Source organism: Pseudoxanthomonas fibrivorans, from assembly GCF_041464125.1.
Taxonomy (GTDB): domain Bacteria; phylum Pseudomonadota; class Gammaproteobacteria; order Xanthomonadales; family Xanthomonadaceae; genus Pseudoxanthomonas.
In genome coordinates, this window is record NZ_JBGNUG010000001.1 from 53583 (window position 1) to 109413 (window position 55831).

The window sequence follows — 55831 nt, forward strand, 5'->3', positions numbered from 1 at the left end:
CCTTGCCCAGGGTGCCGGTGAAGATGTCGATCCTGTCCATCACGCCCTTGACCTCGGCCGAGCCCCGGCCGCTGGCGCCGAGGAAGCCGGTGGCATGGCATTCGTCGATGTGGACCAGCGCGTCGTACTTCTTCGCCAGCGCGGTGATCTGGTCGAGCGGGGCGATGAAGCCGTCCATCGAGAACACGCCGTCGGTGGTGACCATGATCGTCCGGGCGCCGTCGGCGCGGGCCTGCTGCAGCTGCTTCTCCAGGTCGGCCATGTCGCAGTTGGCGTAGCGGTAGCGCCTGGCCTTGCACAGGCGCACGCCGTCGATGATCGAGGCGTGGTTGAGCGCGTCGGAGATGATCGCGTCGTGCTCGTCCAGCAGCGGCTCGAACAGGCCGCCGTTGGCGTCGAAGCAGGCCGCGTAGAGGATCGTGTCCTCGGTGCCGAAGAACCCGGCGATGGTCCGCTCGAGCTGCTTGTGCAGGTCCTGGGTGCCGCAGATGAAGCGGACCGAGGCCATGCCGAAGCCATGGGAGTCCAGCGCCTCCTTGGCGGCGGCGATCACCTCGGGGTGGTCGGCCAGGCCCAGGTAGTTGTTGGCGCAGAAGTTCAGGACTTCACGGCCGTCTTCGAGGGTGATGCGGGCCGACTGCGGGCTGGTGATGATCCGTTCGGACTTGAACAGGCCTTGCCCGCGGAGGGTTTCCAGCTGCGTGGCGTAGCGGGCCAGGGCGGCGTCGGACATGGCTCAAATCCTTGCGGGCAAAGGGAAAAGCGCAAGTTTACCCGCTCGCGCCAGGCATGCCTTGCTCATGCGTATCGGCTATAAGCTCCGGCGCCTTATTCATTTCCCGCCGACAAGCTGAATAGGGACTATCTCCCCACGGCCAACTCCGGCCCGACCCATGGGGAAGCGCACATGCACCACCGAGGCAATGCAGAACGCGGCACCGCCACGCCGCCGCGGTACTGGCTGGCAGGCGCGATCGCGCTCGTCCTGGCGGGCCCGGCCTTCGCCCAGGGCACGCCGACGGTCGAGGAGCTGCAGCGCCGGCTGGAGGCGCTCGAACAGCGCCTGGGTGCGACGGCCCCGCAGGCGTCCGCCGACGGTCAGGCGCCGGACGTGGCCGCGCTGGACCAGCGCCTGCGGGTGCTCGAACGGAACCTGGAGCTGCAGGAAGAAGCGCGCGTGGCGCGGGAGAAGGAAGCCGCGGTGGTGGCCGTCAACGACAAGGGCGCCTCCCTCAAGTCGGCCAACGGCGACTACGAGGTCAAGATCCGCGGCCTGCTGCAGGGCGACGGCCGCTTCTTCAGCGCCGGCGAACCGGCCGGTACCTACGACACCTTCCTGCTGCGCACCGCGCGGCCGACGATCGAAGGCACCCTGGGCAAGTGGGTGGGCTACCGCTTCACCCCCGAGTTCGCGGGCGACAGCGCCAGCATCGTCGACGCCTACGCCGACCTGAAGTTCTCGCCCGCGGCGACGGTGCGGCTCGGCAAGTTCACCTCGCCGGTCGGCCTCGAGCGGCTGGAGTCGTCCTCGGCACTGTCGGCGATCGAGCGCGCGCTGCCCAGCGAGCTGGCGCCCAACCGCGACATCGGCGCGCAGCTGCAGGGCGAGCTGGCCAAGGGCACCGTCAGCTACGGCATCGGCGTCTTCAACGGCACGGTCGACGGACGCGATGCGGTCACCACCAACCCGGACAACGAATTCGAGTACGCCGGCCGCCTGTTCTTCGAGCCCTTCAGGAACGACGCGAACTTCTGGTCCGGGCTGGGCTTCGGCATCGGCGGCAGCGTCGGCGACACCGAGGGCACCGGCAACAACTTCCTGCCGCGCTACCGCACGCCCGGCCAGGTGCAGTTCTTCAATTACCGCGCCGCGGTCGCGGCCGACGGCCGGCGCACGCGCTGGTCGCCGCAGGGCTACTTCTACCGCAACAGCTTCGGCCTGCTGGCCGAGTACATCGAGTCGGCGCAGGAGCTGCGCGTGGGCGCCACCTCCGCCGAACTCGAGAACACCGCCTGGCAGGCCACCATCAGCTGGGTGCTGACCGGCGAGGACGCGAGCTACCGCGGCGTGGCCAAGCCCTCCAGCCCGTTCAGCCCCGGCAAGGGCGGCTGGGGCGCGTGGGAGCTGGTCGGGCGCTATGGCGAACTGGACGTCGACGACGGCGCCTTCCCGCTGTTCGCCGACCCGGCGCTGGCCGCGCGCAGCGCGCAGTCGTGGACGGTCGGCGTCAACTGGTACCTCAACAGCAACCTGAAGCTCGTCGCCAACTACCTGCAGACCGGTTTCGACGGCGGTGCCGCCGGCGGCGCCGACCGTGCGACCGAGAAGGCGGTATTCACGCGGCTGCAGGTCGCGTTCTGATCCCCACCACAACCGGAGCGATGCACATGAACATCCGTACCCGTCGCTGGCTCGCGTTCCGCGTGGCGGCCGCCACCTTCGGCCTGGTGCTCGCGCTGGGGGCGGTGGCCAAGGACGCGCAGCTGCTCAACGTGTCCTACGACCCCACCCGCGAGCTGTACCGCGACTTCAACGAGGCCTTCGCCAAGCACTGGCAGGCGACCAAGGGCCAGAAGGTCGCGATCGAGACCTCGCATGGCGGGTCGGGCAAGCAGGCCCGCGCGGTGATCGACGGGCTGGAAGCCGACGTCGTCACCCTTGCGCTGGCCTACGACGTCGATTCGATCGCCGAGCGCGCCAAGCTGTTCCCGGCCAACTGGCAGAAGCGCCTGCCGGAGAACAGCGCGCCCTACACCTCGACGATCGTGTTCCTGGTGCGCAAGGGCAACCCGAAGGGCATCCGCGACTGGCCGGACCTGCTCAAGTCGGGCGTGTCGGTGATCACGCCCAACCCGAAGACCTCCGGTGGCGCGCGCTGGAACTACCTCGCCGCCTGGGCCTACGGCCTGAAGATCTTCAAGGGCGACGAAGCCAAGACCCGCAACTTCGTCACCGCGCTGTTCCGCAACGTCCCGGTGCTCGACACCGGCGCGCGCGGCGCGACCACCACGTTCGTCCAGCGCGGCATCGGCGACGTGCTGCTGGCCTGGGAGAACGAGGCATTCCTCTCGATCGAGGAACTGGGTCCGGACAAGTTCGACATCGTCGTGCCCTCGCTGTCGATCCTGGCCGAGCCACCGGTGGCGCTGGTCGACAGGAACGTCGACAAGCACGGCACCCGCGAGGTCGCGCAGGCCTACCTGCAGTACCTGTACTCGCCCGAAGGGCAGCGCATCGCGGCCAGGCACTACTACCGCCCGCGCCATCCGCAGCACGCGGACCCGGCCGACGTCGCGCGCTTCCCGAAGGTGGAGCTGGTGACCATCGAAGGGGTGTTCGGCTCCTGGGCCGCGGCGCAGAAGAAGCACTTCGCCGATGGCGGCGAATTCGACCAGTTGCAGGCGAAGAAGTGACCGGCTGACCCTCGACGGAGCACGCAGATGGCACGAACGGGCAAGTGGTCGCGATGGATGGCGACGGTGGCGCTGGCGCTGGCGGCCGGCAATGCCAGCGCCGCCGACGTCGAGCTGCTCAATGCGTCCTACGACGTCGCGCGGGACGTCTACCGGGACCTCAACCCGGCGTTCGTCGCGCACTACCGCGGCGAAACCGGCAGGACGGTCACCATCGCCCAGTCCCATGGCGGCTCGAGCAAGCAGGCCCGCGCGGTGATCGACGGGCTGGAGGCCGACGTGCTCACCATGAACAACCCGCTGGACATCGACCAGGTCGCCAGGGCCGGCCTGCTGCCCCCGGGCTGGGCCGGGCGCCTGCCCAACGCCAGCGCGCCGTCGTGGTCGGCGATCCTGTTCCTCGTGCGCAAGGGCAACCCGAAGGGGATCCGCGACTGGGGCGACCTGGTACGGCCCGGGGTGGCGGTGATCCTGCCCAACCCGAAGACCTCGGGCAACGGACGCTACAGCTACCTGGCCGGCTGGGAGTGGGCCCGGCGTGCCGGCGGCGGCGCCGATGCGGCCGGCGAGGCCTACGTGCGCAAGCTGTTCGCCAACGTGCCGGTGCTCGATACCGGCGGCCGCGGTGCCACCAGCACGTTCGTGCAGCGGGGCATCGGCGACGTGCTGCTGACCTTCGAGAACGAGATCGCGCTGCTCCGGGCCGAACTGGGGGCCGCCGACTACGAGGTGGTCGTGCCTTCGCTGACGGTGCGCGCCAACAACCCGGTCGCGGTGGTCGACCGGGTGGCGGCGAAGCACGGCACCGCCGGACTCGCCAACGCCTACCTGCAGTACCACTACAGCGCGGCCGCGCAGGAGATCTTCGCGAAAAATTACCTGCGCCCGGTGGATGATGCCGTGCTCAGGCGGCATGCGGCCGCTTTCCCGGAACTCAACGTCTTCAGCGTGGAGGCGGCCTTCGGCGGATGGCCCCAGGCGCAGAAGCGGCACTTCGCCGACGGCGGCGTGTTCGACCGGATCTACTCGCAACGATGACCCGAAGTACCGCTCTCGAACTCGATGCACGCAGCGCGCCGCCTCCGGGCGGCGTGCCCGTGCGTGGCCGCCGGCGTCGCGTGGTCCCGGGTTTCGGCTTGAGCCTGGGCTACACCATGGCCTGGCTGGGCCTGATCGTGCTCATCCCCCTGGTCGGCCTGTTCGTGCATTCCGCCCAGCTGGGCCCCGAAGGCCTGTGGCGGATATGGACCGAGCCGCGCGTGCTGGCGGCGCTGAAGATCAGCTTCGGCACCGCGCTGGCGGCCGCCGCGTTCAATGCGGTGATGGGTACGCTGGTGGCGTGGGTGTTCGTGCGCTACCGCTTTCCCGGCCGGCGCCTGTTCGACGCGATGATCGACCTGCCGTTCGCATTGCCCACCGCGGTGGCCGGCATCGCCCTGACCGCGCTGTATGGGCCGAACGGCTGGATCGGCCGCTGGCTGGAGGCGGTCGGGATCAAGGTCGCCTATACCCCGCTGGGCATCACCGTGGCGCTGGTATTCATCGGCCTGCCGTTCGTGGTGAGGGTCGTGCAGCCGGTGCTGGCCGAAGTCGAGCGCGAGCTGGAGGAAGCCGCCGCCACCCTCGGCGCCGGTCGCTGGCAGACCGTGCGCCGCGTGGTGCTGCCCGCGCTGTGGCCGGCGGTGCTGGCAGGGTTCGCCCTGGCCTTCGCCCGCGGGGTGGGCGAGTACGGGTCGGTGATCTTCATCGCCGGCAACATCCCGCAGGTGTCGGAGATCGCGCCGCTGCTGATCACGATCAAGCTCGAGGAATTCGATTACGCGGGCGCCACGGCCATCGCGGCGGCGATGCTGCTGCTGTCGTTCGCGCTGCTGCTGCTGATCAATACCCTGCAGGCGCGCATCGCGCGCGGCGAACGCAGGGGAGGAGGCTGACATGGTCGATGTCGCGGGCGGCGTCCTCTCCGCCAGTCCGGTGGAAACAGGCGTGGTGCCGGGGCAGGCGCGCAGCGCGGTCCGCCACGCTTCGCCCACCACCGAGCCGCGCTGGGTGCAGTGGCTGTTGATCGGCGCCGCGTTGCTGTTCCTGCTCTCCTTCCTCCTGCTGCCGCTGGTGCTGGTGTTCACCGAGGCGCTGCGTGGCGGCGTGCAGGCGTTCCTGCGCGCGGTCAGCGAACCGGATGCGCTGGCGGCGGTGAAGCTGACCCTGCTGGTCACCGGCATCGTGCTGCCGCTCAACCTGGTGTTCGGCGTCGCCGCGGCGTGGGCGGTATCCAAGCACGAGTTCCCGGGCAAGCGCTGGCTGGTGACGCTGATCGACCTGCCGTTCGCGGTCTCGCCGGTGGTGGCCGGCCTGGTCTTCGTGCTGATCTTCGGCGCGCAGGGCTGGGCCTATCCGCTGGTGGACGAGGGCTGGCGGCTGTCGCTGCCGCTGCTGGGCGAGGTCCACCTGCAGCTGCCGAAGGTCATCTTCGCCCTGCCGGGCATCGTGCTGGCCACGATCTTCGTGACCTTCCCGTTCATCGCCCGCGAACTGATGCCGCTGATGGAGCAGCAGGGCGCGGACGAGGAGCTGGCGGCGCTGAGCCTGGGTGCCACCGGCTGGCAGACGTTCTGGCGCGTGACCCTGCCCAACATCCGCTGGGCGCTGCTGTACGGCGTGCTGCTGTGCGGCGCGCGCGCGATGGGCGAGTTCGGCGCGGTATCGGTCGTGTCCGGCCATATCCGCGGACGCACCAACACGCTGCCGTTGCACGTGGAGATCCTCTACAACGAGTACGCCTACAGCGCCGCGTTCGCCGCCGCGTCGCTGCTGGCCCTGAGCGCACTGGTGACCCTGGTGCTGAAGACCTGGCTGGAGTGGCGCCACGGCGAGTCGCTGGCCGCCAACCACCGCCACTGAGGACGAGACGACATGGGCATCCGCATCGAACACCTGCACAAGCGCTTCGGCACATTCGCCGCGCTGGACGGCATCGACCTGGAGGTAAGGAAGGGCGAACTGCTGGCGCTGCTGGGGCCCTCGGGTTCGGGCAAGACCACGCTGCTGCGCGTGATCGCCGGCCTGGAGCATCCGGACGGCGGGCGCGTGCTGTTCGGCGGCGAGGATGCCACCCAGCTGAGCGTCCAGGAACGCAAGGTGGGGTTCGTGTTCCAGCACTACGCGCTGTTCCGGCACCTGACCGTGGCCGACAACATCGGCTTCGGGCTGAAGGTCCGGCGGGGGCCTGAACGCTGGCCGGCGGCGAAGATCGCCGCGCGGGTGGAGGAACTGCTGTCGCTGGTGCAGCTGCAAGGCCTGGGCGGGCGCTATCCGGCGCAGCTGTCCGGCGGCCAGCGCCAGCGGGTGGCGCTGGCGCGCGCGCTGGCGATCGAGCCGCGCGTGCTGCTGCTGGACGAGCCGTTCGGCGCGCTCGACGCCCAGGTGCGACGCGACCTGCGCGGCTGGCTGCGCCAGCTGCACGAGCGCACCGGGCTGACGACGGTGTTCGTCACCCATGACCAGGAAGAGGCACTGGAACTGGCCGACCGCGTGGCGATCCTCAACCGGGGACGGATCGAGCAGCTGGCCACGCCGGCGGAAGCCTACGACCGGCCGTCGTCGCCGTTCGTGTATTCCTTCGTCGGCGCGGTGAACCGGTTGCGCGGACGCCGCAATGGCGACCGCATCGAAGTCGCCGGGCTGGCGTTGCCCGCCGCCGGGATCGGCGCCGGCGAGGGCGAGCTGGACCTGTATGTGCGTCCTGAAGACCTCAAGATCGCCGAGGGCGGCTGGGAGGCGACCGTGGTGGGCAGCCAGCGCAGCGGGCCGCGGCTGCGCGTGCGTGCGCGCTTGCATGGCGAGGAGCACGGCGAGGTCGAGGTGGAGTTGCCGGTGGAGGCCGAAGGCACCCATCCGCCAGGCAGCAGGGTCGGGCTGCTGCCCGTTCGGTTCGGGGCATTTCCAGCGGCGTGAGGGGTCGTATGTCCGCTGGATGTCCTGGGCGGACAGGGGCCGGGTCCCCGGGCGTCCGCCACTTGACGGTGGGCGATGTTGCATCGCAGTATCAGGCGGGTTAATTATTTGTGAAGCCGTGAGCGTGTTCGCGTAACGCGCCCCCGGTCCCGCCCGCAGCAGCCCCCCACCGACAGGAGATCCAGGATGAAGCCGTTCAAGCTCGCCGCTTCGCTCGCCGTTGTGCTGTCCGCCCTTCCGTTCGCCGCTTTCGCGCAGGACGCCGAGGAATCGCCGTTCACCTGGTCCGTCGCCGGTGTCTCCGACTACGTGTGGCGCGGCGTGTCCCAGACCGACGAGGACCCGACCCTGCAGGCGGGCGTCACCTATTCGCACGATTCCGGCTTCTATGTCGGCACCTGGGGTTCGGGCGTGGACTTCGGCCCGGGCGACCCGAGCGTCGAGATCGACGGCTTCGTCGGCTACAACGTCGATTTCAGCGACGCGGTCAACTTCGACGTCATGGTCAACCGCTACATGTACCCGGACGCGGGCGGGCTGAACTTCAACGAGCTGATCACCAAGACCACGTTCGTCGACACCTACGCGCTGACCGTGGCCTACAGCAACGACTTCGGTGGCACCGACGAGGATGCGTGGTACTTCAACGCCGGCGGCAGCTGGGAGTTGCCGAACGAATTCGGCCTCAGCGCCGGCGTCGGCTACAACATGACCGACGACGCGCTGGGCGACGACTACGTCGACTGGAACATCGGCGTGAACCGCAGCTGGGGCCTGTTCACCGCGGGGCTGGCCTACGTCGGTACCGACGGCAGCGGCAAGGACATCTTCAGCGACCTCGCCGACGACCGCGTCGTGCTGACCCTCACCATCGGCAACTGACCTGCCGGGCCGGCGATGCCGGACGAAGAAAAAGGCGCCGGAGGGCGCCTTTTTCTTTTGCCCGCTCGCCCGGGATCAGGTCCAGCTCAGCACGACCTTGCCGGCCTTGCCCTGTTCCATCAGCTCGAAGCCATGCTGGAATTCGTCGATCGGCAGCTGGTGGGTCAGCACCTTGCCGAGCGGGAAGCCCGACAGCACCAGCTGGGTCATCTTGTACCAGGTCTCGTACATCTTGCGGCCGTAGATGCCCTGCACGGTCAGGCCCTTGAAGATGATCCGGTCCCAGTCGCAGCCGGCGCCCTTGGGCATGATCCCGAGCATGGCGATCTTGCCGCCGTGGTACATGCATTCGAGCATGTCGTTGAACGCGCGCGGATTGCCGCTCATCTCCAGGCCGACGTCGAAGCCTTCCATGTGCAGGTCGGCCATCACGTCCTTGAGCGACTGGTTGGCGACATTGACCACCCGGGTGGCACCCATGTCGGCCGCGAGCTTCAGGCGGAAGTCGTTGACGTCGGTGACGACCACGTTCCGCGCGCCGATGTGCTTGCAGATGCCGGCGGCAATGATCCCGATCGGGCCGGCGCCGGTGATCAGCACGTCCTCGCCGACCACGTCGAACTCCAGCGCGCAGTGCGCGGCGTTGCCGTAGGGGTCGAAGAACGCGGCCAGCTCCGAAGGGATCGGGTCGGGGATCGGCCACAGGTTGGAGGCCGGCATCACGATGTACTCGGCGAACGCGCCATCCCGGTTGACCCCGATCCCGACCGTGTGCGGGCACAGGTGCGGACGCCCGCCGCGGCAGTTGCGGCAGTGGCCGCAGACGATGTGGCCCTCGGCCGACACGCGCTGGCCGACCTTGTAGCCGGACACGCCCGGGCCCAGCTCGGCGACGCGGCCGACGAACTCATGGCCGATCACCAGGCCCGGCCTGATCGTGCGCTGGCTCCAGTCGTCCCACAGGTAGATGTGCAGGTCGGTGCCGCAGATCGCGGTCTTCTCGACCTTGATCAGCACCTCGTTCGGTCCCGGCCGGGGGACCGGCACCTCTTCCAGCCAGATGCCCTTGGCGGCTTCGCGCTTGACCAGCGCCTTCATGGTTGCGGACATCGTGGTGGGCCTGGCGGGAAAGGATCCATTATAGGTTGCCCGGGAAACCATCGCCTCGCGCCGGGGACCCTGCCGAAGGTCATGGGCCGGCGCCGGCCGGGCGGCCGCTAGAATCGGAAATCCTTTCAACTGGAACCGTGCCGATGCGCCCCAGCCTGCTGACCGCTTCCCTCCTGGCCGTGCTCGCCGTCCCCGCCGCCCGCGCGGGCGAGGGCATGTGGGTCCCGCAGCAGCTGCCGGAGATCGCCGGCCCGCTCAAGCAGGCCGGCCTGAAGCTGTCCCCGCAGCAGCTGTCGGACCTGACCGGCGACCCGATGGGCGCGGTGGTGGCACTGGGCGGCTGCACCGCCAGCTTCGTGTCCCCGGACGGCCTGGTGGTGACCAACCACCATTGCGCCTACGGCGCGATCCAGCTCAATTCGACGCCCGAGAACAACCTGATCCGCAACGGTTTCAATGCGCCGACACCGGCGGCCGAGGTCAGTGCCGGCCCGAACGCGCGGGTGTTCGTGCTCGACGAAATCACCGACGTGACGAAGGACGCCAGGGCGGCGATCGCGTCGGCGGGCACCGATGCGCTGGCCCGGACGAAGGCGCTGGAAGCGTTCGAGAAGAAGCTGATCGCCGAATGCGAGGCCGAGGCCGGTTTCCGGTGCCGCCTCTACAGCTTCTCCGGCGGCAACACCTACCGCCTGTTCAAGAACCTCGAGATCCGGGACGTGCGCCTGGCGTACGCACCCCCGGGCAGCGTCGGCAAGTTCGGCGGCGACATCGACAACTGGATGTGGCCGCGCCACACCGGCGACTTCGCCTTCTATCGCGCCTATGTCGGCAAGGACGGCAAGCCGGCCGCGTACTCGGCCGACAACGTGCCGTTCAAGCCCAAGCGCTGGCTGAAGATCGCCGACGAGCCGCTGGGCGAAGGCGACTTCGTGATGGTCGCCGGCTATCCCGGCTCGACCAACCGCTACGCGCTGGCGGCCGAGTTCGACAACACCGCGCAGTGGACCTATCCGACCATCGCGCGCCACTACAAGAACCAGATCGCCATGGTCGAGGTGGCGGGCAAGCAGGACCCGGAAATCCAGGTCCGCTATGCGAACACCATGGCCGGCTGGAACAACACCAGCAAGAATTACGAAGGCCAGCTCGAAGGCTTCAAGCGCATCGACGCGGCGGGGCAGAAGCATGCCGAGGAAGCGGCGGTGCTGGGCTGGCTGAAGGGGCAGGGCGCGCAAGGCGCCAGCGCGCTCGACGCGCACGCCAGGCTGGTCGCGCTGCTCGAGCAGTCCCGGGCCACGCGCGAACGCGACCTGGCCCTGGCGATGTTCAACAACACCGCCGTGCTCGGCGCGGCCACCCAGCTGTACCGCCTGTCGATCGAACGCGGCAAGCCCAACGCCGAGCGCGAGTCCGGCTACCAGGACCGCGACCTGCCGGCGATCGAGGGCGGCCTGAAGCAGCTGGAGCGCCGCTACGTGGCGGCGATGGACCGCCAGCTGCAGGAGTACTGGCTCAACGAATACCTCAAGCTGCCGGCCGGCCAGCGCGTGGCCGCGATCGACCAGTGGCTCGGCGGCAACGATGCCAAGGCGGTCAAGCGCGCGCTCGACCGGTTGGCCGGGACCCGGCTGGGCAGCACCGAGGAGCGCCTGAAGTGGCTGTCGGCCGATCGCGCCGCGTTCGAGGCCAGTACCGACCCGGCGATCCAGTACGCGGTGGCGGTGATGCCGACCCTGCTCTCGCTGGAACAGGAGCGCAAGACCCGAGCCGGCGAGAACCTGGCGGCGCGTCCGGTGTTCCTGCAGGCGCTGGCCGACTACAAGAAAAGCCAGGGCGAGTTCGTCTATCCGGACGCGAACCTCTCGCTGCGCATCACCTTCGGCAACGTCAAGGGCTACGTGCCGCGCGACGGCGTGAAGTACACGCCGTTCACCACGCTCGAAGGCGTGGCCGCCAAGGAAACCGGCGCGGATCCGTTCGACTCGCCCAAGGCGCTGCTGGACGCGGTCGCGGCGAAGCGCCACGGCGGCCTGGCCGACGAGCGGCTGGGGTCGGTGCCGGTGAACTTCCTGTCCGACCTCGACATCACCGGCGGCAATTCCGGTTCGCCGGTGCTCGACGCGAACGGCCGCCTCGTCGGCCTGGCCTTCGACGGCAACTGGGAGTCGGTGGCCTCCAACTGGGTGTTCGATCCGGCCATGACCCGGATGATCTCGGTCGACCAGCGCTACATGCGCTGGATCATGCAGGAGGTGTTCCCGGCGCCGCAGCTGCTCCGCGAGATGGGCGTCGCGCCGGCACGCTGATCCTTCGAAGCGCGGGTATCCTGGAAGGGCGCCGGCCGCTGCCGGCGCCCTTTTCCGTTGCCGCGGTTACCGAACGACGTTGCAGGCCGCGAGGGCGGGAGCGCACCCGGCGGGTTATGATTCGCCCCCCGTGCCGCGCCGGCCGGGATCCGTCACACCGGGGACTTCATGCGCATCCTGCTTGCCCGCCATGGCGAAACGCCGTGGAACGCCGAAGGCCGCTACCAGGGCCAGATCGACATTCCGCTTTCGCCGGTGGGCGAAGCCCAGGCCCGCGCGCTGGGCGAGCGCCTGCGCGACGTGCCGATCACCCGCGCGGTCGCTTCGCCGCTGTCGCGCGCGCGCCGCACCGCCGAGCTCGCGCTTGGCGAGTCGCGCGCGTCGATGCTGCAGCTGGAACCGGAAGTGCAGGAGATCGCCCACGGCGAGTGGGAAGGCCTGCTGGCCGGCGAGATCGGCGAGAAGGATCCGGCGCGACTGCGCGCCTGGCGCGAGGAACCGGACACGGTGCTGATGCCCGGCGGCGAATCGCTGCGCCAGGTGCTGGACCGTTCCTGGCGCGGCCTGGCCCGCGCCAGCGAAGGCCTGGGCGACGACGACACCCTGCTGCTGGTCGCGCACGACGCGGTCAACCGCGTGCTGCTGTGCCGGATCCTCGGCCTGCCGATCGGCAAGCTGTGGACCTTCCGCCAGGCGCCGACCACGCTCAACCTGCTCGAAGGCCCGGACGTGGAGAGCCTGGAAGTGGTGCGACTGAACGACTGCGCCCACCACACCCCGTTCTTCGGCGAGGCCAAGCACCGCGCGCTGTAGCCGGCGGGAGGTCGACATGTGGATGCCGGGTTGGATCCTTGCGCTGGCATTCCAGTCCATCACGCTGGCCGGGACCACCGGCGGGGATGTGCAGCGCCTGGTGATGATCGCAGGGGGCGGAGACAAGGTGGTGCCGGTCGCCGACGTCGACAGCCCGCCCTGGCCGCAGCAGACCGCGATCGAATGGCCGTCGGACGATCTCTACCGGCGTGGCCAGGGCGGCACCGTGATCTTGCGCCTGGTCATCGACAAGCACGGAATGCCGGCCCGGGTGGCGATCGAGCGCTCGTCGGGAGTCGACCTGCTGGACCTGACCGCATTGGCCGCGGCCGCGGCGGGCTGGCGTTACACACCCGCCACCGCCAAAGGGCGGGACGTGGCCTCTGAAGCGCTGCAACCGGTCACGTTCGAGATCCCGCCGCATTACGCGCTCGGCCGGACCACGGGACGCACCCGCGATGCCTGGTTCGAGCGGAGACGCTCGGGCCAGGCCGCGCGGCCGCCCGCCGACGCCCGCGGCTTCGTTCCGGACGTGGTCGACGACGATTGCCCGATCGGCGTGGAGACCATTGACCAGGCGGCGGCGATGCTGGAGCGCCACGGCTTCCGCACCCGCGATCCGTCTGCGGACGCGGCGGCGCTGCACGTGCTGCGTGACGAGGAGGGGTACAGCGAGTGGGTGCTCTCGCCCCCGCTTCCGGACGACACGCGGGTGCTGGTGCGTCGCAGGATGGTGGGTGACGCCGAACGCAGCTGGATGGTCCAGAGCATGCTGTGCGAGGGCCCCCCGCAGCGGTGCACCGCGGTCCGCGAGCGGATCGCGCGTGGCGGGGCACGTCGGCAGCGGATGGGCGGGCCGTATCCTGTGCCTCCTTCCGCCGGAGCCGTGCCATGAGGAACATGCCGGAGCAGGGCGCCCAGCTGCAGGACTGGCTCGCCTTCATCGAGCACCAGCATCCCAGCGCCATCGCGATGGGCCTTGGGCGCGTGCGCGAGGTGGCCGGGCGGCTGGGGCTGGAACGGCCCGCCGCGCAGGTCATCACCGTCGCCGGCACCAACGGCAAGGGTTCGACGGTGGCCTTCATCGAGGCCATCGCGCGTGCCGGCGGCTGGACGGTCGGCGCCTACACCTCGCCGCACCTGCTGCGTTACAACGAGCGCGTGCGCATCGGCGGGGAGGACGCGTCCGACGAAGCGCTCGGGGAGGCCTTCGCCGCAGTCGAGGCGGTGCGCGGAGGCACCCCGCTGACCTACTTCGAATACGGCACGCTGGCGGCGCTGTGGCTGTTCCAGCGCAGCCGCCTGGACCTGGCGGTGCTGGAAGTGGGGCTGGGCGGTCGGCTGGATGCGGTGAACCTGGTCGATGCGGACGTGGCCGTCATCACTACCGTCGACATCGACCACACCGACTGGCTCGGCAGCGATCGCGAATCGATCGGCCGCGAGAAGGCCGGCATCGCCCGGGCCTGGAAACCGCTGGTGCTGGGCGAGGTCGATCCGCCCTCCAGCGTGCTGCGCCATGCCTACGCGATCGGCGCCAATGCCATCCGCCTGGGCAGCGATTTCTTCCACGAGCCGGTGGACGCGTCGCACTGGCGCTGGCGCGAGGTCGGCGCCGAACTGCTGCTGCCGGCGCCGCAGCTTTCCGCGCCGGCCCAGCGGGGCAATGCCGCCACCGCGATCGCCGCCCTGCGCGCACTGCCGCAGCCGCCGTCCGACGCGGCGTTCGCGCCCGGGGTGGCCGCCGCGAGCCTGCCCGGTCGCCTGCAACGCTTCGAACGCGACGGCATCGAGGTGGTGGTCGACGTGGCCCACAATCCCCAGGCCGCGCGCGAGCTCGGCGCTTGGCTGGCCGCGCATCCGGCGGCGGGCGCGACGGCGGTGGTGTTCGCCGCGCTGGCCGACAAGGACGCCGCGACGATGGTGGCCGCGCTGGGCAGCGGCGTGGCCCGCTGGCACCTGGCCGGCCTGGAGGATGCCGCGCGGGGCCAGGGCGTGGACGCGTTCGCCGCGCGCCTGGCCGGGACCGTCGCCGACGCAGGCAGCCGCGACGCGGGCGTGGCCGACGCGCTGCGGCGTGCCGTGGCAGAGGCCGTCCCCGGAGACCGCGTGCTGGTGTTCGGGTCCTTCCATACCGCCGCCGCCGCGATCACGACGATGCGTTCAGGCCGTTGACGGTCCGGCTGCGCGATCGCGTCCTATAATTGCCGCCGTTCCCGCCGCGCCTGCGAGCCGAATGGATACCCAGCTGAAACAACGCCTGATCGGCGGCGCCGTGCTGGTCGCACTGGCGGTCATCTTCCTGCCCATGCTGGTCCAGGGACCGGCCCCCGACAGCGGCGTCGCCGACGTATCGACCCGCGTGCCCGACGCACCGGGCGGCGAGTACGAGACCCGCGAACTGTCCCTGGATCCGCAGGCCGCGGCACAGCCTGCCTTGCCGGCGCCCGCCGCGACAGGCCCCGCGACGGCACCTGTGACGGCGTCCGCGCCGGCTGCCGCCGCGCCGGCCGCCGCCGATCCGGCAGTGGCCGCCGGGCAGTGGGCGGTCACGTTCGGCGCGTATGCCAGCGAGCGTGATGCGCAGGCGGTGCTGACGCGCCTGCGCCAGGCCGGGTTGCCCGGTTTCAGCGAGCAGGCCACCGTCAACGGTCGACAGGCCTGGCGCGTGCGCGTCGGTCCGTACGCCGACCGCGCCCTGGCCGAGGCCGGGCGGCTGCAGGCGGTGAGGATCCGCAGCGACGTGAACGCGCAGGTCATCGCCCTCGATGCCGCGGGCGACGGTGCTGCGGCGCCCGCCGCGGCGGCACCGACCGCGGCCACGCCCGCTGCGGCGACGCCGGCCGCGTCCTCCAGCCAGGCCGCGCCGGCTCCGCCTGCCGCATCCGTGCGTACCGAAGCGCTGCCTCCGGAACCGGTGCCGGCGCGCCCGGCCACCCCGCCGCAACCGCGTCCGGCCGCCAGCGCGGCGGCCACCCAGCCTGCGCCCGCCACGCCCAAGCCGGCCGCGGCCGCGCCTTCGACCGCCGCTGCGACCTCCACGCCTGCCGCGCCGGCCGCCGCGAGCGTGGGCTTCGCGGTGCAGATGGGCGCCTTCGCCAGTGCCGCCGAGGCCGGCGCGCTGCGCGACCGGCTGCGTGCGGCCGGCTTCAGCGCGGTCGTCCAGCCGGTGCGCACCGACAAGGGCACGCTGAACCGGGTCCGGGTTGGCCCGGTATCCACGCGCGCCGAGGCCGAGCAGCTGAAGTCCCGCCTGGCCGGCGGATTCGGCGCGGGCATGGTGGTGCCGCACCCGTGAGGCACGCTGACGACGTGCCGAGGCGGTGCGCCGGATGGAAATGATCGACCTGGTGTTGCTGGCGGTGCTGGCGGCGTCGGCGCTGCTGGGTGCCGTGCGCGGGTTCGTCGGCGCGGTCGCCTCGCTGGTCGCCTGGTTCGGCGCGGGCTGGTTCGCGTTCCGCTACGGCGCCGAGATGGCGTTCCTGTTCAGCGGCGACGGCCAGCCCGGCGCCACCGAGCTGCTCGCCGCGTACGCCATCTCCTTCATCGCCGTGCTCGTGCTGGTCAGCCTGGTCGGATGGGTGATGCGCAAGCTGGTGCACTCGGTCGGCCTGTCGGGCGTGGATCGCGCGCTGGGCCTGCTGCTGGGCCTGGTCCGCGGCCTGCTGGTCGCCTGCATGCTGGTGCTGGTGATGGCGTTCAGCAGCCTGCCGCAGGACCCGGCGTGGACGCGTTCGCGGCTGGTGCCGGTGCTGGCCCCCGGGGCGCAGTGGCTGGCGCGCTGGCTGCCCGACTGGGCCGTTCAGGAGCTGGATTTTGGCAACGGCCGGCCGAGCGGGGATAATGCGCTCCTCGAAGGCGCCGGCGCCGTGGTCGAAAAGGTCACCGGGGCGCTGCCCGTTCCGGTCGACGAGCGCGCAAGCCCACCCGGCGCGGAGCCGCCACCCCCGTCAACCCCCGGTCAGTGAGACCGTAGCGGAGATTTCCGGATCATGTGCGGCATCGTCGGAATCGTCGGCAACCAGAACGTTGCCGGTCAGCTCTATGACGGGCTGACCGTCCTCCAGCACCGCGGCCAGGATGCCGCCGGCATCGCCACCGCCGACGGCACCCGGCTGCGCGTGCACAAGGACAACGGCCTGGTCCGCGACGTGTTCAACGCCAAGGCGATGAGCGTGCTGGAAGGACGCGTGGGCATCGCTCACTGCCGCTATCCGACCGCCGGCTCCGAAGGCATGGACGAGGCGCAGCCGTTCTACGTCAACTCGCCGTACGGCATCGCCCTGTCGCACAACGGCAACCTGATCAACACCGAGGCGCTGCGCGAGCAGGTGTTCGCCCAGGACCGCCGCAACATCAACACCGGTTCGGACAGCGAAGTGCTGCTGAACGTGTTCGCGCACGAGCTCGACACCCAGCGCACGCTCTCGCCGGAGGCGGCGATCCGCGCGGTGGCCGGCGTGCACCGGCGGGTCAAGGGCGGCTACGCGGTGGTCAGCGTGGTGCTGGGCCTGGGCCTGGTCGCGTTCCGCGATCCGCACGGCATCCGCCCGCTGGTGCTGGGCCGGCGCGAACACAACGAGGGGATCGAGTACATCGTCGCCTCCGAGTCGGCCGTGCTGGACATCCTCGGCTTCGAGCGCATGCGCGACGTGATGCCGGGCGAGGCGCTGGTCATCACCCCGCGCGGCGAGCTGTTCAGCGAGGTCGTCGCCGAGCCGGCCGAGCAGGCGCCGTGCATCTTCGAATACGTGTACTTCGCCCGCCCGGACTCGATGATCGACAACGTGTCGGTGCACAAGGCGCGCATGCGCATGGGCGTGAAGCTGGGCGAGAAGATCCTGCGCCTGCGCCCGGACCACGACATCGACACGATCATTCCGATCCCGGACACCTCGCGCGACGCGGCGCTGGAGATCTCCAACGTGCTCGGGGTGAAGTACCGCGAGGGCTTCATCAAGAACCGCTACGTCGGCCGCACCTTCATCATGCCGGGCCAGGGCGAGCGGGTGAAATCGGTGCGGCGCAAGCTCAACCCGATCCACCTGGAGTTCCGCAACCGCGTGGTGCTGCTGGTGGACGACTCGATCGTACGGGGCACCACCAGCCAGCAGATCGTGCAGATGGCCCGCGACGCCGGCGCGCGCAAGGTGTACCTGGCCAGCGCCGCGCCGCCGGTGCGCCACCCGAACATCTACGGCATCGACATGCCCTCGGCCGACGAGTTGATCGCGCATGGCCGCAGCATCGAGGAGATCGAGAAGCAGCTCGGCTGCGACTGGCTGATCTACCAGGACCTGGAGGACCTCGAGGCGGCGGTGCGCGAGGGCAACCCGGACCTGGGCCGCTTCGACTCCTCGTGCTTCGACGGCGACTACGTCACCGGCATCGATCCGGGCTATTTCGAGCGGATCCAGCAGATGCGCTCGGACGAGGCCAAGCGCAAGCGCCGCGCGTCCTGACCGGCGCGCTGCCTTCGCGGCTGCAGCGGTAGGGGCCCGGATGGATTCGCTGTTCGCCGCCGCACGTCAGTGCCTGGATACCGCCGATCCGGCGGAGAAGGCCGCGCTGGCACGGCGCCATGCCGCCGCGTTCGCCCGCGGCGAGCTGCACATTCCGGCCGACGCGCCGCCGCCGGGCCCGATCCGCATGCCGGGGCGTCCACCACGGCCGCGGCTGGTGCATCCGCGCGAGCTGCCGCGGCGTGGACTGGGCAGCGACGAGGGCCGGGCCGCCTTCCTGCATGCGATCGCCCACATCGAACTCAACGCGATCGACCTGGCCTGGGACGCGGTCTACCGGTTCCGCGGCCTGCCGGCGGACTTCTACCGCGACTGGGTGCAGGTGGCCGACGACGAGGCGCGCCATTTCGTGATGCTGCGCGAACGGCTGCGCGAGTTCGGCCGCGACTACGGCGACTTCGATGCGCACAACGGGCTGTGGGAAATGACCGAGAAGACCGCGCACGATGGCCTCGCGCGGATGGCGCTGGTGCCGCGCGTACTCGAGGCGCGTGGCCTGGACGTGACCCCGGGGATGATCGAGCGCCTGCGCACGCTCGGCGACATGCGCACGATCGGGATCCTGCAGGTGATCCTCGACGAGGAGGTGGCGCACGTGGCTGCCGGTTCGCGGTGGTATCGCTGGTACTGCGAGCGCGCCGGCGTCGAGCCGCGCGCGCGCTTCCGGGAACTGCTGCGCGAGTACGCCGGTGGCTACCTGCACGGCCCGTTCAACATCGAAGCCCGGCTGATGGCCGGGTTCGACGAGGAGGAACTGGTGGCGTTGCAGGCGGCCGAGGCGGAAGCGCGGGCCGGCGGCTGAGGCCGTCCGCGCGCGCAGGCTACAGCGGAAGCCCTTCTAGGCGGTACGAGCCCGGCTGCACCCGCAGCACCGATCCCTGTTCGTACCAGTCGCCCAGCACGATCCGCCGGCAATCACGCCCGCCGGCCTGGAGCGCGTGGATCGCCGGCCGGTGCGTGTGGCCGTGGATCAGCGTGGATACGCCGAAGCGGGCGAGCGTGGCGTCCACCGTGGACGCGGTCACGTCGGTGACGGTCTCGAAGGCACCGCGATCGCCCGCGATCATTTCGCGCTGGCGCGCCATGCTCGCCTGGCGTGCCTGCTCGGCGAAGGCCACGCGCGCGGCGAGCGGACGGGCGAGGAACGCCTGGCGCCAGGCCGGATCTCGGGTCTGCGTCCGGAATGCCTGGTAGGCGGTGTCCTCGGTGCAGAGCAGGTCGCCATGCATCAGCAGCACCGGTTCGCCGTACAGCGACACCACGGCCGGATCGGGAAGCAGGCGCATGCCGGCGCGCAGCGCGTACTGGTGCCCCACCAGGAAGTCGCGGTTGCCATGGATGAAATGGACAGGCACGCCCGCTTCGGCGACGCCACGAACCCCGGTGGCCACCTGCGCACCCGATTCGGACGGGTCGTCATCCCCGACCCAGGCTTCGAACAGGTCGCCGAGGAGATAGAGCGCGTCGGCCCGGCGGCCCTCGTCGTGCAGGAAGCGCAGGAACAGGTCGGTGACCCGGGGGCGCGACGGGTCCAGGTGCAGGTCGGAAACGAAAAGCGTGGTCATGCGCCGATTGTAGGGCCGATGGCCGGCCGGGGCCGTGTCTCCAGGGGGCAGACCGGCGGTCCGTGCCGGTGGAGTGGCCGGACCGGGGTAAAATCGCCGGATTCCATTGTCCCTGAGCCGTCCCGTCCCATGACCTGCCGCACCCGCTTCGCCCCGAGTCCCACCGGCTACCTGCACATCGGCGGCGCGCGCACCGCGCTGTATTGCTGGCTGGAGGCGCGCCACCGCGGCGGCGATTTCATCCTGCGCATCGAGGACACCGACCGCGAGCGCAGCACCCAGGCCGCGATCGACGCGATCCTGGAGGCGATGGACTGGCTGGGCCTGGACTACGACGAAGGCCCCGTTTACCAGACGCAACGCATCGACCGCTACCGCGAGGTCGCCGAGCAGCTGGTCGCCCAGGGCAAGGCCTATTACGCCTACGAGACCCGCGAGGAGCTCGATGCGATGCGCGAGGCGGCGATGGCCAGGCAGGAGAAGCCGCGTTACAACGGCGCCGCGCGCGAGGCTGGCCTGCCGCATCGCGACGATCCCAACCGCGTCATCCGCTTCAAGAACCCGCTCGACGGCGTGGTCGCCTTCGACGACCTGATCAAGGGCCGCATCGAGATCGCCAACAGCGAGCTCGACGACATGGTGATCTTCCGCCCGGACGGCTATCCGACCTACAACTTCGCGGTCGTCGTCGACGACTGGGACATGGGCATCACCGAGGTCATCCGCGGCGACGACCACATCAACAACACCCCGCGCCAGATCAACATCTACGAGGCGCTGGGCGCGCCGGTGCCGAAGTTCGCGCACATGCCGATGATCCTGGACGAGCAGGGCGCCAAGCTGTCCAAGCGCACGGGCGCGGCCGACGTCATGCAGTACAAGGACGCCGGCTACCTGCCGCACGCGCTGGTCAACTACCTGGCGCGGCTGGGCTGGTCGCATGGCGACCAGGAGATCTTCAGCCGTGCCGAACTGGTGGACCTGTTCGACGTGAGGAACGTCAACTCCAAGGCCGCGCGCCTGGACATGGCCAAGCTGGGCTGGGTCAACCAGCACTACCTGAAGACGGACGACCCGGCGACGATCGCGCCGCAGCTGGTGTACCAGCTGGAGAAGCTCGGCGTCGACGCCGCCGCCGGCCCGGCGCCGGTGGACGTGGTGGTCGCGCTGCGCGAGCGCGTGCAGACGCTGAAGGAGATGGCCGAGAAGGCGGTGGTCTGGTACGTGCCGCTCGAGGCCTACGACGAGGCCGCGGTGGCCAAGCACCTGAAGGCCGGCGCCGATGCGCCGCTGGCCAAGGCACGCGAACGGCTGGCCGCGCTGCCGCAGTGGACCGTGGAGGGCGTGTCGGCGGCGCTGCACGATGCCGCCGCCGCGCTGGAACTGGGCATGGGCAAGGTCGCCCAGCCGCTGCGCGTGGCGATCACCGGCAGCCAGGTCAGCCCCGACATCTCCTACACCGTATACCTTGCCGGCCGCGACGAGGCCTTGAAACGCATCGACGCGGCGCTTATCAAGGTAGCGAAGGCCTGAGTCCACGGAGCCCGCGATGTCCGCCACCCACACGTGCACCGATCCGCACCACCACGTGGACGGCGCCGATGCGTTCGTCCACGCGGTGGAGCGCGCGTGCAACGAACGCGGGCTGCGGCTGACCCCGATCCGGGCCAACGTGCTGCGCCTGATCGCCGATGCCGGCAAGCCGGTGAAGGCCTACGAACTGCTGGAGAAGGTCCGCGAGGGCAAGGGCGCCGGTGCCGACGCGCCGCCCACCGTCTACCGCGCGCTGGACTTCCTGATGGCCAACGGCTTCGTGCACAAGCTCGAATCGGTCAACGCCTTCGTCGCCTGCCACCATCCCAACAGCGCCCAGCACTCGGTGCCGTTCCTGATCTGCGACCGCTGCCACAGCGCGGTGGAACTGGAGGACAGCGAGGTGGTCACCCAGCTGGAATCGCGGGCCAAGGCGCTGGGCTTCCAGCCGCAGGCGCAGACCCTGGAAGTCCACGGGCTGTGCGCGCGCTGCGCCGCCCAGTAACGGCCGCAGGCGTCAGATCCCGAGGAAGCGGAACGGCTCGGCCGGCACGAACCGGTCGCTGGTGTCGCCGGCGAACACGTTGCGCTGGTCCGGGCCCAGGTCGAGCCTGCGTACGCCGCCGGCCGGGCTGAAATCGATCCTGTTCAGGTCGACCCAGAACGTGTTGGGGGTCAGTGCCGATTCGAAGAAGTAGAGCATGCGCGTGTGGTCGGCCACCGTCCGCCAGCGCGTGGACGAGATGTTGGGCTGGTCTGGCGTGGTGATGCCGTAGGGCACCGACGCATTGCGGATCACGCCGAACACGCTGGCCAGCGCCTCCACCGGATCCTCGCTCTTCGGGATGGCGTTGACGTAGAACGAGGCGCGCGCGAAGCGGTCGGAGGCGCGGTTGGTGCCGGGCAGCATCACGGTGCCGCCGATCTGCTTCCAGTACTCGTTGAGCGCCAGCTGCTGGTCGAAGGTCGGCGAATTGGTCATCACCTGGTACTGGCGGCCATGGTGGATCACCTGGCGGCCGTCGATGTACTCGATGATCGCGCTGTCGCCGGTGGCGTCGGACATCGACAGGTGCAGGGTGGCCAGGCGGTCCTCGCCGGGCGTCCTGTCGGTGACGACGATGAAGGGTTCCTTCTCCAGCGCCGCGACCGCTTCGGCCACCGTGGCGAAGTTGTCGAGCACGTACTGCGCCCACAGCGAGATCGCCAGCGCCGGCGTGTCCTCGCGCGGCTCGGGATATTGGGACTCGACCAGCCACAGCAGCTGGGTGGCCAGGCCCTTCTCGTTCATGCCGTCGGTGGTGGACACGTCGTATCCGGAGGCGATCACGCTGCCGTACTTCGAGGTCCACTCCACCGAGTGCGGGCCGCCCTGTCCGCTGCGCACGCTGCCGCGGGGCAGGATCCACAGGTTGGTGCCGACATCCACCTTCCAGTCCATGGAGCGCGCGGTGATGACGTCGCCGTTGGCGCCCAGGTAGACCGCCCGGGTGCAGGCGTCGGCGTGGACGCCAGCGAAGGAGGCGGCGACCAGGGCGGCGGTCGCCAGAACACGGACTGCCCGGATGCGCATGTCGTTCCCCGTGGTGACCGCGTCGCGGTCGGCAGGGCCAGTCTAGCCCCGCGAGGCGACCGCGCCGCGTACGATCAGGCCGTGGCCGGGCGGGAGGCCGGCCGCGACTCGCGCACGGGGACATGCGCCAGCGCGGCGACGAGCGCCAGGCCCATGTCGGCGTACCACATCCAGGCATAGCTGCCGGAGCGCTCCAGCGCGATGCCGCCCAGCCAGGCGCCGAAGAACCCGCCGACCTGGTGCGAGAGCAGGGTCAGGCCGAACAGCGTGCCCAGGTAGCGCGGCCCGAACAGCTTGCCGACCAGCCCGGCGGTAGGCGGTACGGTGGCCAGCCAGGTGAAGCCCAGGCCCGCGGCGAACAGGTAGAAGGTCAACGCGGTCTTCGGCGCGAGCAGGAACAGCGCGATCAGCAGCGCGCGGCTGGCGTACATCGCCGCCAGGATCCATTTCATGCGGATGCGCTCGCCGAGCTTGCCGGCCAGCAGGCTGCCGGCGATGTTGAACAGCCCGATCAGCGCGATCGAAACCGCCGACACGCTGGCCGGCAGGCCGCACAGCGCGACTTCGCCCGGCAGGTGCGTGACCAGGAACGCCACGTGCACGCCACAGGTGAAGAAGCCCAGGTGCAGCAGCCAGTAGCTGCGGTCGCGAAGCGCGACGCCGAGCTGGTGGCGCAGGCCGCGGTCCTCGATGCCTTCGTGCGCGAGCGGCGCCTCTCCCGGACGGCGTCGGAACAGCCGGGCCAGCGGCACGGTCAGCAGCGAGGTCGCGGCCATGCCCAGCATCGCCACGGTCCAGCCGGCCGCGCCGATCACCAGTTGCAGCAGCGGCGCGAACACGAACTGTCCGAGCGAGCCGCCGGCGTTGATGAAACCGGCGGCGAACGAACGGCGCTCCGCCGGCAGGCGTCCGGCGGTGGCGCCGATGAGGATCGAGAAGCTCCCGGCGCCGGCGCCGGCCGCGGTCATCACGCCGAGGGTGAGCATCAATCCGGTGCCGGTCGGAAGGAGCGGGACCAGCGCCAGGCCAGCGGCGAGCAGCAGGCCGCCGGCGACCAGCACCGGTTCGGGCCCGTGCCGGTCTGCGATGGCGCCGAATACCGGCTGCACCGCGCCCCAGACGAACTGGCCGATCGCCAGGGCCAGGCTGATCGTCGCGATGCCGACGCCGGTGTCCAGGTGGATCGGGGCGACGAACAAGCCGGTGGTCTGGCGCGCGCCCATGGTCAGCATCAGCATGGCCGCGGCCGCCACGACCAGGCCGGTGCTGCCCGCGGCGCGCGCGGCGCTCACGGCTGGCGCTCCGCGGACAGCGCCGCGTCGAGCGCGTCGAGGTCGGCGTGCAGCCGGTCGCGGATGGCCGCGCCGAGCAGGGCGTCGACGCGCTGCTGGGCACGTCGCCAGAGCGGACGTGCGGTCTCCAGGCAGGCGCGCCCGGCGGCCGTGACCGACAGCACGCGCTGCCTCGGATCGGCACCGCGCGCCTCGTCGAGCCATCCCGCCCGCAGCAGCGGCTGGACGTTGCGGGTCAGCGTGGTCCGGTCCATGCCCAGCCGCGCCGCCAGCTCGCCCAGGGTCCGGGGCGTGCGCGCGTGGCGGAGGATCGAGTACTGGTTCACCCCCAGTCCGGAGGGTGCGAGCGCCTGGTCATAGAGCTGGGTCACCTGCCGGGCGGCGCGGCGCAGCCGGAAACAGGTGCAGGGCGAGGCATCGGCGGCGGGCATGGTGCGGCTCCGGTGGCGTGGCGCCATCATACGTGCATATGCACATATATGGCGCGCATGCGGGAAGGGCAGCGCCTGCGCGCTGCCCTTCCTGTCAGCAGCCCTGCGCCGGGGTCAGAACCAGGCGCGGACCCCGAACGCCACCGCCCGTCCAGGCAGCGGCGCGTACTCGCGCAGCAGCGAGGTATGCGGCCGGACCTCCCTGTCGCCGAGGTTGTTGCCGTCGAGGAACACTTCCCAGCTGTTCCCGGAGCTGCGGTCCCAGCGATAGGCCAGGTGCGCGTCCACCAGCGTATAGCCCGGGCTCGGCTCTTCGTTCTGCGCGACCCGGTCCTGGCGCTGGTATCGCACCGCGCCCAGGGAGGCGCGCCAGCCGTCCAGTTCCCACGACAGGTCCGCGCCGAAGCGGCCGGGCGCGATCCGTGGCAGGTAGCCGCTGTTGGCCAGCTCGGTTTCGTAGTGGTGCGCGTGGTCGCCGTGCGGCACGTCGAACTCGACCGTGCGGCTGCCGCTGCCGTCGAGCCTGGCCCGCACCACGTCGCCGAACACGCGCAGGTCCCAGGCCCCGCCGGCGTTCTCCGCGAGGTGGACCACCGCCTCGGCTTCGGCGCCGGTGAACACCGCATCGGCCTGCATCCACAGCCTTACCGGCGTGCCGTGCTCCTCGATCCCGGTGTCGGCCAGGTAGATGAAGTCGTCGAAATCGCTGCGGTAGACCGCCACCTTGAAGTCGATGCGTTCGTTGTGCGCATGCAGCCCGATTTCGCCGCGCAACGCGCGCTCGGTGTCCATCGCGTTGTCGCCGATCTCGATCGAGCCGGTGGCCACGTGCAGGCCGGCCGCGTACAGCTCTTCCTGGGTGGGCGCGCGCTCGGAGCTGTCGATGCCGAAGCGCAGGTCGAACGCTTCGTCGATGCGCCAGATCGCCGCGGCCGACAGGTTGGTGGCGTCGAACGTGCGACGCGGCTGCCCGCCGGCCGGATCCAGCTCGACCCGGTCCTGGCGGCCGCCGAGCTCCAGCTTCACCGGGCCGAAGTTCCTTTCCTGCACGACGAACAGGCCGGTGCTGTCGGTGACGGTGGCCGGCACGAAGGCCTCGTCGCCGACGGCGCCGAAATCGACCCGGCCCAGTTGCAGTCCGAAGGCGCCGCGCCAGCCGCCGAGCTCCTGCTGCACCGCCTCGATGCGCGCGTCGTAGCCCTCGCTGGTGAAACGGGTGCCAACCTCGCGGCCCTCGAATTCCACGTGTTCGTAATCGTTGTAGGCCCCGTGCAGCTCCAGGCTCTGCAGGAAGGCCAGCGGATCGTAGATGCCGGCCTTCAGTTCCACCCGGTTCTGGACCAGGTCGATGCGCACGTCGCCGTGTTCCTCGCCTTCGTGGTCGTGATCCGCGTCGTCGTGGTCATGGTCGTCGTCGTGGTCATCGTCCGCGTGCACATGCGCGCCGGCGGGAATGCCGTAGTTGCTGCGGTAGGTGCTGGCGGCGAGGCCGAAGTAGCCGGCGTCGCCAAGCCAGGTGGCACCGACCGCGCCGGCGCGGGTCTCGACCGAGCTGTTGTCCAGCCGGCCAGCCGTCTGCGGTTCGTCCTCGTGGCCGTGGTCGTCGTGCGGGGCGTGGGCGACGCCGGGGATTTCGTAGTCGTCGGTGTTGCGCACCAGGCCGTCGACATGCAGGACCCAGTTCCCGTTCACGCCGTCGAGGCGGAACATGCCGGCACGCTCGTCGTTGACGGTGTTGCCGCGGACTTCGGCGCGGCCGCTGAGCGGTTCGTCGGGGAGGTCGCGGGCGATGCGGCCGTCGGCGACGTTGACCGCGCCACCGATCGCGCCGCTGCCGAACAGCAGGGTCGCGGGGCCCTTCAGTACTTCGATCTGGTCGGCCAGGAAAGGCTCGACGCTGGTGGCGTGGTCGGCGCTGACGGTGGAGGCGTCCATGGTGCCGATGCCGCCGGCCAGCACCTGGACGCGCGGGCCGTCGAGGCCGCGCAGGATCGGTCGGCCGACGCCGGGGCCGAAGTAGGTAGTCTGCACGCCGGGGAGCTTGGACACGGTTTCGCCCAGCGTGCCGGACTTGGCGCGGTCCAGGGCGTCGCCCTGGAGGACCTCGACGGGCCGCGCCAGCGATTCGGCATCGCCGGCCAGCGGCGAGGCGGTCACCTCGACCGACGGAAGGTCCGTGGGGTCGTGGGCGAAGGCGACAAGCGGCAGGGTCGCGCAGGCCACGGCGAGCGCGACGGCAAGCGGGCGATGGCGGGGGGCACGGGGCGGGCGGGGAATGAGCGGCATGGGCTTCCAGTAGGGGGAGGGTGACAGTGCGGCGGGAATGTTATAATGTATCCAAACCGGACGACACCCCCCAAACGTCATGGCTGGCCGATGACCCACCCCCCGCACCGCCCGCATTCCCTGTTCGACCGTTTCGGCGCTACCGGCTCGCTGCTGTGTGCGCTGCACTGCGCGCTCACGCCGCTGCTGCTCGCGGCGCTGCCCTCGCTGGGACTGTCGCTCTGGTTCAACGGCAGCCTGGAAGGCGTGCTGGTCGCGTTCGTGACCCTGCTCGGCGTCTTCAGCCTCGGCTGGAGCTATCGCCGGCACCGTGCGCTGCGTGCGCTCGGCCTGCTGGTGCCGGGCCTGGCCGCGCTGTGGGCGGGCCTGCTCTACGCGCCATTGCACGAATCGGTGGTCCCGCACGCGGTGGTGATGACCTTCGGCGGCACCCTGGTCGGGTTCGCCCACCTGCTCAACCTGAGGCTCAACCACGGGCACGTGCACGACGCCAGCTGCGCACACTGAGGCCCCATGCTAGGCTTGCCGGCCTGTCGCGCATCGCGCGCTAGCTATTTCATGCAGATCAAGGAGTCGAGAGATGGGCAAGGGTGATCGCAAGACCGCCAAGGGCAAGCGCTACAACGCCAGCTACGGCAACGCGCGCCGCCATGGCGGGACCCGCGCCGCCGCCGGCGCCGCCGCGCCCGCGGCGAAGAAGACCGTCGCCAAGCCGGCGGTGAAGAAGGCCGTGGCCAAGAAGACCGTCGCCAAGGCCTGAGCCCCGGCAAGCGGTTGCGAAGAAACGCGGCGCCTGGCGCCGCGTTTTCTTTTATGCGTGTCAGCCGGTGAGGCGGCGACCGCCGATCCAGCTGCCGGCCAGCAGGTCGCCGCCGAGCCAGTAGGCCAGCTCCGCCGGCTGCGCCACCTCCCACATCGCGAAATCCGCGCGCAGGCCGGGCAGCAGCCGTCCGCGGTCGGACAGACCGAGCGCGCGCGCGCCGTTGACAGTGGCCCCGCGCAACGCCTCTTCCGGAGTCAGCCGGAAATGCGTGCACGCCAGCGACATCGCCAGGCGCAGCGACTGCAGCGGCGACGTGCCCGGGTTGCAGTCGGTGGCGACCGCCATCGGCACGCCCTGCGCGCGGAACTCCTCCAGCGGCGGCAAGCGGGTCTCGCGCAACACGTGGAATGCGCCGGGCAGCAGTACCGCGACCGTGCCGGCGCGCGCCATCGCGCGCACGCCGTCGGCCGTGGTGTGCTCGACATGGTCGGCCGACAGGCCGCCGAACTCCGCCACCAGCGCCGCGCCGCCGCCGTCGCTGAGCTGGTCCGCGTGCAGCTTGACCGGCAGGCCGAGCGCGCGCGCGGCTTCGAACACCCGGCGGGTCTGCGCGGCATCGAAGCCGATCCGTTCGCAGAAGGCATCGACCGCGTCGACCAGCCCGTCGCCGTGCAGGCGCGGGAGCCACCCGCAGACGGCATCGATATAGGCGTCGGCGCGGCCGGCGAACTCCGGCGGCAAGGCATGCGCACCCAGGAAGGTCGTGCGTACCTGGATGCCGAGCTCGCGCCCGATCCGTCGCGCGACCCGCAACATCGCGCGCTCCCCTTCCAGGTCCAGGCCGTAGCCCGACTTGATCTCGACCGTGGTCACCCCGTCGGCCAGCAGCGCGCGTGCGCGCGGCAGCGATTGCGCGAACAGCGCCTCCTCGCCGGCGGCGCGGGTGGCGCGCACGGTCGAGACGATGCCGCCGCCGGCGCGGGCGATGGCCTCGTAGCTGGCGCCCTGCAGGCGCTGTTCGAACTCGCCGGCGCGGTCGCCGCCGAACACCAGGTGGGTGTGGCAGTCGACCAGGCCGGGCGTGATCCAGCGGCCGGCGGCATTGACCACCTCGTCCGACAGTTCCGCAGGCGCGGCCGGCAGGCCACCGGTCGGGCCGACATAGGCAAGCAGGCCGTTGCGCCAGCCGAGCGCCGCGTCCTCGATCGTGCCGTAGCCGCTGTCGCCGGCCAGGGTGGCCAGGCGCGCGTTGACGAGCAATCCGTCCCAGCGATGGTCGGGCGTGGTGTCCATCGCCGGATTGTAAGCGGCGCGGCACCGCGCCATGCCATCGCCCGCGGTTCGCGCGAGAATGCGCGCATGGACGAACTGCGCGACTGCTCCCTGCTGTGGACCCCGGAAGGCTGGCGGGGCGATGCCGGACTGGAGACCGGGGCCGGCCGCATCACGCGGCTGCGGCCGGCCGAGCCGAGCTGGGACGGCGGCTGGGTGGTGCCCGGCATCCCGAACCTGCATTCGCACGCGTTCCAGCGCGCGATGGCCGGGCTGGCCGAGCGCCAGACCCACCCCCGGGATTCGTTCTGGACCTGGCGCGAGACGATGTACCGGGTCGCCGCGCGCTTCGATCCCGAACGCCTGCATGCGGTAGCCACGCAGCTGTACGTGGAGATGCTGGAGGCCGGCTACACCACGGTCTGCGAGTTCCACTACCTGCACCATGCGCCGGACGGCACGCCCTATGCCGATCCGGCGGCGATGTCGAAGGCGCTGGTCGCCGCCGCCCGCGACGCCGGCATCCGATTGACCCTGCTGCCGGTGCTGTACATGACCGGCGGCTTCGACCGCCGCGCGTTGTCCGAGCGCCAGCGGCGCTTCGGCCATGACCTCGATGGCTTCCTGCGCCTGTTCGAAACCCTGCGGGGAATGGAGGACGACACCCTGCGCGTGGGCGTGGCCTTCCACAGCCTGCGCGCGGTGCCGCCCGAGGCGATGGCCTCGGCGCTGGACGCGCTGCCGCCCGGCATCCCGCTGCACCTCCACATCGCCGAACAGATCGGCGAGGTCCAGGATTGCTTGGCCGTGCGCGACGCGCGACCGGTGGAATGGCTGCTCGACCATGTTCCGGTCGGCCCGGACTGGACGCTGGTCCATGCCACGCACCTGAGCGCCGGGGAGGTCGCGGGCATCGCCGCCAGCGGTGCCACCGTCGCGATCTGCCCGACCACCGAAGCCAACCTCGGCGATGGCCTGTTTCCGCTGCGCGACTACCTCGATGCCGGCGGCGCCTGGGGCATCGGCTCGGATTCCCACGCATCGGTGTCGCCGGTCGAAGAGCTGCGCTGGCTGGAGTACGGCCAGCGCCTGCACACGCGCCATCGCAACATCGCGGTGGGCACCAGCAGCAGCGTCGGCGAAACCCTGCTGCACGGCGCCCTGGCCAGCGGTGCACGGTCGACCGGGCAGCCGGTCGGACAGCTGTCGCCGGGCATGGCCGCCGACTGGGTCGGTCTTGATGCGGAGGCGCCGGCGTTCGCGGGGGCACGGCCGGAGGACGTGGTCGACCGCTGGCTGTTCGCCGGCAACCGCCCCCTGGTGCGCGAAGTGCGGGTGGCGGGGCAGGCGGTGGTGTCGGCGGGCCGGCACCGCGACCGCGACGCCATCGCCGATCGCTACCGCCGTGCGGTGGCCGCCCTGCTGGCCCACTGAGCGTCCATCCGCGCCTGCGGTCGTCCGTCGCCGCGGCCGGGACATTCGTCGCACGCCCGCATCCGTCCGCCGGGAACGGCGAGCATGGCCGCATCCCGACTCAGGAGGTGCGGAATGGAACTTCGACTGGCTTCGATGGTGGCTCTCGCCGCCGCCACCCTTGCGCTGCCGGCGACCGCCGCGGCGATGACCGATGCCGCACTCGCCGGCCTGGTGCGCCAGCGCCTGGACGGTGACCGTACCGGCGCCTGCATGGCGGTGGCGGTGGTCGAGAAGGCGCGCGTGGCGCGCACCTTCCAGTGCGCCGACCCGGCCGATGCGGCGCGGATCGGCCCGGATGCCGCGTTCGAGATCGGTTCGGTCAGCAAGACCATGACCGCCGCGTTGCTGGCGCAGCTGGTCGCACAGGCCAAGGGTTCGCTGGACGACACCCTCGCGTCCTGGCTGCCGGAAGGCACGCCGGTGCCCGAGTGGCAGGGCCGGCCGATCCTGCTGCGCCACGTGGTGACCCATACCTCCGGGCTGCCCGCACTGCCGTCGCGACTGGGCGCACGCAGCATGGACGACCCGTACGCGAACCTGGACGAAGCCGCGCTGCTGGCTTCGCTCGGCGACGCGACACTCGCCGCCGCCCCGGGCACGCGCTTCGAGTACTCCAACTTCGCCTCGATGCTGCTTTCGTATGCGGTCGCCCGGCGTGCCGGTACCGATTTCGAGACGCTGGCCCGGCGCGAACTGTTCGCGCCCCTGGGAATGGACACCGCCTACGTCAACCAGCGGCCGTCCGGCGCACGCGCCGCCACCGGGCACACGCCCAACACCCGGCCCACGCCGGCCTGGCGCTTCGCGACCAACCTCGCCGGCGTCGGCGGCGTGCGCGCGACGCTGGACGACATGGTCCGCTACGTGCAGGGCGGGCTCGGCTGGATCGACGCGCCGATCGGTACGGCGCTGCAGGCCACGCATGCCGAGCTCTCCGCGCAGCCGCCGATGGGCATGAACTGGATGCGCGTGCCGGTGAACGGGCGCACGGTGCTGATGCACGAAGGCGGCACCGGCGGCTTCTCGGCGTTCGTGTCGCTGGACCCGCAGCGCCAGCGCGGGGTGGTGATCCTGTCGGACACCACCTGGAACTCGATCGGCAGCCTCGGCAGCCTGGGCCTGCACCTGGTCGATGCGTCGCTGCCGCTGGGCAAGCCGCGCCGTGCGGTGTCCGCCGACCCGGCGCTGCTCCAGGCGCTGGCCGGCGATTACCAGCTGCAGGGGGCGATGAAGATGAGCCTCCGCCCGCGCGACGGCCGGCTGTTCATCCAGGCCGAAGGCCAGGGCGAATACGAGATGGGCCACGACGACGCCGGCGACTTCTTCCCGCTGGCACTGGACGCGGTGCTGCATCCGCAGCGCAAGGCCGACGGCAGCTACGGCTTCACCTGGACGCAGCTGGGCGCGGTGTTCCCGGCGGTCCGCATCGACCGCGATGCACCGCCGGCGCCGCGGCTGTCGCCTGCGGACCTGGCCGCCTACGCGGGCGACTACCCGCTGATGCCGGGGTTCTCGCTGGCCGTGCGCGAACAGGACGGCGTGCTCCAGGCCCAGGCGACCGGGCAGGGCGCGTTCCCGCTCGCGGCGACGGCGGCCGACACCTTCGAGGCGCCGGCCTACGGCATCGAAATCCGCTTCCAGCGCGATGGCGCCGGCAAGGTGCAGTCGCTGGAGCTGCACCAGGGCGGCCGCGTGATGCGCGGCACGCGGCAGTAGTCGTCCCGGACCAGGCATTGAAGGATGCGCGCATGGACACGATCATGATCCTGCTGTCGCCGGTGGCGGCGCTGCTGGCCCTGCTGCTCGCCTGCGGCGGGCGCGGGCGATGGAACGACTGAGGAGGAGGCGATGACGGTGCGTTCCGGCTATCCGCTGCACCAGGTGTTGCCGCCGGAGGTGCTGGTCGGCGGCAACGCGGTGTGGAGCCGCTATCGCCAGTACCCGGTGTTCAGCGCGCGCTGGCTGGCGGGGCGCAGCCTGCTGTTCTGCGGCGTGCTTGCCATCGTGGGCGCGCTTACCGGGACCGGCATGTACATGATGCTGCAGGATCCGCTCATCGCATTGAAGGTCGGCGCGACCCAGTTCGCCGCCTTCAGCCTGATGGCCACCATGGGCCCCGCGTTCGCCACCGCCGTCAGGCATCGCCGCTGGCCCGAGTCCACGGAACGCAAGGCGGTGGTGCTGGCGGTGCTTGCGGGAATGGTGCTCAGCTACTTCATCGACCGCGTGGCCTCGGAGTACAGCACCGAACTGGTGAAGCCCGGCCTGGTCGCGATGGGAATGGCGCCGACGAAGGTCCCGGAGGTGGGGCCTGCGCTGAAGGCGGTCGGCCTCACGGTCAACGTCGCGGCGCTGGTCGTGATCTACGGCCTGTTCGGCGGCGGCCTCGCGTTGCGCGCCTACTTCAGCGAACGCCGGCGCTGGGACGCCCACCGCCAGGCCGAGGTGGTGAATGAACTCGAAGGCCGCGTGCACGAGGCCGACCTGCGCCTCGGGGTGCTGCAGGCGCAGGTGGAGCCGCATTTCCTATTCAACACGCTGGCTTCGGTGCGCGCGCTGGTCCGCCAGGATCCCGTCCAGGCCGAGGCCACGCTCGACGCGCTGGTCGGCTTCCTGCGCGCGACCATTCCCAAGCTGCGCGACGACCGCGGGCTGCATTCCACCCTCGGCCAGCAGCTGGACATCTGTGCCAGCTACCTGGCGCTGATGCAGGTGCGCACGGGTGGACGCCTGACCTATGCGGTGAGCGCGGACGATGCGCTGCGCGGGCTCGCGTTTCCGCCGGCGCTGCTGATCACGCTGGTGGAGAACGCGATCAAGCACGGGATCGAGCCGCGGCCGGGGCCGGCGCGGATCGAGGTGCTGGCCGATCGCCAAGGTGGTCGGCTGCGCGTCCGCGTGGTCGACGACGGCGCGGGACTGAAGCCCGGCCTGGGCGGCGGGATGGGCCTGGCCAACGTGCGCGAGCAACTGGCGCATCGTTTCGGCGCGCAGGCCCGGCTGCGCCTGCTGCCCGGGGCCGTGGGCGGGGTGGTCGCCGAGATCGAAGTCCCCTGTCCGCAGGCGGAGCTGGACGCATGACGTCCCGGATGGAAGCGGTCACCGCGCTGGTCGCCGAGGACGAAGCGCCGCAGCGGCGCGCGCTGCACGAACAGCTGCAGCAGGCGTGGCCCGGACTCGAGATCGTCGCCGTCTGCGAGGACGGCATCTCGGCGATGGAGGCGGTGCAGGCGCTGCGCCCGCGGGTGGCGTTCCTCGACATCCGCATGCCGGGCGTGAGCGGGCTGGACGTGGCCCGTGCCGTGGTGGAGCAGGGCGGGCTGGTGGTGTTCACCACCGCCTACGACGACTACGCGGTGCGCGCCTTCGAGGCCGGCGCCGCCGACTACCTGCTCAAGCCGGTCCTGCCGGCACGGCTGGAACAGGCCGTGGCCCGCCTGCGCGAGCGACTGGCCGAACGCCAGGCTGGCGGCACGGGCCAGGACCTGCAGGCGCTGATCGACGGACTGGAATCGCGCCTGCGCCCCCGCGGCGAACGCCTGATCCGCTGGATCACCGCCAGCGCCGGCGAGAGCGTGCGCATGTTCGGCATCGACGAGGTGCTGTTCTTCCAGGCGCAGGAGAAGTACGTGCGGGTGGTGACGGAGCACGCCGAGGGGGTGATCCGCACGCCGCTCAAGGAACTGCTCGCCGGGCTGGATCCGGAGGCGTTCTGGCAGGTGCACCGCGGCACGGTGGTGCGGGTGCAGGCGATCGATCGCGTCTCCCGGAACGAACTGGGCCGCCACAGCCTGAGCCTGAAGGGCCATGCGGAGCGGCTGCCGGTCAGCGGTGCATTCCTGCACCGCTTCCGCGGGATGTGAGCGCGGGCAGGCCGGCGCGCAGGCGCCGGCCGCGCGATCAGAACAGCAGCGACGCCATCTTCCGGCGGTACTGGCCGACCACGTCTTCGTCCTCGACGATGCGGAACGCATCGATCAGCGCCTTCTTCGGCAGGCCGTCCTGGTAGCCGCGGTCGCGGCGCAGCATTTCGATCAGCTGCTCCAGCCCGGTGGCCGGATCGCCGCCGACCAGGTGGTGCACGGCCAGCAGGTGGCGTGCCGTCAGGTCGCCGTCGTCGGCCGCGATCGCCTGCTCGAGCACCTGGACCGGCGGTGCGTCCTTGAGCAGCGCGGCGAAGCCCAGCCGCGCGCGGGCGCGCACGGCGCGATCGTCGGTGGACAGGTTGGCCGGAAGCGCGTCGAGCAGCTGCTCGGCCTCCTGCGCCGCGCCGGTCTTCAGCAGGGCCAGGGCGAGGTCGAGCCTGAGCTCGGCCTTGTCCGGCTCGGCCTCCACCGCATGGCGCAGGCGCACCACTTCGGCATGCGGGTCCAGCGGGGCCGGTTCGGCGGGTGCTTCCGCCGCGCCGGCCAGCGGCTCGATCCCGTGCTGCTGCAGGAACTGGCGCAGCTGCCCTTCCGGCAGCGCGCCCTGGAAGGCGTCGACCGGCTGGCCGCCGACCAGCAGGAACACGGTCGGCACCGAGCGGATCTGGAACGCCGCGGCGATCTGCTGCTCCTGGTCGACGTCGACCTTGGCCAGGGTGAAGGCGCCGCCGTACTCGCCGGCCAGCTTCTCCAGGATCGGGGTCAGCGACTTGCACGGCCCGCACCAGGTCGCCCAGAAATCGACCAGCACCGGCGTCTGCATCGACTTCTGCAGGACCTCGGTCTCGAAGGTGTCGGTGGTGGTGTCGACGACGTGGGGCAGGTCGGCCATGGGGATTCCGGTGGGAGTGGGATGGCGCCGAGATGGTGCCGGGGCGGGAAGCTTACAAGCGCACGTCAGGTGAACTTGACATCCCGGGCCGCCGATGTAACTTGAACCTTACAATTTGTCCTGCAGGGGTGACACATGGAGCGGGCCGCGTTCGGCGAGCGTTTTGCGTACAACTGGGCCGCCGGCATGGCAGGCCTCGGGCTGTTCACCGCGACCGTCGTGGTCTCGGAGCAGCCGCGCCTGTTCCCGCTGGCGGCGGTCGCGGTCGTGCTGGCGCTGTCGTCGCGGTTCCGCCGGCGCGCCCTGCACGATGCAGGGCATCCCCGCCGCGCGCTGGAAGACGAACGCGACCGCGCCTTCCTCGCCCGCGGCGATCGCGGCTTCCGGACCGCCGCCAGCCTGTGGATGGTGGGCATCGCGTTCGCGCTGGCGACCGGACCGGTGCGCGAGCCGCTGCTGGCGCAGCCCGCACGCCTGCCCGGCCTGCTGGTGCTGGGCGTGGTGGTGGCCAACGTCGTCGGGCATCTGCGGGTGGCCGGGGCCTACCGGCGCGATCGCGCATGACCGGCACTCCGGTCGGCAACGACATCCGCCGCTGGCGCTTCGAGCGCGGCGAGATGACCCAGCAGGCGCTCGCCGATGCCTGCGGCGTCACCCGCCAGACCATCATCGCGCTGGAAGCGGGGCGCTATGCTCCCTCGCTGGAACTGGCGTTCCGGATCGCCCGCGCATTCGGCGCCGGGGTCGAGGACGTCTTCCACTGGAGGAGTGCATGAACCTGTCCGCACGGCTGCGCCTGCCGCTCGCGCTGGTCGCGGTCGCCAGCATCGTGATCGCCACGCTCGTCGCCGGCCTGGCCACCGAAGGCTACTCGCAGCTGCGCCACCCGCTGGCCTGGCTCGGCGCGGAGCAGATGGGGGCGCGCGGCACGCTGTTCGGCCTGTTCGGCTTCGTGCTGCCCGGCCTCATCGGCGCCTGGATCGCGCTGGAACTGCGACCGCGCCTGCCGGCCGACGCGGGATGGGCGGCCCGGATCGGCGCGCAGCTGGCGCTGCTGGCGGCGCTGGGCTTCGCCGCGCAGGGCGTGCTGCCGCTGGACCTGGAGGCGGTCGACCAGGGCGCCAGCCGCTACCACGCCACCGCCTGGCTGCTGTGGGCGCTGGCCTTCCCGCTCGGTGGCGGCCTGCTGGCGGCCGGACTGTGGCAACGGACGGGCTGGCGCGGCTTCGCCGCCTTCACCGCCCTGGCCGCCCTGGTCGTGGTGGCCTGCGGCTTCCTCGGCAGCAGCTGGATCGGCGCCGCGTCCGCGCAGCGGGTGGCGTTCGCGGCCTGGCTCGGCTGGGGGATGCTGGCGGCGGCCGCGCCGCTCAGCCGTGGCGCAGCTTGAGGCCCAGGATCAGCAGGGCCAGCACCAGGGTGATGATGTTGGAGACGATCATCGGCCACGAGTGCAGGACGATCCCGTAGGCCAGCCAGAAGCACAGCCCCGCGGTGAACACCACGTACATCCCCAGCGAGATGCCCCGGGTGTCGCGCGTGCGCAGGGTCTTGACCGCCTGCGGAACGAACGCGACCGTGGTCAGCGTCGCGGCGACGTAGCCGACCCATTCGCCGCTCACGGCGCGCCCGCCGCCGCGGGCTCGCCGGGTCGGCGGTACACCGTGCCGTCCTTCATCACGAAATCGACCTGCATCACCCGCGTGATGTCGGCCAGCGGGTCGCCCGGCACGGCGACGATGTCGGCGCGCTTGCCGGCCTCGATCACGCCCTGGTCGTCGACGCCGAGCACCTCGGCGGCACGGATCGTGGCGGCCTGCAGCGCGGCCGCCGCCGGCATCCCGGCCTCCACCATGTAGATGAACTCGCGCGCGTTGTCGCCATGCGGGCCGACGCCCATGTCGGTGCCGAAGCCGATCTTCACCCCGGCCTTGTAGGCCTTGGCGAACGTGTCCTGGATCTGCGCGCCGATCCGCGCCGCCTTCGGCCGCACCATCTCCGGGAAGTAGCCGTCGACCCTGGCCTTGTCGGCGACGAAGCGGCCGGCGTAGATGGTCGGCACGTACCAGGTGCCGTGCTGCTTCATCAGCCGGATCACCTCGTCGTCCATGTAGGTGCCGTGCTCGATGCTGGTCACCCCGGCCAGGACCGCGCGCTTCATGCCTTCGGTGCCGTGCGCGTGGGCGGCCACCCGGTAACCGTAGTCGCGGGCGGTGTCGACGACGGCCTGGACCTCGTCGACGGTGAACTGCGGCGCGTCGCCCGACTTGGCGTACGAGAGCACCCCGCCGGTGGCGGTGATCTTGATCACGTCGCTGCCTTCCTTGTAGCGCTGGCGCACGGCCTGGCGGGCGTCGTCCACCGAGTTGATCACGCCCTCGGTGGGACCCGGCGGCCCGAGCAGGTGCGAGAGCATGGAGTTGTAGCCGTTGGTCGGGTCGGCATGGCCGCCGGTGGTGGCGATCGAACGGCCGGCGGCGAAGATGCGCGGGCCGCGTACGCGGCCCTGGTTGACCGCGTCGCGCAGGTGCGGGGCGACTTCGCCGCCGAGGTCGCGCACGCTGGTGAAGCCGGCCAGCAGGGTCTTCTCGGCGTAGCCGACGCTGCGGAAGGCGTAGTCGACTGGGTCCAGCCGGAAGCCCTCCGAATAGCTCTGCGGGCTGGACTGGTCCTCCAGGTGCACGTGCAGGTCGGTCCAGCCCGGCATGCAGGTGTGCCCGCGCAGGTCCTGTGCGGTGCCGGTGGAGCCCGCCGGGACGCCGGCGGCCACCGCGGCGATCCGCCCGTCGCGGACCTGGATGGTGTGCGGCCCGAGCAGGCGCCCGCTGCGGGCGTCGAACACCTGGCCGCAGTGCAGCTCGTTCGTGGCCGCCCCCGGCGGTGCATCGGCCTGGGCGAAGGGGGACAGCAGGGCCAGCGTCAGCAGGGAGGCGCGCATGCAGGGGTTCCTGGTTGGGATGGCCGGATGGTAGCCGCAGGCGGGCCCGACCATCGGGCGACCATACGGATGTGGAGGCGGGGGCATGGCCCGTGGCCACGAAGTGGAGCCCCATGCTGCGCTGCGGTACCCTTGGCGACTTTGCCGCAGCCGCCGCGACCCGCAATGTCCGCCGTCCCCGAAAACGCCCCGTCCTACGACCCCCGCGCGGTGGAATCCGCCGCCCAGCAGTTCTGGGACGGCACCCGCGCCTTCGAGGTGAACGAAGCCTCCGACAAGCCCAAGTACTACTGCCTGTCGATGCTGCCGTACCCGTCCGGCGCGCTGCACATGGGCCACGTGCGCAACTACACCATCGGCGACGTGATCAGCCGCTACAAGCGGATGACCGGGCACAACGTGCTGCAGCCGATGGGCTGGGACGCGTTCGGCCTGCCGGCCGAGAACGCGGCGATCAAGAACCGCACCGCGCCGGCGAAGTGGACCTACGCCAACATCGCGCACATGCGCAGCCAGCTGAAGTCGCTGGGCTACGCGATCGACTGGTCGCGCGAGTTCGCCACCTGCTCGCCGGACTACTACGTCCACGAGCAGCGCATGTTCACACGGCTGATGCGCAAGGGCCTGGCCTACCGCAAGAACTCGGTGGTGAACTGGGACCCGGTCGACCAGACCGTGCTGGCCAACGAGCAGGTGATCGACGGCCGCGGCTGGCGTTCCGGCGCACTGGTCGAGAAGCGCGAGATCCCGCAGTGGTTCCTGCGCATCACCGACTACGCCCAGGAACTGCTGGACGGCCTGGACGAGCTGCCGGGCTGGCCCGACTCGGTCAAGACCATGCAGCGCAACTGGATCGGCCGCTCCGAAGGCCTGGAGATCCAGTTCGACGTGGTCGACGGGGCCGGTAGTGCGCTGGAGCCGATCCGGGTGTTCACCACGCGCCCGGACACGCTGATGGGCGTGACCTTCGTGTCGATCGCCGGCGAGCATCCGCTGGCGCTGAAGGCCGCCGGCTCGAACCCGGCGCTGGCCGCCTTCCTGGAGGAGCTCAAGCACGGCGGCGTCTCCGAGGCCGAGCTGGAGACCCAGGAGAAGCGCGGCATCGATACCGGCCTGAAGGCCGTGCACCCGGTGACCGGCGAGCAGGTGCCGATCTGGGTCGCCAACTTCGTGCTGATGGGCTACGGCACCGGCGCGGTGATGGCCGTGCCCGGCCACGACCAGCGCGACTTCGAGTTCGCCAACAAGTACGCGCTGCCGATCGTGCAGGTGATCGCGCTGAAGGAGCCGAAGAACGAGGACGAGAAGTCCTGGGACGCGGCCACCTGGCGCGACTGGTACACCGACAAGACCCGTACGGACCTGGAGCTGGTCAATTCCGGCGAGTTCGACGGTCTGGACTACTGGGGCGCGTTCGAGGCCCTGGCCGAGCGCTTCGAGCGCCAGGGCAGGGGCCAGCGCCGGGTCAACTACCGCCTGCGCGACTGGGGCGTGAGCCGCCAGCGCTACTGGGGCTGCCCGATCCCGGTGATCTACTGCGAGCGCTGCGGCGCGGTGCCGGTGCCCGAGGACCAGTTGCCGGTCGTGCTGCCGGAGGACGTGGAGTTCAGCGGCACCGGTTCGCCGATCAAGACCGACCCGGAATGGCGCAAGTGCACCTGCCCGGACTGCGGGCGCGATGCCGAGCGCGAGACCGACACCTTCGACACCTTCATGGAGTCGAGCTGGTACTACGCGCGCTACACCTCGCCCAAGGCCCGCGACATGGTCGACAAGCGCGGCAACTACTGGCTGCCCGTTGACCAGTACATCGGCGGCATCGAGCACGCCATCCTGCACCTGATGTATTTCCGCTTCTACCACAAGCTTTTGCGCGACGCGCGGATGGTGGACAGCGACGAGCCGGCGACCAACCTGCTCACCCAGGGCATGGTCATCGCCGACACCTACTACCGCCAGAACGCGGACGGATCGAAGGACTGGATCAACCCGGCCGACGTGGACGTGCAGCGCGACGAGCGCGGCCGCATCACCGGCGCGCTGCTGCGCGCCGACGGCCAGCCGGTGCTGGTCGGCGGCACCGAGAAGATGTCCAAGTCGAAGAACAACGGCGTGGACCCGCAGGCGATGGTCGGCAAGTATGGCGCCGACACGGTTCGCCTGTTTTCGATGTTCGCCGCGCCGCCCGAGCAGTCGCTGGAGTGGAACGAGGCCGGCGTGGACGGCATGGCGCGCTTCCTGCGCCGGCTGTGGACCCAGGTGCAGAAGCACGCCGCCGACGGCGCCGCGCCGGCGCTGGACGCCGCGACGCTGGATGCCGGGCAGAAGGCGCTGCGGCGCAAGACCCACGAGACCATCGACAAGGTCGGCAACGACTACGGCAAGCGCCACAGCTTCAACACCGCGATCGCCGCGGTGATGGAACTGATGAACGCGGTGGCGAAGTTCGACGATGCCAGCGCGCAGGGTCGCGCCGTGCGCCAGGAAGCGCTCGAGGCGGCGGTGCTGCTGCTCAACCCGATCACGCCGCATTCCAGCCACGCGCTGTGGCAGCTGCTGGGCCACGCCGAGGCGCTGCTGGAGGACGTGCCGTTCCCGCAGGCCGACCCGGCCGCGCTGGTCCGGGACGCGGTGACCCTGGCGGTACAGGTCAACGGCAAGCTGCGCGGCACCATCGAGGTCGCCGCCGACGCGCCGCGCGAGCAGGTCGAGGCGCTGGCCAAGGGCGAGCCGAACACGGCCAAGTTCCTCGAGGGCCTGGCCGTGCGCAAGGTGATCGTGGTGCCGGGCAAGATCGTGAACATCGTCGCCGGCTGAGCCCCGCGCGCTGCCGCGCGGACTGAAGCCCGTTCGCGCGGCGGGCCGCACCCGGTCCGGCGTGGCAGGCCGTCCGCGTGGACCGCGTCGTCGGCGGTGCCCCGGCCCGGGTGGCATGCGCGGCCGCGCAGGTCGCGCGTCGCGCCGCATCCGGCTCTCAAACCGCGTTCACGCTCCGTGCGGCAGGCTGGCTGCCTGTTGCCGCTCCCGGCCGGCTCGTCCAGACTTGCGCCCATGATCCGACCCGCGTTGTCCGTCCTCCTCCTCCTGGTCCTGGCCGGTTGCGGCTTCCACCTGCGCGACAAGCTGGCCCTGCCCGAGGACTCGCCGCCGGTGCGCGTGGTCTCGACCACGCCCTACAGCGAGCTGGTGACCATCCTCGAGCGCAGCCTGCGCAATGCTGGTGCCACCGTGGCCGAGCGCAGGAAGGGCGCGGACGCCAAGGCCGAGGCCGACGAGAAGGTTTCGCGGCTGGACATCCTGTCCGAACGCTGGGGCGACCTGCCGATCGCGATCGACGAACAGGGTCGCGCCCAGGAGTTCAGCCTGCGCTACGCGACGATCTTCACCTTCCGTCTGGCCGACGGCCGCGAACTCGTCCCGCAGCAGGTGGTCGAGCTGTCGCGCGACTACGTGTCGCCCCCGGAAGACGCCACCGGCACCAGCACCGAGCGCGAGATCCTGGCCGACGAGCTGCGCCGCGAGATGGCCGCTTCGATCCTGCGGCGCGTCGACAGCGTGGTCCGCGCGAACCTGGCCCAGGAGGCCGCGGCGAGGGCGGCGCAGCCGGCCACGCCGGCGCCCGCCGTGGACGCCGGCGCCGGGCAGCCGACGACCACGCCCTGATGGAACTGCGGCCCGACCAGCTGGCCGCGCAGGCTTCCAGCCAGCCGTTGCACGCGGCCTACCTGGTGGCCGGACCCGAGACGCTGCACGTGCTCGAGGCGGCGGACGCGATCCGCGCGCGCGCGCGCGCCGAGGGCGCCGAACGCGAAGTATTCGATGCCGACGGCCGCGACCCGGACTGGGACGGGCTCTCGGCGAGCTTCAACGCACCCAGCCTGTTCAGCAGCCGGCGCCTGATCGAACTCCGGCTGCCGGGCGGCAAGCCCGGCAAGACCGGGGCCGAGGTCATCGCCGCCTTCTGCGACAACCCGCCCGGCGACGTCACCCTGATGATCGTGGCCGGCGACTGGAGCAAGGCCCACCACGGCAAGTGGGTGGACGCGGTTTCGCGCCGGGGCGTGGTATCGATCGCCTGGGCGGTGAAGCCGCACGAACTGCCGGGCTGGATCGAGCGGCGCCTGCGCGAGCGCGGGCTTCGCGCCACGCCCGATGCCGTGCAGGGCCTGGCCGAGCGGGTGGAGGGCAACCTGCTGGCGGCCGCCCAGGAGATCGAGAAGCTCGCGCTGCTGGCGCCCGAAGGCGACCTGGACCTGGCGACGATGCAGTCGCTGGTCGCGGACGCCGCGCGCTATGACGTGTTCCGCCTGGTGGAGGCGACCCTGTCCGGGCAGGCGGCGCAGGTGCGGCGCATGCTGGCGGGGCTTCGCGCCGAAGGCGAGCAGGTGGCCGGACTGATGCCGATGGTGATCCGCGAAGTGCTGCGCGCGGCCGCACTGTCGCGCGCGCAGGCGCGCGGGGCGAACCTCGCCGCCGAAATGAAGTCACAGGGCCTGTGGGAGGCGCGCCAGGCGCCGTTCAAGCGCGCGCTGCAGCGCCATCCCACGCCGCTGCGCTGGAGCCGTTTCGCCGCCTACGCCTCGCGCGTGGACCGCGCCGCCAAGGGCCGCGGGCCAGGCGAACCGTGGCAGTTGCTCGAACGCCTGCTGCTGGCGATCGCCGAGGCGCCGGCCACGAACCTGCTCAAGGGCGCCGGACCGCTGGCGGCCGCGGTGCGCTGAGTGGCACCGGCGTGCTGACGATCTGGTACGGCGGCACCTTCGATCCCGTGCACAACGGCCACCTGGCCATCGCCCGCGCGGCCGCCGACGCGTTCGGCGTGCCGGTGACGCTGGCGCCGGCCGCCGACCCGCCGCACCGCGGCGCGACCGGCGCCGATGCCCAGGAGCGCGCGCGGATGCTCGACCTCGCCACCGCCGGCGACCGCCGCCTGCGGGTGGACCGGCGCGAACTGGAACGCGCCGGGCCGTCGTGGACGGTGGACACGCTGCGTGGCCTGCGCGCCGAACTCGGGCCTGGCGCGCCGCTGGCCCTGCTGATGGGCGCCGACAGTTTCCGCTCGCTGCCGACCTGGAAGGATTGGCGCGAGCTCCCCGGGCTGGCCCATCTCATCGTCGCCGCGCGCCACGCCGGGGGCGACCTGGACGAGCTGCCGGCCGAGCTGGACGAGGCCGTCGCGGGGCGCTGGAGTACCGGGCCGGCCGGGCTGCTGGCGCTGCCCGCCGGCCGGGTGTACGCCCTGCGCCAGCCGCTGCAGCCCGAATCGGCGACCGCGCTGCGCCGGGCCATCGCCGCCAGCGAGCCGGGCTGGCGGGATGGGGTGGCGCCGGCGGTGGCGGCCTGGATCGACGCCCGCGGCCTCTACCGCGACCCATGAACGCGGGCACCACGCCGTCGCCGGTATAATCGGCCGCGTTTCCGCCACTCCGTTCACCCGAGCCTTCCTTGAGCAGCCAAGCCCACGTCATCAAGACCCGCCTCCCCGAACCGCCGCCGCCCGTGGAAGTCCTGCTGGCGTCCGTCCGCGCCGCGGTGGAGGAGATCAAGGCCAAGGATGTCGTCGAGATCGACGTGCGCGGCAAGACCAGCGTCGCCGACCACCTGGTGATCGCCTCGGGCACCTCGACCCGCCACGTGAAGTCGATCGCCGACGAGGTGATCAAGTTCGCCAAGAAGCTCGGCGCCATGCCGCTGGGCGTGGAAGGCGAGCGCGAAGCCGAGTGGGTGCTGGTCGACCTGGGCGACGTGATCGTCCACGTGATGCTGCCCCGGGTGCGCGAGTTCTACGCGCTGGAGCGGCTGTGGACCGTGGGCGACCAGCCCGAGCCCCGCGACGACTGATCGCGTCCGGCGCGCCGCGCGCCCGACGTCCTAGCGTGCTTCGCCCTGGCGGGCGGCATACACCCCGAACACCGCGCCGGTGAACCCGCCGGCCACGGCCGTGCTCAGCAGCGTGCCGTCGACGTCGCGCGCGAGCGTGCGCCAGGCCCCGTCGTCGCCGGCGTACGCGAAATCGTACTTCGCGCCGCGCGCGCGGACGCGCAGCTGCAGCGGCGACGCCGCGGACGTTGACGGCAACGGCGCGCTGGCCAGGCGCGTGCCGGTGGCCGCTTCGCCCTTGTCGCGCCCGTCGCGCCGGTCGAGCACCACCACCGGCGTGCCGTCCTGGCGGGTGACCGCCAGCAGGTACCAGTAGTCCTCGTTCTGGAAGGCCGCGAGCCCGGCGGTATCGCCGTCGTGCTGCGGCACGAACCGCACCGCGGTGGTGGCGGTGGCGTCCTGGTGCTGCTGGCGCCGCGCCAGGAACGAGGGATTGTCGCGCGCACCGAGCAGGACGCCGCGCGCCTGCAGGTGCAGCGCGCCGTCCTTGAGCCGGTACCAGGATTCGCGCGGGTTGCGCACGGTGATCCAGTACGGCGGCAGCCGCGGCCCGTCGAACTCGTCGCGCACCTCGAACGCGCCGCTGGTCGGCAGCGCGGCCCGGCCGGCCGGCAGCGCCGGTGCGTCCAGCACGTAGGGCAGGACCTGCCCCGGCGCGGTGATCCGCGGCCACCCGTCCTGCCAGCGCACCGGCATCAGGAAGGTCTCGCGCCCGGTGTTGACGTAGTGACCCTCGAGTGGCGGGTAGGGCCGGTTGCCGAGGAACACCGCCCACCAGTCGCCGTCCTGGGTCTGCACCAGGTCGGCATGGCCGGCGGAGGTGATCGGGAACGGGCGTTCGCGCGGCAGGTCGCGCTGGGTGAGGACCGGGTTGTCCTGCCATGGCGCGTAGGGACCGGTGACCGTGCGGCTGCGCAGGATCACCTGGCGGTGCATCTCGCCGGTGCCGCCCTCGGCCGCGGTGAGGTAATACCAGCCGTCGCGCTTGAACAGGTGCGGGCCTTCCACGTACTCGGGCTTTTCGGCGATGTCGATGCCGCCATCGAGGATCACCGTGCGCGGCCCGGTGGTGCGCATCGCCTTCGGGTCGAACTCCTGCAGCCAGATCGCACGGTGGCCCGTATAGCGTTCCTTGCCGCCGGCCGGCAGGTCGTTGTTGACGATCCAGGCGCGGCCGTCGTCGTCGAAGAACAGCGACGGATCGATGCCGCCGGCCAGGTCCGGCAGCCACACCGGGTCCGACCACGGGCCGGCCGGGTCGGTGGCGGTGATCACGAAGTTGCCGCCGCAGTTGGGGAAGCAGGTGTTGGCGATCCAGAAGCGGCCGTCGTGGTGGGTGATCGCCGGGGCGAACACGCCGTTGACCAGGTCGTGCTTGCCGAAGTCCAGCTGGTCGACGCGGTCGATCGCGTTGCTGACCTGGGTCCAGTGCACCAGGTCGCGGCTGTGGAACACCGGGATGCCGGGAAACCAGCCGAAGGTGGAATTCACCAGGTAGTAGTCCGCGCCGACGCGGACCACGCTGGGGTCGGGATAGAAGCCCTTGATCACCGGGTTGCGGAACTGGCCCGGGCCCGGCGCGTGCGCGGCATCGGCCGGATCGCTGCCTTCGTAGTGGAACCAGTCGAACACCGCCTCGGGCGCGGCATCGGCGGCGTGCGCATGCCCGGCGCAGAAGCTGGCCGCGGCGAGCAGCAGGGCGGCGCAGGAGGTCGGCAGTCGGCGCATGGCGTGTGGTCGTCGCTCGTGGGGTCGCGCTGGACCGTAGCACGCGTATCCGCAGGCATATCAGCGCTGTCGTCCGGTAATAGCTGGCGTGGCGGCCGGCATGGGGCCCGCCGCCGTCGGCGATATCATGGCCGCATGAAGGCACGACTGATCGCCACCGGCGAACGCGCCCCGTCCTGGGTGGCGGACGGATTCGGCGAATACCGCAAGCGGCTTTCGCACTGGCTGCCGCTGGAACTGGTCGAGGTCGAGCCGGGCCTGCGCGGCAAGGGCCGCGATCCGCTGCGCGCGATCGAGGACGAGGGCCGTCGCGTGCTGGCCGCGCTGCCGAAGAACGCGCACGTGGTCGCGCTGGACGTGCCCGGGCGCGCATGGTCGTCCGCGCAGCTGGCGCAGCGCATGGAGCACTGGCGCCAGCAGGGCCGCGACCTGGCCTTCCTGGTCGGTGGGCCCGAGGGGCATGCGCCGGAGGTGCTGGCCGCCGCGTCCGAATCCTGGTCGCTGGGGCCGCTGACCCTGCCGCACATGCTGGTCCGGCTGGTGGTGGCCGAGCAGCTGTACCGCGCCGCGGCGATGCTGGCCAACCACCCCTACCATCGCGCCTGACCGCGACCGCGGCATGCGCGACCGGCGGCCCGGGCCCCCCGGTCCGCGGGCCCGGCGCGCGCTACTGCAGGCTGAAGCCGATCGGCACCAGGCCCCACGCCTGGACCGCCCGGCCGTCGCGCATCGCCGGCTCGAAGCGCCAGCGCTGCTGCACCTGGCGCACGGCCTCGCGGTCGAGCGAGCGGTGGCCGCTGCTGCGGTCGACGATCACCTCCAGCGGCCTGCCATCGACGTCGACCAGCACCCGCAGCAGCACCGTGCCTTCGGCGCCGGTGCGCAGCGCATCGCGCGGATACGCCGGCGGCGGCGCGACCGCGTAACGCAGCTGCGCGCCCTGCAGCGGCTGGCCGTCCCACGGCGGGGCGATGTCGGGCGGGCCGACGGCCTCCGTCGCAGGATCCGCCTGCAGCGTGCCCTGGTCGACGATGGCCGGCTGCTGCACCGGCTGCATGCGTGGCACCGCGGCCGGCGGCGTGCGCGGTGGCGACACCTTCGGTTGCAGGACCGGCTGCGGCGGCAGCGGCGTGACCGGGACCGGCGGCGTGACGCTCCAGCGCGGAGGCTCCGGCTCGCTGCGCAGCTCCGGCAATGGCGCCTGGGTCAACGGCAGCAGCAGGACCAGCAGGGCCAGGGCGTGCACGGCCATGGCGAAGCTGATGGCGAGGATGCGCGAGGCATCCAGGCGCGGGGATACATCGGACGGCAGCGTGCGAACCATGATCCACCTCCATTGCGCGAATGACGGAAGGAACAACGCACGGACAGGGCGGCCGGGGTTGGCCGCGATGGCCGGCTCCAGACTGCGCCTGGCGCCTCGGCGCCCGCAAGGGGGCGACGCCCGGATTCGACCAAAGTCCATGAGCCCCGACGGACGGTCGATGCCGCGCCGTGCCGGCAAAAGAAAAGCCCGGCCGGAGCCGGGCTTGGAAGGATCGCGCGAACCGCTCAGCGGCCCAGCTCGAACACCACGTCCAGCTGCACCGAGACGCTGCTTTCGCCGGGCGCCACCGGGGTGCTGCCGTCGAAGGCTTCGGCCTTCATCGCCATGCGCGGCATCGGCACCGGCATGCCGCCGCCGCCCTCGGAGATGCTGACGATCCGGCGCACGCGCAGGCCCAGGGTGTCGGCATAGGTCGCGGCGCGGGCCTGGGCGCGCTTGAGCGCTTCCTGGCGGGCCTGGTCGTACAGCGGCTCGGGCTCGTCGATGCCGAAGGCCGGGCCGTTGATCTGGTTGGCGCCGCTGGCGACCAACGCGTCGAGCACCTTGCCCATCTTCGCCACGTCGCGCAGCTTCACCGTGACGGTGTTGCTGGCCTGGTAGCCGGTGATCCGCGGCGGCTGGTTCTCCTCGTAGCGGTACTGCGGGTTGAGGTTGATGCCGCTGGTCTGCACGTCCTTGTCGGCCACCCCGGCGGCCTTGACCGCCGCCAGCACGCGGCCCATCTGCTCGGCGTTCTGGCGCATGGCGGTATTGCCGTCCGCGGCCTGGGTCACCACGCCGGCCGAGACGGTGGCGATGTCCGGCGCGCGCCGGGCCTCGGCCTGGGCCGACACCGACAGCAGGGTGGCGTCGGCGGGGACGGTCGGGACGGCCTGGGCGTGGACCGCCGCGGCCGGGGCGGACAGGGCGAGGGTGGCAAGCAGTACGGCGAGGGTATGGCGCATGTTTCCTCCTTGGATTGTGACGGTGCGCAGGGTTGCGCGGCAGGGTCGGTTCGCAGGGATGAACGCGCCGTGAGCCCGGCCGGGGTCGGCACCGGCGCAGGCCCCCTCGGCCACGGTTCAGCCAGCTGCCGCGGGTTATCCTGTGCCCATGCTGTATCTGGCCTCGAAATCCCCCCGCCGGGCCGAACTGCTCCACCGGCTCGGCCAGCCCCACCGCCTCCTCGATGTCGACGTCCCGGAAGTCCGGGCGCCGGGCGAGGGTGCGGACGCCTACGTGCGCCGCGTGGCCCGCGACAAGGCCCGCGCCGGCTGGCGGCAGGTGGCGGCCGAACCCGGCGCGCGCGTGCTCGGTGCCGACACCGAAGTGGTGCTGGACGACGAGGTCTTCGGCAAGCCGGCCGATGCCGCCGACGCCGCGGCGATGCTGCGCCGCCTGTCCGGCCGCACCCACGTGGTGCTGTCGGCGGTGGTCGTGGTGGACGCCGGCGGCGAGCGCGAGGTGCTGTCGACGACCCAGGTGCGGTTCGCGCCGCTGTCCGACGCCCAGATCGAAGCCTACCTGGCCACCGGCGAGGCGATGGGCAAGGCCGGCGCCTACGCCATCCAGGGCCGCGCCGAGGCCTTCGTCGAGCACCTGGCGGGCAGCTATTCCGGGGTGATGGGCCTGCCCGTGCACGAGACCGCGCGGCTGCTCGAACCCGATGCCGGCCGCGTGCCGCCAGCCACCGGCGCCCGCGCCGCCATCGCCGGATGAGGGCGCACGTGTCCGAAGAGATCCTGGTCAACGTCACCCCGCGCGAGACCCGCGTGGCCGTGGTCGAGAACGGCATGCTGCAGGAGCTGCACATCGAGCGCGGCTGGCGGCGCGGCGTGGTCGGCAACATCTACAAGGGCCGGGTGCAGCGGGTGATGCCCGGGATGCAGGCCGCGTTCGTCGAGCTCGGGCTCGAGCGCGCCGCGTTCCTGCACGCCAACGACGTGGTCCGCCCGGCGCCGGTGGATGCCGGCCAGGCCGACGACGCGCCGCCGCAGCCGGTGGCCACGCCCTCCATCGTCGAACTGTTGCGCGACGGCCAGGAGATCGTGGTCCAGGTGGTCAAGGACCCGATCGGCACCAAGGGCGCGCGCCTGACCACCCAGATCAGCATTCCGTCGCGCTACCTGGTGCTGCTGCCGCAGTCGCGCAGCGTCGGCGTGTCGGCGCGGATCGAGGACGAGGCCGAGCGGCTGCGCCTGAAGACGCTGGTGTCGGAGCTGTCGGCGAACCACGGCGGCCACGGCTACATCGTGCGCACCAATGCCGAGGGCCAGCCGGCCGAGGCGCTGGCCGAGGACATCGCCTATCTGTCGCGGGTCTGGAACGTGGTCGAGCGCCGCGGGCGCGAGGCCGCCGCCGGCACGATCATCTACGAGGACCTGAGCCTGCCGCTGCGCGCGGTGCGCGACCTGATCCGCCGCGACGTGGAGAAGGTGCGGGTGGACTCGCGCGACACCTACGACCGCCTGCAGGCGTTCGTCGCCAAGTACATGCCGGTGCTGGCCGAGAAGATCGAGCTGTACGCCGGCGACCGCCCGATCTTCGACCTGTACGGCGTGGAGGACGAGATCGGCCGCGCGCTGGACAAGCAGGTGCCGCTGAAGTCCGGCGGCTACCTGGTCATCGACCAGACCGAGGCGATGACCACGATCGACGTCAACACCGGCTCGTTCCTCGGCCAGCGCAACCTCGAGGAGACGGTGTACCGCACCAACCTGGAGGCCGCCCAGGCGGTGGCCCGCCAGCTGCGCCTGCGCAACCTGGGCGGGATCATCATCATCGACTTCATCGACATGACCGATCCGGAGCACCGCCGCCAGGTGCTGCGCACGCTGGAGAAATCGCTGGCCCGCGACCACGCCAAGACCACGGTCTACGACTTCTCGCCGCTGGGGCTGGTCGAGATGACCCGCAAGCGCACGGTCGAGAGCCTGGAGCGGCAGCTCTCGGAAACCTGCCCGCAGTGCAGCGGGCGCGGCTCGGTGAAGACCGCCGAGACGGTGACCTACGAGATCTTCCGCGAGATCACCCGCGCGGTGCGCCAGTTCGACGCCGCGCGCCTGCTGGTGATCGCCTCGGCCAAGGTGGTCGCGCGGATCACCGAGGAGGAATCGGCCGCGGTCGCCGAACTGGAAGAGTTCCTCGGCAAGACCATCCGCTTCCAGGCGGACGAGCAGTACCTGCAGGAGCAGTTCGATGTGGTCCTGCTCTGACCGCAAGCGCGTCGTCGTGGTGCCGTGATGCCGACCCCGCTCCGCCGCCGCCTGCGCCTGGCCCGCCGCTGGTCGGCGTACCTGCTGGCGCTGGTGCTGGTGCTGATGGCGCTGGTGCTGGGCGCGGCCAGCCAGCTGCTGCCGCTGGTCGAGCGCCATCCCGAACGGATCGCCGCGTGGCTGACCGAGAAGGCCGGGCGGCCGGTCGGCTTCGAGCGCGTGCACACGCAGTGGACCCGCCGCGGGCCGCTGCTGCAGCTGGAAGGCCTGCACATCGGCGAGCGCGACGGCGGCGTGCGCATCGGCCAGGCCGAGGTGCTGGTGTCGATGTACGCCGGGCTGCTGCCGGGCCGGTCGTTCACCGAGCTGCGGCTGCGCGGCCCCTCGCTGATCCTGGAGCATGGCGACGATGGCCGCTGGTCGGTGCGCGGGCTGCCCGCGGCCGGCAGCGCCGATCCGCTCGATTACCTCGAAGGCCTCGGCGAGCTGCAGGTCATCGACGGCGAACTGGAGGTGCGCGCGCCGCGCCTGGGCCTGCGCACGCGCATCCCGAAGATCGACCTGCGGCTGCGGGTGGACGGCGACACGGTCAATGCCGGGGCGCGCGCCTACATCCGGCCCGACGCGGCACCGGCGTCGCTGGCCTTCCAGTTCGAGCGCGAGAGCGGCCGCGGCCGCGGTTACTTCGACCTGGACACCGAGGCGTTCGGCGCCTGGGCGCCGCTGCTGCACCACGCCGGGATCGCGCCGGCCGATGGCCGCGGCCGGATGGAGGCCTGGGCCGAGCTGCGCGGCAAGCGCGTGGTGCTGGTGACCACGCAGTTCCAGCTGCGCCACCTGCTGCTGTCCGGTGCGCCGCTGGCCGACGGCCAGCTGCCGCAGGTGCGGCTGGACGAACTGCGCGGCCGCGCCCGCTGGCGGGTGACGGCCGGAGGCTGGCGCCTCGACGCGCCGCTGCTGCGCATCGCCGACCAGCGCGGCGCGCAGTCGCTGGACGGCCTGGTGGTCGCCGGTGGCGCGCGCTTCGGCGTGTTCGCCGACCGTGTGGACGCGCGACCGTTGCTGGCGATCGCGTCCCTGGGCGATGGCATCCCGCCGTCGCTGCGCGCCTGGATCCGGCAGGCCGCGCCGGAGGTGCAGGTGTCGGCGCTGGCGCTGGCGGGCGTGCGTGGCGGCCCGATGCACGCGAGCGGGCGGCTGGAGCGGCTGGCGTTCGCGCCGGCCGGCGATGCGCCGGGCGTGGACGGGCTGGCCGGGCGTTTCGAGGGCGATGGCCAGGGCTGGCAGCTCGCGCTGGATCCGGCCAGCGCGCTGCGCTTCGACTGGCCGAGCGGGTTCGGCGTGGTCCACGAGATGAAGCTCGACGGCCGCCTGCTGGCCTGGCGCGAGGGCGACGGCTGGGAAGTGGCCACCCCGGCGCTGCGCGTGGACGGCGGCGACTACGGCGCGCAGCTGCGCGGCGGACTGTGGTTCCAGGGCGACGGCACGCGGCCGTGGATCGGCATCGCCGCCGAGCTCGACGACGCGCCGGTGCCGGTCGCGAAGAAGTTCTGGGTGCACCACAGGATGCCCAAGGCCGCGGTCGACTGGCTCGACATGGCCCTGGAGGGCGGCACGGTCAGCGGTGGTCGCGGCCTGGTCAGCGGCGACCTGGACGACTGGCCGTTCGTCCAGGACAACGGCCGCTTCGAGGCCACGGCCACCATCCGCGACGGACGCATCCGCTTCCAGCGCGACTGGCCGGAGCTGGAGGCGCTGCAGGCGGAGGTGGCGTTCGTCGGCAACGGCTTCAACGTGCTCGGCGAGGGGCGCGTCGCCGGCCTCGGCGTGCAGCGGGTGCAGGCCGGCATCGCCGATTTCAGCCGCGCGCCGCTGACCGTGCGTGCCGAGGCCAGGGGCGATGCCGCGCGCATGCTCGACCTGCTGCGGCGCAGTCCGCTGGCCGATGCCAACCGCGAGACCCTCGCCAACCTCGCGGCGGCCGGTCCGGCGGCGACGACCTTCGCCCTGGACCTGCCGCTGGGCAGCGGGCGCGGGCCGGCGGTGATCGACGGCCGCGTCGCCCTGGACGGCGTGCGCCTGGCCGAGAAGCGCTGGAACCTGGTGTTCGAGGACACGCACGGCGAGGCGCGCTACGACGCCGGCGGCTTCGCCGCGCAGGCGCTGGCGGTGCGCTACATGGGCCAGGAGGGCGCGCTCGCGCTGCGCTCCGGCCGCCACGTGCGCGAGCCGGGCAACGTGTTCGAGGCGGGCCTGGACGCGCCGATGGACGCGGCCGAGCTGCTTGCGCGCGCGCCCGAGCTGGAATGGCTGCGGCCGTACGTGCACGGCCGCTCGGCGTGGTCGCTGGCGGTGGCGCTGCCGGAAAAGCCGGTCGGCGGCAGCGTCGGCACGCTACGCCTGCAGTCGTCGCTGGCGGGCACGGTGCTGGACCTGCCCGCGCCGCTGGCCAAGCCGGCCGCCGAGCCGCTGGCGACCAGCGTCCAGCTCGGCCTGCCGCTGGGCAGCGGGCCGGTCGACGTGGCGTTCGGCGAACGCATGGCGATCCGTGCGCGGCAGCGCGACGGCAATACCGGCGTGCGGGTCACGCTCGGCAGTGCGGCGGTGGCCGGCGAGCCGCCGGCGAGCGGCATGGTGGTCGGTGGGCGCACCCATTCGCTGGACGCGCTCGAGTGGATCGGCCTGGCCAAGGGCGGAAGCGGCGGCGGCGTGCCGCTGCGCGAGATCGACGTGGTGGCCGACGAGCTGCTGCTGCTCGGGGGCGCGTTCCCGGCGACGCGGCTGCGGCTGCAACCGCGCGCGCAGGCACTGGAGGTCGCGGTGGACGGCCCCGCGCTCGCCGGCCGGGTGACAGTGCCGGATGCGCAGGGCGCCGCGGTGCAGGGTCGCTTCGAACGCCTGCACTGGCAACCGCCGGCAGGCAGCGGCGTCGCCGCGACCGACGCCGGCGTGGTGGCGACGACGGCGACCGACGACGATGCAGCGATGGTGCCGGCCACCGCGACGCCGGTGGATGCCGGCGTCGATCCCGCGGCGATCCCGCCGCTGGCCATCGACGTGGAGGACCTGCGCTACCGGCAGGCGTCGCTGGGCCGTGCCTCGCTGCGCACGCAGCCGGTGGCCGGTGGGCTGCGGGTGGAGCGCCTGCAGGTCCAGGCCGGCGAGCAGGCGATCGAAGGCACCGGCGAGTGGCTCGGCCGTGGCCAGGCGGCGCGCACGCACCTGGCATTGCGCGTCGACAGCGGCGACATGGGCCGGCTGATGGACGGGCTGGGCTACCGCAACTGGCTGGCGCGCGGCGAAGGCGAGGTCCGCTTCGACGCGAGCTGGCCGGGCACGCCGGCCGGTTTCAGCCTGGCCGGCCTGCAGGGCAGCCTGCAGATCGCCGCCCGCGACGGCCAGTTGCTGGAGCTCGATCCGGGCGCGGGCCGCGTGCTCGGCCTCTTCAGCGTCGCCCAGCTGCCGCGCCGGCTGATGCTCGATTTCCGCGACTTCTTTTCCAAGGGCTTCGCCTTCGACCGGCTCGAAGGCCGCGTCGACTTCGCCGACGGCCAGGCCCACACCGGCGACATGCTGATCGACGGGCCGGCGGCGGACATCCACATCCGCGGCAACACCGACCTGCGCGCGCAGCGCTTCGACCAGACCATCGACGTGCTGCCCAAGTCGGGCAACCTGCTGACCGTGGTCGGCGCGGTGGCCGGCGGCCCGGTCGGCGCGGCGGTGGGCGCGGCGGCCAACGCGGTGCTGGCCAAGCCGCTCGGCGAACTCGGTGCGAAGACCTACAAGGTCAGCGGGCCGTGGAAGGACCCGAAGGTGGAAGTGATCAGCCGCGAGCAGTCGCGCCGCGACGAGGGCGCCGCCGCGCCGGGATACGGCGCCGGCATGCGATGAGGCCCGGCGCCGGCCTCAGTCCCCGCCAGGGCCCGGCGCGCGGGTGAAGGGCGGCAGCCGCAGGCGGGTCCGGTGTTCCTGCGCGGGGCAACCGTGCATGTCCACGCCGCGGAAATAGCCACGCTGCCACTGCTCGCGCGCCGCCGCCGATTCCGGGTCGGGCAGTTCCTGCAGGAAGTGGCCACGGCTGGCGGTCCAGCGCCGGTGCTGCTGGTCCAGGTCCGGGGTCTCGGAGATCGGCCGCCATTCGGCCTGCACGTCGGCCAGCACCGCGCGCTGCAGCGGCAGCAGGTGGCAGAACGGCTCGCCGGCGGCGAAGCGCACCCGTCCCGGGCGCGTGAACTTCCAGTTCATGGTGAAGGTGTAGGGACTCCAGTCCGTTTCCACCAGGCCGGTGAGCGCGGCGATGCCGTCCTTGGGCCGGTTCAGCGGGCCGGTGGCCAGCAGCTCGATGCCGGCCCCGGTGCGGAACAGGCAGGGCACGTGGAAGGTCAGCACGCCGTAGCCGAAATGGCTCAGCGCCGGCGCATGCGTGCCCGGGTCCGGCCGCACCCGCACCGATTCCAGCGCGTCTCCGCCCTCCCATTCGGCCTCGAAGCCGGCCTGGCACAGCAGCTCCCAGCCGCAGGCATTGGCCATGTCCAGCGGCAGGCAGCGGTAGGCGTAGCGCTGGTCGGTGCGGTCCATCCAGTCGCGCTCGCGCGGCGCGGGGCGGATGTCCAGCGTGTGGCCATCGAGGACGTGGGCGGTGACCTTCATGCGGCATGTCCGGGGCGTGGGGGCGCGATGGATCCTGGATGAAGGTCCGCCGCGCCCGGGCTGTCATCATAGGCGGCCGGGCACGCCGGCCGCCGCGCTTGCCCCGACCGCCTTCCGACCCCATACCGTGACGATGACCGACTCCGCGCTGACCCTCGCCGAAACCCGCCTGCTCGTGCCCGGCGGCCTCGATCCGTCCGGACTGGACCGCGCGTTCGGCGCGCTGCTGGGGCCGGGCATCGATTTCGGCGACCTGTACTTCCAGCACGCCCGCCGCGAGAGCTGGACGGTGGAGGACGGCATCGTCAAGGACGGCGCGCATTCGATCGAGCAGGGCGTGGGCGTGCGCGCGATCAGCGGCGAGAAGACCGGCTTCGCCTATTCCGACGACATCAATGCCGACGCGTTGCGCCTGGCCGCCGGTTCGGCACGCGCGATCGCCCGCGACGGCAGCGCGCATGCGCCGCGGCAGCTGGTGCGCAGCGGCGGCCATGCGCTGTACCCGGCGCTGGATCCGGTCGACGGCATGGGCAACGAGGACAAGGTCGAACAGCTGCGCGCGCTGGACCGGCTGCTGCGCGCGGCCGACCCGCGCGTGATCCAGGTGTCGGTGAGCCTCTCCGGCGGCGTGGACACCGTGCTCGTGGCGCGCAGCGACGGGGTGATGGCCGCCGACGTCCGCCCGCTGGTGCGGCTCAACGTGCAGGTGATCGTCGAGCATGGCGGCCGGCGCGAATCCGGCTACGCCGGTGGCGGCGGCCGCTATTCGTACGAGGAGCTGTTCTCCGGGGGGCGTCCCGAGAAGCTCGCGCGCGAGGCGCTGCGCCAGGCATTGGTCAACCTGGAGGCGGTCGATGCGCCGGCCGGCACGATGCCGGTGGTGCTGGGCGCCGGCTGGCCGGGCGTGCTGCTGCATGAAGCGGTCGGCCACGGCCTGGAGGGCGACTTCAACCGCAAGGGCACTTCGACCTATGCCGGCCGCATCGGACAACGCGTGGCCGCCCCGGGCGTGACCATCGTCGATGACGGCACCCTGGAAGGCCGCCGCGGCTCGCTCAACATCGACGACGAGGGCACGCCCACGCGCTGCACCACGCTGATCGAGGACGGCGTGCTGGTCGGCTACATGCAGGATTCGCTCAACGCGCGACTGATGGGCAT

General features: G+C 71.6%; 50 protein-coding genes and 1 pseudogene (2 of these 51 only partly in view). 36 read left to right on the forward strand and 15 right to left on the reverse strand.

The window, feature by feature from the left end:
• Positions 1–733: the 5' portion of a glycine C-acetyltransferase gene (kbl, locus tag ACA089_RS00325; protein WP_372012329.1), read on the reverse strand. It extends 467 nt beyond the left edge of the window; only the first 733 of its 1200 coding nucleotides appear in the window; its start codon is at positions 731–733; its stop codon lies off the left edge, out of view.
• Positions 734–907: 174 nt separating this feature from the next.
• Between kbl and ACA089_RS00330 the strand changes: the two genes are divergently transcribed.
• The 7 genes and pseudogenes from ACA089_RS00330 to ACA089_RS00360 all read left to right on the forward strand — a co-directional run bounded on the left by ACA089_RS00330 (position 908) and on the right by ACA089_RS00360 (position 8250).
• Complete coding sequence (locus ACA089_RS00330; RefSeq protein ID WP_372012330.1) at positions 908–2362, forward strand: OprO/OprP family phosphate-selective porin; 1455 nt, start codon at positions 908–910, stop codon at positions 2360–2362.
• Between the two features lie 26 nt (positions 2363–2388).
• Positions 2389–3414: a sulfate ABC transporter substrate-binding protein gene (locus ACA089_RS00335; protein WP_372012332.1), complete on the forward strand. Its 1026-nt coding sequence runs from the start codon at positions 2389–2391 to the stop codon at positions 3412–3414.
• 27 nt (positions 3415–3441) lie between these two features.
• Entirely contained in the window at positions 3442–4452 is a 1011-nt protein-coding gene (locus ACA089_RS00340; RefSeq protein WP_372012333.1) for a sulfate ABC transporter substrate-binding protein, read from the forward strand.
• The gene (gene cysT, locus ACA089_RS00345; RefSeq protein WP_372012335.1) at positions 4449–5348 is read left to right on the forward strand and encodes a sulfate ABC transporter permease subunit CysT; all 900 of its coding nucleotides are present in this window, start codon (positions 4449–4451) and stop codon (positions 5346–5348) included. Before ACA089_RS00340 ends, cysT begins: the two co-directional genes overlap by 4 nt.
• A gap of 91 nt (positions 5349–5439) precedes the next feature.
• A pseudogene (gene cysW / locus ACA089_RS00350) lies at positions 5440–6315 on the forward strand (sulfate ABC transporter permease subunit CysW); the annotation flags it as partial.
• 12 nt (positions 6316–6327) lie between these two features.
• Entirely contained in the window at positions 6328–7368 is a 1041-nt protein-coding gene (locus ACA089_RS00355) for a sulfate/molybdate ABC transporter ATP-binding protein (RefSeq protein WP_372012336.1), read from the forward strand.
• 186 nt (positions 7369–7554) lie between these two features.
• On the forward strand, positions 7555–8250 hold the full coding sequence (locus ACA089_RS00360) for a TorF family putative porin (protein ID WP_372012338.1): 696 nt from the start codon (positions 7555–7557) through the stop codon (positions 8248–8250).
• A 75-nt stretch (positions 8251–8325) separates the two neighbouring features.
• Here the strand turns inward: ACA089_RS00360 and tdh are convergent, their stop codons facing one another.
• On the reverse strand, positions 8326–9360 hold the full coding sequence (gene tdh / locus ACA089_RS00365) for an L-threonine 3-dehydrogenase (RefSeq protein ID WP_372012340.1): 1035 nt from the start codon (positions 9358–9360) through the stop codon (positions 8326–8328).
• Positions 9361–9503: 143 nt separating this feature from the next.
• On the opposite strand from tdh, the gene ACA089_RS00370 reads away from it, so the two are divergent.
• The 8 genes from ACA089_RS00370 (at position 9504) to ACA089_RS00405 (ending at position 18806) form a co-directional block, all read left to right on the forward strand.
• Positions 9504–11669, forward strand: a complete 2166-nt coding sequence (locus ACA089_RS00370; protein WP_372012342.1) for a S46 family peptidase — start codon at positions 9504–9506, stop codon at positions 11667–11669.
• A gap of 168 nt (positions 11670–11837) precedes the next feature.
• On the forward strand, positions 11838–12482 hold the full coding sequence (locus tag ACA089_RS00375) for a histidine phosphatase family protein (RefSeq protein ID WP_372012343.1): 645 nt from the start codon (positions 11838–11840) through the stop codon (positions 12480–12482).
• Positions 12483–12498: 16 nt separating this feature from the next.
• Entirely contained in the window at positions 12499–13377 is an 879-nt protein-coding gene (locus tag ACA089_RS00380; protein WP_372012344.1) for a TonB family protein, read from the forward strand.
• Positions 13374–14657, forward strand: coding sequence for a bifunctional tetrahydrofolate synthase/dihydrofolate synthase (gene folC / locus ACA089_RS00385; RefSeq protein ID WP_372012346.1), 1284 nt, complete (start codon positions 13374–13376; stop codon positions 14655–14657). Before ACA089_RS00380 ends, folC begins: the two co-directional genes overlap by 4 nt.
• A 61-nt stretch (positions 14658–14718) precedes the next feature.
• Complete coding sequence (locus ACA089_RS00390; protein ID WP_372012348.1) at positions 14719–15780, forward strand: SPOR domain-containing protein; 1062 nt, start codon at positions 14719–14721, stop codon at positions 15778–15780.
• A 34-nt stretch (positions 15781–15814) separates the two neighbouring features.
• A complete protein-coding gene (locus tag ACA089_RS00395; RefSeq protein ID WP_372012349.1) occupies positions 15815–16450 on the forward strand; it encodes a CvpA family protein in 636 nt (211 codons plus the stop codon).
• A gap of 24 nt (positions 16451–16474) precedes the next feature.
• Positions 16475–17944, forward strand: a complete 1470-nt coding sequence (purF, locus tag ACA089_RS00400) for an amidophosphoribosyltransferase (protein WP_372012350.1) — start codon at positions 16475–16477, stop codon at positions 17942–17944.
• 40 nt (positions 17945–17984) lie between these two features.
• Entirely contained in the window at positions 17985–18806 is an 822-nt protein-coding gene (locus ACA089_RS00405; protein WP_372012351.1) for a ferritin-like domain-containing protein, read from the forward strand.
• A 19-nt stretch (positions 18807–18825) separates the two neighbouring features.
• Here the strand turns inward: ACA089_RS00405 and lpxH are convergent, their stop codons facing one another.
• Positions 18826–19569, reverse strand: a complete 744-nt coding sequence (lpxH, locus tag ACA089_RS00410) for a UDP-2,3-diacylglucosamine diphosphatase (RefSeq protein WP_372012352.1) — start codon at positions 19567–19569, stop codon at positions 18826–18828.
• Between the two features lie 129 nt (positions 19570–19698).
• Between lpxH and gltX the strand changes: the two genes are divergently transcribed.
• Both gltX and ACA089_RS00420 read left to right on the forward strand, forming a co-directional pair.
• On the forward strand, positions 19699–21102 hold the full coding sequence (gene gltX / locus ACA089_RS00415; protein WP_372012353.1) for a glutamate--tRNA ligase: 1404 nt from the start codon (positions 19699–19701) through the stop codon (positions 21100–21102).
• Between the two features lie 16 nt (positions 21103–21118).
• Complete coding sequence (locus ACA089_RS00420) at positions 21119–21607, forward strand: transcriptional repressor (protein ID WP_372012354.1); 489 nt, start codon at positions 21119–21121, stop codon at positions 21605–21607.
• A gap of 12 nt (positions 21608–21619) precedes the next feature.
• Here ACA089_RS00420 and ACA089_RS00425 read toward each other — a convergent pair whose 3' ends face one another.
• The 4 genes from ACA089_RS00425 to ACA089_RS00440 all read right to left on the reverse strand — a co-directional run bounded on the left by ACA089_RS00425 (position 21620) and on the right by ACA089_RS00440 (position 26684).
• Positions 21620–22675 (reverse strand): linear amide C-N hydrolase, encoded by a 1056-nt coding sequence (locus tag ACA089_RS00425; RefSeq protein WP_372012356.1) that lies wholly within the window; start codon positions 22673–22675, stop codon positions 21620–21622.
• Positions 22676–22749: 74 nt separating this feature from the next.
• A complete protein-coding gene (locus tag ACA089_RS00430; RefSeq protein ID WP_372017570.1) occupies positions 22750–23913 on the reverse strand; it encodes an MFS transporter in 1164 nt (387 codons plus the stop codon).
• A 50-nt stretch (positions 23914–23963) separates the two neighbouring features.
• Positions 23964–24398: a MarR family winged helix-turn-helix transcriptional regulator gene (locus ACA089_RS00435; protein ID WP_372012357.1), complete on the reverse strand. Its 435-nt coding sequence runs from the start codon at positions 24396–24398 to the stop codon at positions 23964–23966.
• A gap of 114 nt (positions 24399–24512) precedes the next feature.
• Positions 24513–26684 carry a TonB-dependent receptor gene (locus ACA089_RS00440; protein WP_372012359.1) on the reverse strand — a complete coding sequence of 724 codons (2172 nt, stop codon included), beginning with the start codon at positions 26682–26684 and terminating at the stop codon, positions 24513–24515.
• 90 nt (positions 26685–26774) lie between these two features.
• Between ACA089_RS00440 and ACA089_RS00445 the strand changes: the two genes are divergently transcribed.
• Positions 26775–27191 carry a MerC domain-containing protein gene (locus ACA089_RS00445; protein ID WP_372012361.1) on the forward strand — a complete coding sequence of 139 codons (417 nt, stop codon included), beginning with the start codon at positions 26775–26777 and terminating at the stop codon, positions 27189–27191.
• A gap of 73 nt (positions 27192–27264) precedes the next feature.
• Positions 27265–27444, forward strand: a complete 180-nt coding sequence (locus tag ACA089_RS00450) for a 30S ribosomal protein THX (protein WP_372012362.1) — start codon at positions 27265–27267, stop codon at positions 27442–27444.
• Positions 27445–27504: 60 nt separating this feature from the next.
• On the opposite strand, the gene hutI is transcribed toward ACA089_RS00450, so the two are convergent.
• Positions 27505–28740: an imidazolonepropionase gene (gene hutI / locus ACA089_RS00455; RefSeq protein WP_372012364.1), complete on the reverse strand. Its 1236-nt coding sequence runs from the start codon at positions 28738–28740 to the stop codon at positions 27505–27507.
• Positions 28741–28806: 66 nt separating this feature from the next.
• Between hutI and ACA089_RS00460 the strand changes: the two genes are divergently transcribed.
• From ACA089_RS00460 to ACA089_RS00475, 4 genes are all read left to right on the forward strand, one after another.
• On the forward strand, positions 28807–30153 hold the full coding sequence (locus tag ACA089_RS00460) for a formimidoylglutamate deiminase (RefSeq protein WP_372012366.1): 1347 nt from the start codon (positions 28807–28809) through the stop codon (positions 30151–30153).
• A gap of 114 nt (positions 30154–30267) precedes the next feature.
• The gene (locus ACA089_RS00465) at positions 30268–31911 is read left to right on the forward strand and encodes a serine hydrolase (RefSeq protein WP_372012368.1); all 1644 of its coding nucleotides are present in this window, start codon (positions 30268–30270) and stop codon (positions 31909–31911) included.
• A 132-nt stretch (positions 31912–32043) separates the two neighbouring features.
• Entirely contained in the window at positions 32044–33276 is a 1233-nt protein-coding gene (locus ACA089_RS00470) for a sensor histidine kinase (protein ID WP_372012369.1), read from the forward strand.
• A complete protein-coding gene (locus ACA089_RS00475; RefSeq protein WP_372012371.1) occupies positions 33273–34058 on the forward strand; it encodes a LytR/AlgR family response regulator transcription factor in 786 nt (261 codons plus the stop codon). The genes ACA089_RS00470 and ACA089_RS00475 overlap by 4 nt, the downstream gene beginning before the upstream one ends.
• Before the next feature lie 37 nt (positions 34059–34095).
• Here the strand turns inward: ACA089_RS00475 and trxA are convergent, their stop codons facing one another.
• Positions 34096–34953, reverse strand: a complete 858-nt coding sequence (trxA, locus tag ACA089_RS00480; protein ID WP_372012373.1) for a thioredoxin — start codon at positions 34951–34953, stop codon at positions 34096–34098.
• A 135-nt stretch (positions 34954–35088) separates the two neighbouring features.
• Between trxA and ACA089_RS00485 the strand changes: the two genes are divergently transcribed.
• From ACA089_RS00485 to ACA089_RS00495, 3 genes are read left to right on the forward strand one after another with little or no spacing between them, the layout of a single operon-like run.
• Positions 35089–35517: a hypothetical protein gene (locus ACA089_RS00485; protein ID WP_372012374.1), complete on the forward strand. Its 429-nt coding sequence runs from the start codon at positions 35089–35091 to the stop codon at positions 35515–35517.
• Positions 35514–35729: a helix-turn-helix transcriptional regulator gene (locus tag ACA089_RS00490; protein ID WP_372012376.1), complete on the forward strand. Its 216-nt coding sequence runs from the start codon at positions 35514–35516 to the stop codon at positions 35727–35729. Before ACA089_RS00485 ends, ACA089_RS00490 begins: the two co-directional genes overlap by 4 nt.
• Complete coding sequence (locus ACA089_RS00495) at positions 35726–36340, forward strand: DUF998 domain-containing protein (RefSeq protein ID WP_372012378.1); 615 nt, start codon at positions 35726–35728, stop codon at positions 36338–36340. Before ACA089_RS00490 ends, ACA089_RS00495 begins: the two co-directional genes overlap by 4 nt.
• On the opposite strand, the gene ACA089_RS00500 is transcribed toward ACA089_RS00495, so the two are convergent.
• Together ACA089_RS00500 and ACA089_RS00505 are read right to left on the reverse strand one after the other, a co-directional pair.
• Complete coding sequence (locus ACA089_RS00500; RefSeq protein WP_372012380.1) at positions 36321–36572, reverse strand: SemiSWEET transporter; 252 nt, start codon at positions 36570–36572, stop codon at positions 36321–36323. The genes ACA089_RS00495 and ACA089_RS00500 overlap by 20 nt on opposite strands.
• Positions 36569–37888, reverse strand: a complete 1320-nt coding sequence (locus ACA089_RS00505; RefSeq protein WP_372012382.1) for a metal-dependent hydrolase family protein — start codon at positions 37886–37888, stop codon at positions 36569–36571. Before ACA089_RS00505 ends, ACA089_RS00500 begins: the two co-directional genes overlap by 4 nt.
• Before the next feature lie 165 nt (positions 37889–38053).
• Here ACA089_RS00505 and leuS point away from each other — a divergent pair, with 165 nt between their 5' ends.
• The 5 genes from leuS to rsfS all read left to right on the forward strand — a co-directional run bounded on the left by leuS (position 38054) and on the right by rsfS (position 43729).
• On the forward strand, positions 38054–40705 hold the full coding sequence (gene leuS, locus ACA089_RS00510) for a leucine--tRNA ligase (RefSeq protein WP_372012385.1): 2652 nt from the start codon (positions 38054–38056) through the stop codon (positions 40703–40705).
• A gap of 234 nt (positions 40706–40939) precedes the next feature.
• Entirely contained in the window at positions 40940–41551 is a 612-nt protein-coding gene (locus tag ACA089_RS00515; protein ID WP_372012388.1) for an LPS-assembly lipoprotein LptE, read from the forward strand.
• Positions 41551–42609 carry a DNA polymerase III subunit delta gene (gene holA / locus ACA089_RS00520; RefSeq protein WP_372012390.1) on the forward strand — a complete coding sequence of 353 codons (1059 nt, stop codon included), beginning with the start codon at positions 41551–41553 and terminating at the stop codon, positions 42607–42609. The genes ACA089_RS00515 and holA overlap by 1 nt, the downstream gene beginning before the upstream one ends.
• An 11-nt stretch (positions 42610–42620) precedes the next feature.
• On the forward strand, positions 42621–43265 hold the full coding sequence (gene nadD, locus ACA089_RS00525) for a nicotinate-nucleotide adenylyltransferase (RefSeq protein WP_372012392.1): 645 nt from the start codon (positions 42621–42623) through the stop codon (positions 43263–43265).
• Positions 43266–43333: 68 nt separating this feature from the next.
• On the forward strand, positions 43334–43729 hold the full coding sequence (rsfS, locus tag ACA089_RS00530) for a ribosome silencing factor (protein WP_372012395.1): 396 nt from the start codon (positions 43334–43336) through the stop codon (positions 43727–43729).
• 30 nt (positions 43730–43759) lie between these two features.
• On the opposite strand, the gene ACA089_RS00535 is transcribed toward rsfS, so the two are convergent.
• Positions 43760–45496 (reverse strand): glycoside hydrolase family 43 protein, encoded by a 1737-nt coding sequence (locus ACA089_RS00535; RefSeq protein ID WP_372012398.1) that lies wholly within the window; start codon positions 45494–45496, stop codon positions 43760–43762.
• Positions 45497–45631: 135 nt separating this feature from the next.
• Between ACA089_RS00535 and rlmH the strand changes: the two genes are divergently transcribed.
• A complete protein-coding gene (gene rlmH / locus ACA089_RS00540) occupies positions 45632–46102 on the forward strand; it encodes a 23S rRNA (pseudouridine(1915)-N(3))-methyltransferase RlmH (RefSeq protein WP_372012400.1) in 471 nt (156 codons plus the stop codon).
• Between the two features lie 61 nt (positions 46103–46163).
• On the opposite strand, the gene ACA089_RS00545 is transcribed toward rlmH, so the two are convergent.
• On the reverse strand, positions 46164–46820 hold the full coding sequence (locus tag ACA089_RS00545; RefSeq protein WP_372012402.1) for an energy transducer TonB: 657 nt from the start codon (positions 46818–46820) through the stop codon (positions 46164–46166).
• A 227-nt stretch (positions 46821–47047) separates the two neighbouring features.
• Positions 47048–47767, reverse strand: coding sequence for an SIMPL domain-containing protein (locus ACA089_RS00550; RefSeq protein ID WP_372012404.1), 720 nt, complete (start codon positions 47765–47767; stop codon positions 47048–47050).
• 148 nt (positions 47768–47915) lie between these two features.
• Here ACA089_RS00550 and ACA089_RS00555 point away from each other — a divergent pair, with 148 nt between their 5' ends.
• The 3 genes from ACA089_RS00555 to ACA089_RS00565 are packed head-to-tail and all read left to right on the forward strand — an operon-like array spanning position 47916 to position 53911.
• Complete coding sequence (locus ACA089_RS00555) at positions 47916–48521, forward strand: Maf family protein (protein WP_372017572.1); 606 nt, start codon at positions 47916–47918, stop codon at positions 48519–48521.
• A gap of 8 nt (positions 48522–48529) precedes the next feature.
• The gene (gene rng, locus ACA089_RS00560; protein ID WP_372012406.1) at positions 48530–50017 is read left to right on the forward strand and encodes a ribonuclease G; all 1488 of its coding nucleotides are present in this window, start codon (positions 48530–48532) and stop codon (positions 50015–50017) included.
• A gap of 27 nt (positions 50018–50044) precedes the next feature.
• Positions 50045–53911: a YhdP family protein gene (locus ACA089_RS00565; RefSeq protein ID WP_372012409.1), complete on the forward strand. Its 3867-nt coding sequence runs from the start codon at positions 50045–50047 to the stop codon at positions 53909–53911.
• A 15-nt stretch (positions 53912–53926) separates the two neighbouring features.
• Here ACA089_RS00565 and ACA089_RS00570 read toward each other — a convergent pair whose 3' ends face one another.
• Entirely contained in the window at positions 53927–54670 is a 744-nt protein-coding gene (locus ACA089_RS00570) for a DUF6065 family protein (RefSeq protein WP_372012411.1), read from the reverse strand.
• A gap of 133 nt (positions 54671–54803) precedes the next feature.
• Between ACA089_RS00570 and tldD the strand changes: the two genes are divergently transcribed.
• Positions 54804–55831 carry the 5' portion of a metalloprotease TldD gene (tldD, locus tag ACA089_RS00575; protein ID WP_372012414.1) on the forward strand. 418 nt of this gene lie beyond the right edge of the window, so the window shows 1028 of its 1446 coding nt (coding positions 1–1028); the start codon lies at positions 54804–54806; its stop codon lies beyond the right edge, outside the window.

Excerpts from the sequence above, each read along its gene's own strand:
- ACA089_RS00465 (WP_372012368.1), top strand. The coding sequence starts at position 30,268 with ATGGAACTTCGACTGGCTTCGATGGTGGCTCTCGCCGCCGCCACCCTT.
- ACA089_RS00445 (WP_372012361.1), top strand. The coding sequence starts at position 26,775 with ATGACCCACCCCCCGCACCGCCCGCATTCCCTGTTCGACCGTTTCGGC.
- ACA089_RS00405 (WP_372012351.1), top strand. The coding sequence starts at position 17,985 with ATGGATTCGCTGTTCGCCGCCGCACGTCAGTGCCTGGATACCGCCGAT.
- ACA089_RS00380 (WP_372012344.1), top strand. The coding sequence starts at position 12,499 with ATGTGGATGCCGGGTTGGATCCTTGCGCTGGCATTCCAGTCCATCACG.
- ACA089_RS00570 (WP_372012411.1), bottom strand. The coding sequence starts at position 54,670 with ATGAAGGTCACCGCCCACGTCCTCGATGGCCACACGCTGGACATCCGC.
- leuS (WP_372012385.1), top strand. The coding sequence starts at position 38,054 with ATGTCCGCCGTCCCCGAAAACGCCCCGTCCTACGACCCCCGCGCGGTG.
- ACA089_RS00355 (WP_372012336.1), top strand. The coding sequence starts at position 6,328 with ATGGGCATCCGCATCGAACACCTGCACAAGCGCTTCGGCACATTCGCC.
- ACA089_RS00450 (WP_372012362.1), top strand. The coding sequence starts at position 27,265 with ATGGGCAAGGGTGATCGCAAGACCGCCAAGGGCAAGCGCTACAACGCC.
- ACA089_RS00550 (WP_372012404.1), bottom strand. The coding sequence starts at position 47,767 with ATGCGCCATACCCTCGCCGTACTGCTTGCCACCCTCGCCCTGTCCGCC.
- tdh (WP_372012340.1), bottom strand. The coding sequence starts at position 9,360 with ATGTCCGCAACCATGAAGGCGCTGGTCAAGCGCGAAGCCGCCAAGGGC.
- ACA089_RS00485 (WP_372012374.1), top strand. The coding sequence starts at position 35,089 with ATGGAGCGGGCCGCGTTCGGCGAGCGTTTTGCGTACAACTGGGCCGCC.
- ACA089_RS00370 (WP_372012342.1), top strand. The coding sequence starts at position 9,504 with ATGCGCCCCAGCCTGCTGACCGCTTCCCTCCTGGCCGTGCTCGCCGTC.
- ACA089_RS00435 (WP_372012357.1), bottom strand. The coding sequence starts at position 24,398 with ATGCCCGCCGCCGATGCCTCGCCCTGCACCTGTTTCCGGCTGCGCCGC.
- ACA089_RS00545 (WP_372012402.1), bottom strand. The coding sequence starts at position 46,820 with ATGGTTCGCACGCTGCCGTCCGATGTATCCCCGCGCCTGGATGCCTCG.
- ACA089_RS00425 (WP_372012356.1), bottom strand. The coding sequence starts at position 22,675 with ATGCGCATCCGGGCAGTCCGTGTTCTGGCGACCGCCGCCCTGGTCGCC.
- holA (WP_372012390.1), top strand. The coding sequence starts at position 41,551 with ATGGAACTGCGGCCCGACCAGCTGGCCGCGCAGGCTTCCAGCCAGCCG.
- ACA089_RS00555 (WP_372017572.1), top strand. The coding sequence starts at position 47,916 with ATGCTGTATCTGGCCTCGAAATCCCCCCGCCGGGCCGAACTGCTCCAC.
- ACA089_RS00460 (WP_372012366.1), top strand. The coding sequence starts at position 28,807 with ATGGACGAACTGCGCGACTGCTCCCTGCTGTGGACCCCGGAAGGCTGG.
- ACA089_RS00535 (WP_372012398.1), bottom strand. The coding sequence starts at position 45,496 with ATGCGCCGACTGCCGACCTCCTGCGCCGCCCTGCTGCTCGCCGCGGCC.
- ACA089_RS00420 (WP_372012354.1), top strand. The coding sequence starts at position 21,119 with ATGTCCGCCACCCACACGTGCACCGATCCGCACCACCACGTGGACGGC.
- ACA089_RS00335 (WP_372012332.1), top strand. The coding sequence starts at position 2,389 with ATGAACATCCGTACCCGTCGCTGGCTCGCGTTCCGCGTGGCGGCCGCC.
- rlmH (WP_372012400.1), top strand. The coding sequence starts at position 45,632 with ATGAAGGCACGACTGATCGCCACCGGCGAACGCGCCCCGTCCTGGGTG.
- ACA089_RS00330 (WP_372012330.1), top strand. The coding sequence starts at position 908 with ATGCACCACCGAGGCAATGCAGAACGCGGCACCGCCACGCCGCCGCGG.
- ACA089_RS00565 (WP_372012409.1), top strand. The coding sequence starts at position 50,045 with ATGCCGACCCCGCTCCGCCGCCGCCTGCGCCTGGCCCGCCGCTGGTCG.
- ACA089_RS00440 (WP_372012359.1), bottom strand. The coding sequence starts at position 26,684 with ATGCCGCTCATTCCCCGCCCGCCCCGTGCCCCCCGCCATCGCCCGCTT.
- ACA089_RS00390 (WP_372012348.1), top strand. The coding sequence starts at position 14,719 with ATGGATACCCAGCTGAAACAACGCCTGATCGGCGGCGCCGTGCTGGTC.
- folC (WP_372012346.1), top strand. The coding sequence starts at position 13,374 with ATGAGGAACATGCCGGAGCAGGGCGCCCAGCTGCAGGACTGGCTCGCC.
- ACA089_RS00515 (WP_372012388.1), top strand. The coding sequence starts at position 40,940 with ATGATCCGACCCGCGTTGTCCGTCCTCCTCCTCCTGGTCCTGGCCGGT.
- ACA089_RS00340 (WP_372012333.1), top strand. The coding sequence starts at position 3,442 with ATGGCACGAACGGGCAAGTGGTCGCGATGGATGGCGACGGTGGCGCTG.
- ACA089_RS00360 (WP_372012338.1), top strand. The coding sequence starts at position 7,555 with ATGAAGCCGTTCAAGCTCGCCGCTTCGCTCGCCGTTGTGCTGTCCGCC.
- hutI (WP_372012364.1), bottom strand. The coding sequence starts at position 28,740 with ATGGACACCACGCCCGACCATCGCTGGGACGGATTGCTCGTCAACGCG.
- ACA089_RS00475 (WP_372012371.1), top strand. The coding sequence starts at position 33,273 with ATGACGTCCCGGATGGAAGCGGTCACCGCGCTGGTCGCCGAGGACGAA.
- lpxH (WP_372012352.1), bottom strand. The coding sequence starts at position 19,569 with ATGACCACGCTTTTCGTTTCCGACCTGCACCTGGACCCGTCGCGCCCC.
- ACA089_RS00430 (WP_372017570.1), bottom strand. The coding sequence starts at position 23,913 with ATGCTGATGCTGACCATGGGCGCGCGCCAGACCACCGGCTTGTTCGTC.
- ACA089_RS00495 (WP_372012378.1), top strand. The coding sequence starts at position 35,726 with ATGAACCTGTCCGCACGGCTGCGCCTGCCGCTCGCGCTGGTCGCGGTC.
- gltX (WP_372012353.1), top strand. The coding sequence starts at position 19,699 with ATGACCTGCCGCACCCGCTTCGCCCCGAGTCCCACCGGCTACCTGCAC.
- ACA089_RS00470 (WP_372012369.1), top strand. The coding sequence starts at position 32,044 with ATGACGGTGCGTTCCGGCTATCCGCTGCACCAGGTGTTGCCGCCGGAG.
- purF (WP_372012350.1), top strand. The coding sequence starts at position 16,475 with ATGTGCGGCATCGTCGGAATCGTCGGCAACCAGAACGTTGCCGGTCAG.
- ACA089_RS00505 (WP_372012382.1), bottom strand. The coding sequence starts at position 37,888 with ATGCGCGCCTCCCTGCTGACGCTGGCCCTGCTGTCCCCCTTCGCCCAG.
- ACA089_RS00375 (WP_372012343.1), top strand. The coding sequence starts at position 11,838 with ATGCGCATCCTGCTTGCCCGCCATGGCGAAACGCCGTGGAACGCCGAA.
- trxA (WP_372012373.1), bottom strand. The coding sequence starts at position 34,953 with ATGGCCGACCTGCCCCACGTCGTCGACACCACCACCGACACCTTCGAG.
- ACA089_RS00490 (WP_372012376.1), top strand. The coding sequence starts at position 35,514 with ATGACCGGCACTCCGGTCGGCAACGACATCCGCCGCTGGCGCTTCGAG.
- cysT (WP_372012335.1), top strand. The coding sequence starts at position 4,449 with ATGACCCGAAGTACCGCTCTCGAACTCGATGCACGCAGCGCGCCGCCT.
- ACA089_RS00395 (WP_372012349.1), top strand. The coding sequence starts at position 15,815 with ATGGAAATGATCGACCTGGTGTTGCTGGCGGTGCTGGCGGCGTCGGCG.